We start from the raw sequence: 57671 nt of genomic DNA on the forward strand, positions 1-57671 counted from the left end.
GATCTGATAACCATTATTAGAGAGGATGATCTCCACTAGATTCTTACCAATATCATGCACGTCCCCTTTTACGGTTGCCAGCATAATTTTCCCTTTAACCGCTGTCTCATCCTTCTGCATAAACTGCTCTAGATGATTGACAGATGCCTTCATCACCTCAGCGCTTTGCAGCACCTCAGCAACAATCAATTCATTATTATTAAATAACCGGCCGACTTCCGACATCCCTGCCATCAGCGGTCCATTGATGATCTCCAGCGGACCAGATTTAGTCAATGCTTCATTAAGGTCAGGAATGAGTCCTTCCTTCGTACCTTCAACCACATAGGAGGCTAAACGCTCTTCAAGTGACAGGTTGGAAATCTTCTCTTTTTTCTCTACTTTTTTACCACGGAAAGCAGCTACAAAAGCAGAAAGCGTCTCATCATTCGTATTATAAATCAGTTCCTCAGCAAGATGACGTTCTTCGGCAGGAATGGAAGCATACCGCTCCACTTTCTCTGTATTTACGATCGCATAATCCAACCCAGCTTTTGTACATTCATAAAGGAATACTGAGTTCAACACTTCACGTCCCGCTTCCGGCAATCCAAAGGAGACGTTGCTGATGCCCAAGATCGTATGAACACCTGGAAGTGCTTCCTTGATCAAACGAATGCCGTCAATCGTTTCTTTTGCTGAACCGATATATTGTTCATCTCCGGTTCCTACAGGGAACACCAATGTGTCAAAAATAAGATCTTCTCCTGCTAAACCGTACTTATTCACTAGCAAGTCATAGGAGCGTTTAGCCACTTCCAGTTTATCTGTCGCCTTAATGGCTTGTCCCGTCTCATCGATGGTACCCACAACAATAGCTGCACCATATTTATGAATGATCGGCGTCACCAGCTCGAATTTTTCTTCACCATCTTCAAGGTTAATGGAGTTAATTATCGCCTTACCTTGACAGTACTGCAAAGCCAAATCGATAACCTTAGGATCGGTAGTATCGATCATCAGGGGTACTTTAACCTTTTTCACAACCAGTTCTAAGAAAAGCTTAATATCTTCAATCTCATCACGGTCAGGGTCTTGTACACACACGTCAATAACCTGTGCCCCACTCTTCACCTGAGCACGGGCAATTTCTGAGGCTTCCTCATATTTACCTTCGACGATAAGACGTTTAAATTTACGAGAGCCAAGTACATTCGTACGTTCACCAACCATGTATGGGCGGTTGTCGTTCTCAATATAGATAGGCTCAATGCCTGAAAGTGCAGGTGGATGATTACCTGTCAGCGGGCGTGGAGGATATTCAGAAAGTGCTTCCTTCATCGCACGGATATGCTCTGGGGTCGTTCCACAGCAACCCCCCGCAATGTTCAGCCAGCCTTTTTCGGCAAAGGCTGCAATCTTGCGAGCTAAAGAATCTGGAGATTCATGATAATGTCCGTTCTCATCCGGCAATCCTGCGTTTGGATAACAGCTCACGGCTGCGGAGGAGATCTCCGAAAGCGAACGAATGTGATCCCGCATGAACTCAGGACCAGTCGCACAGTTGAGGCCCATAGAGATAGGCTTCAGATGTTCTAATGAGATATAAAATGCTTCAATATTCTGACCCGCCAATGTAGTACCCATTGGTTCAATTGTTCCTGAAATCATAACCGGCAATGTGATGCCAGTCTTTTCAAAAGCATTACGAATACCAATACTTCCAGCTTTAACGTTAAGTGTATCTTGAGAGGTCTCCAGCAGCAAAACATCTACTTTACCGTCGATCAATGCCACTGCTTGTTCCTCATAGCTATCAACTAACTCTTGGAAAGTAACGCCTCCAGTTACTGAGAGCGTTTTTGTTGTTGGACCCATAGCCCCCACGACGTATCGCGGACGGTCAGGTGTGTCATATTTGTCTACTGCTCTGCGAGCCAACTCTGCTGCCGCTAGATTGATCTCACGTGCCCGCTGAGGAATATCATATTCAGCTAGCACAACAGAGGTTGCACCAAATGTGTTAGTCTCAATGAGATCAGCCCCTGCTTCGAGGTACTGCTCATGAATCGTCTGAATGACTTCTGGACGTGTTAATACCAGCATTTCATTACAGCCGTCCAGCTCATCGCCTCCAAAATCTTCTCCAGTAAGAGGCACCTGTTGGATCATCGTGCCCATTGCGCCATCAAGGATCAAAATCCTTTGTTGTAAGCTTTCCTCAAGTGTATATTTAGCCAACTAATAGTCCCCCCAGTAAAACATTAGAGTAAGTTTAGCAGAATAAAGGAATTTCGAAAAGCCTTCCTTTCCACTCTGCTTTATCTGTTATTGCTCAGTAAGCGTTGCGAACCTTTGAATCATGGTTTCACAGACAGCTCTTTGCTAGGCATAGAGTGCTGTGTCCGGGCTGTCACATGTGAAGTGACATTATATTGTCCTTCCTTTTCAAGGGTCCCTTCTGCTTGATAGACTCCTTTACCAATTAGCTTTCCCTTAAGCTCTATTTTCTGTCCCTCATCATTTTTATTCACAATTTCGAACAGAACCTCTTTTGCATCATCTACTGCCTCGTTATCTTGGGTCACCACAGCTTCAAAGGTTACCTTTTGATTTACAACAACTTCTTCAGGACTCCATTGTAGTTCGACTTTGATAGGTTCCATAGACATGTTCATATTCATGTTATGTATTTCTGAATGCTTGGTTCCATTTGAAGAACATCCACCTAGTACTAGAAGTGTTGCACCTAATAATACAGCGACTAATTTCTTCGATCTCATCATTCGGAGCCCTCCCAATCATTATCGAATAATAAAAATCTACCAATTCATGTTATACATCTCCATCTATTATACACATTATTATTGGTTTTTCAGTATTTTGCGTCAATTCCGCATTAGTCTTGTGACTTAAATCATTTACTTAAAAATCTAATGAAATCCTTATGTTAGTATGTATGTACAGAAAAGCAGCGAGTTTCTTAGGATCTCAGAAACTCGCTGCTTTTATAAAGTCTTTATGTTGGAGCTAATAGCTCTGTATATCTTACAAGGATTGAACTAGTGGAAGAAGTTCCTCAAGGTGATTGATTTCATGATCCGGATGAATATCAAGACTAGGTGCTCTACCTTTTCTATTAATCCAGACCGTGGTCAACCCTGCTGCCAGCCCCCCACGGATATCCGTTGTAAGCTTATCGCCGACCATAACTGCTTGCTCAGGCGTTACATCAAGAAGCTCTAAAGCATGCAGGAAAATTTCCTTATCCGGTTTGCCTTTACCAAAGCTTCCGGAAATCACAATATGATCAAAGAAAGGAATTAACTCGGGCACACCATCTAGTTTCTCTTGTTGCAGTGCAGGACAGCCGTTCGTAAGTAGCAAAAGCTTCACTTGACCCCGTAACTGTTCCAGTACATGCATTGTTTCTTCATAGATGTATGGACGTTTTCTGCGCTCTGCTGCGAATTTAGTTGCCAAGGTCTCAGCTAGTGCTTCGTCTTCCACCCCTAACGCTGCAAGTCCGCGACGCCAAGACTCTTTACGATATACCGGTGCAAGCTGCTCCAATTGACGGAATTCTGGCTGTTCACCTGCCGTAAAGTTAGCCCAGAGTGCTTCATATGGATTAATTCCGATCATCTTTGTAAATGGGAACGTCTCATAAGATTCATACAAGCTACTTGCTTCCTTACGAACTGCAACTTCTAGTTCTTGTGGATCTATCGTATCCCCGGCGGCTTCACAAGCAAAACGAAATGCTTCTTCGACGCTCCGATCATCCCACAGCAATGTATCATCAAGGTCAAATAGTACAGCAGAAATTGGCATTACAGGTCTCCCTCTCCCTTTAACTGGTCTAGTTCTATTCGTGAACTACTTCAATGTTGTGAGCTTTAGCAAATGCTTCTAATCGTGTACTCATCGCATTAGTATCATAGCGATTCATAAGTTTTGTGAAAATCCATTTCGTACGTTTCCCTTTGTGCTTAATGACTACAGCTCCACGCGAAAGGGTGATTTTCTCAATATCTGCAGCTGGAAGTCCGCGTTCGCGATTGAATTTAATAGTGGACAGTCTTGCTTTTTCCACCTTCAAGTACGGACGACGGAAGAACAATAGCGCTGCCAGCAAATAGTACAGTACTACTCCCAGCCAATTAGCCAGCATGCCATTGCCTTTGGCCTGATCAATAGAACCAACTACCCAAAACATAGTGCCAAGTATCACTAACACTACCGGAAATGCAATGTTGCGACCTTTAAAGACTTCGGCATTCTGGGTAGGAGATTTAGAGGCATAAATCGTATCCTTGCCTTGTTTCTTTCTTTGCTTGTTGATTTGCTGTGTGTTGCGTTGAACCATTCTTTCCCAAGAACGGGCCATGTGCGTTCCCCCTAGTCATCCTGAAATATCTATGAAAAGGAACAGCGAGCTAATGTTTAAGCCCCTTGTTACCTTGTTCATGCTCATCGTTATCTACTACTTCAATAGTATTTAATTGTGCTCGGAAGTTATTGCGGATATTCCCCAGGTAAATTTCACGAAGCTTGGCGCGTTCCGCCACTTCCTCTTGATTAAGGCCTACGCTCTTCTGTTTGCGTGCCAATTCGTTAATTCGCGCGACCAACTCATCAATATTCAATACTTTCCCTCCCCCTATAAATTAATTCTAACTCTGCCATGAGAAAAAGAGCTTGTCAAGGTCTACTCCCTGCAAGCTCTACTGGTCATTCTATTATGTTCTCAGAAAATTAATAAATAGGTAAAGTAAGTATGTCTCCAGCGTTAATTTGACTACTCTTAATCCCACTTGAACGTTTAATTCCTTCTATATAAACAACTGTCTTCATATCAGCTGGTTTATTCTTAAGAGCAATACTCCATAGTGTATCTCCACGTTCAACCACAATCCGCTTCTCTTCCTTCATTATAGTCGTCGATCCTGCAAACACATTTCCCACTACTGTTAGGCCAGATAATACTAGCACGAAAATCAATATTAACTTAATAAAGAAATCTTGACGGAACAACGAAATCATCCCTCCAAGCAAACGTTCCGTTATCTCTTTCACCTTAGCGGAATTACGGGCAACGTCATTATGTCCTATAGATTCAACCACAGGGGCCTTGTCGTAGATGCTGCGGTATGTACTGTATTTTAGCATAATCATCATCCTCCAAACACTTGTTCTTACTTTCGAATTTATAATAACACGAACATGTGTTTTGTTCAATACTATTTCAGAACAATTGTTCTCTTTTTTTCGAGAGACTCAAGCGGTTCATTTTATTATCATTTGTCTACCATTTTTTAACTCTAGCAGATTAATATTTATAATAGTTAGAACTTATGTTTGTGCGAACGGTAGTTCTATGTTATAATTTTCCCAAACATTACTATATGGGGTTGATTCCAATGTCAAAGATTTCAAGTCGCCAGCTGGCGATCCTGGAATTTATACGAAGCGAAGTCCGCAGCAAGGGTTATCCACCTTCCGTCCGGGAAATTGGAGAAGCTGTTGGCCTTGCTTCCAGCTCCACAGTTCACGGTCATTTGGACCGGCTTGAGAAGAAGGGACTTATTCGTCGAGATCCAACGAAGCCACGTGCAATAGAATTACTAGGCCAAGAGGATTCAGAGAATGTTCACCAATTCGCGCAGACCATCTCACGGATTCCTGTTGTAGGTAAAGTTACCGCCGGGGTACCTATCACTGCTACAGAGAATATCGAAGACTACTTCCCACTTCCTACTCACTATGTAGGTGACAACAAAGTATTTATGCTGTCTGTCATGGGTGATAGTATGGTGGACGCAGGCATTATGAATGGTGACTATGTGATTGTTCGCCAACAACAAACAGCGGACAACGGAGATATCGTTGTAGCCATGACCGAAGAAGATGAAGCAACCGTTAAGACCTTTTACAAGGAACGTGATCATATACGGCTTCAGCCGGAGAATCCAGCTTATGAGCCGCTTCGCCTTAATCGCGTAACTATTCTCGGAAGAGTCATCGGATTGTTTCGAGATATCCACTAAGTATGCACTTCTAACATAAAAGGCTGTTCCGCATATGCGGAACAGCCTTTTTTCTACGTTTTTTTGCTTTTCCAACCACTTACGAACATTTGTTCCCAATGGCTAAAATGGCCATCTTCTATGAATAACCCTTTAGGCGTTCTGCTCATATCCTAATTAGAAAGGAGTGTTGCGTATAATGCCCAACTACCGAATTATTGTAGATCTGACCCAACGAATGTTATATCTTCTGGACAATGATATTGTGATTAGAGGTTTCCCTGTCGGCATCGGTAAGATGTTAACCCAATCCCCAGTGGGTGAATTCACTATTATTAACAAACAACCCGACCCAGGGGGTCCCTTCGGTGTTTTTTGGATGGGACTGTCTAAACCACACTACGGAATTCATGGAAACAATGACCCTTCCTCCATTGGGAAAGAGGTGTCCCACGGCTGCATCCGGATGTACAACGAGGATGTGTTAGCACTCGCTGCTATTGTCCCTATAGGCACACGAGTAACGATAAGAAATTAAATTCGAATGGAGGCTCGGCAACCCCCAAATCACATTAAAAAATGGGGGTCATTACATAAGTAAGTATTTTTTCATTAGCATACTAGGAGTTTGGTGATTATATGTCGAATATTGTTAACAGGATTGCAAATTGAAAAGGATGTGTTTAGTTTGAATAATTCAAAAATTAGAACCCTCGTCGATTTTAAAGTCGATGCACTGGGTAAGCTGTCCGGTTTACTTTTAAATGATGAACAAGCTAGTGGAAAAAAAGTGAATTTGCTCACCTCTTTTGGCAGCATTCAGGGAATCGTCTCTCCAACCGTCTCCAACAAAGAGGATGTATTTGATTTAAAATCTTTGATGGATGATGTAATTGTAGACGAATACATATCTTATTTGGGAGCAGAACACCCTGATAAAAATTTCAGCTATAACTTTGTTGTCCTCAATGACGTTACTGTAAGACCTTATGCTAGTTATGGGACTCCGATCGAATACAAACAGCTGATTGTTTATACCGATCATATCACTGCCTTCAATTTTCTATAGGTTTACATAATCACCTTAAAAAGCACTCTTGCAGCAACCCCCAATTTTGCATCATTTGCAGAATCGGAAGGTTTCTCTGGGTGCTTTTTTTGGGTTAATCGTGAAGCCGATCCTATAATTCCACGAATTTCCCTTTTAAAAGATACTAGTGGGGATCATTCAGGCATATCTTTCAATAAGCAACAATTTGAGTCTAATGAGATAACTAGGAGGTGTGATTATATGCTGATTATCCTGATGTACTTATTTGCTATTTTAGGAGTTGTTTTAATTCTAAGTGCCGCCATTATAAAATTGAAAACGCTATCTGCTTCATCTGAAATTTCTAAGCTAGTTAATGCGACCTCATCTTTTAACATCAGCTTCACCAAAACATTCATTCCCCCCAATCAATCTCACTTGATCGCACTTAACGAGCCTAATAAAAAATTAGCAATTGGCACCAAAAATCCGAAGAGTAACAAAAAAGCAGTAGCAAAGCTATACTCATTTGATAATGTAATGGGATCCGAGATTGTGGTTAACGCACTTACCCTTTCAAAAGTATCCAAAAGACATCAAAACAGCAACACTACTGCAACAAGTGCAGATATTAATGTCCTTAAGGACACCGATGAAGAAGCTAATGTGATTGAAGAGCTTACGCTTAAAATATATATGAACAGCAAAGAAACGCCTGTGTATTGTATCTCCTTCTTGCCGGGTTTATTGCCTATTCAACAATCCGACAACCAGTACAAGGAAGCTTACTCCCAAGTACAACAATTGCATGCACTGTTCAGGTCAATCGTATCTGAATAATTAAGTTGTTTTTTGCGCAATAAGATGTGTGAATTATTTTTCGCAAAAGCCTTTGATGTAGACACCATATCGCCATACCCTCATTTGTTTTCGACATAGAAAAATCTAAAATTGCACACTAAACCCATCAAACTGGTGAATGCCCGTACCATGTGCTACTACCTTTTGCTCACGTAACTCACGAACCGCCTTTTCGACCTCTTGTAAAATAGATGGATCTAAACCCAGTGTATTATGAGAACCGAATACTTGGGTAACTCCTGGAATTTCCGTAATCTTTTCTAAGGATGCCACTAAATCAACCGGACTAGTCGAAGGGTAAAAGGCATAGATTGGCGTAACGTCATACAATAAATCACCTGTAAACAGATATCCGTTGGCATGATCAAAAAGGCTGATATGACCTGGCGAATGACCTGGTGTATGGTAAATTTCTATTTTGCGCCCACCTATGTCGAGCACATCCCCTTCTTGTAAAAGAGCTGTTGGTTTCCCTTGAAAAGGTATGTAGGTGTTAGGATCAAAGGTTTCAGGAACAGGAAGGGTGATGTCCCGGCTCATATCTTTTCGAATCTGGGCAAGGGACAAGCCTTTTATTCCGTTAATCAGCCAATCCTCATCCGCTTTATGAACATAGATTGTCTCGAATTGCCCATGACTGCCAATATGATCTGCATGCACATGCGTAGTTATGACAGCGATAGGTAAATCCGTTAACTGATCCGTTATTCTTTTTATATTATCAATACCTAATCCCGTATCAATTAACGCGGCTTGTTTTTGCCCCAAGAGTAAAAAAGAATGCACCTTTTCCCAATGTCCATATTCACTGATTGCATAGGTGGTTGGATCAATTTCCGTTACTGTAAACCAACGATCTTTAATCAATTACGCTCCCCCATTCCATTTTTCCCTTACATGCTCTTCTCCCTTACAGTAATCCGCCTGTTCATCTGCTTGATAGATTTCTTGATAGGGCAAAATGTTGATTTTTCCTGAGTCTGGATATTCGCAAACATCTATTCCCTGATTCGTTCGGAGATCCAGATACCTGCATGGTGCATCGGAATGATTATAAAGCTGGTGCGCCCCTTCCGGTCCCATTTCAAAAAATATTACATCCCCTTCAGTAACCTCCGTAAAACCCTCGGGCGTTCTTAACATCGCTTTTCCCGCTAAAATCACAAATATCTCTTCAGCATTTCTATGAAAATGATAAGGAAAAGAATATTTATCAGGATCTAAAGATCTGATATCAAAAACTAAATGCTTGGAGCCCACCATTTCAGCTAATCTTTCACTCGTATGCCAAGCAAACTCTGGGATCGGGGACTGTTTTTGTGTAAAAGATACCGTATTTTCATTAAAAATCTTCACCATCTGCAACACTCCTCCTTATGTTGTGCGTTCATTTACAACAAATAAAGAATCCCAGCTACAGCTAATGAAATAAGACCACCTAAAGCGGACCAATTCGCTACTTTGTTTTTAGCTTTACGGTCTTGCTTAGATTCCGAATAAAAGTTACCTCTTTGTTGTGTACCTGTCGTGAAGGCTCCAACACATATACCTGAAATTATAAAGAAGCCCAATCCTATGTAAATAAAAATTTGCATGAACTTACTCCTTCCCAGGAAAGAATTAGTTATCTATATATAAGATATTTTAACATTAAATCCCTCTACTACGTGCCATGACTTTCGGACCCAGATGACGCTATTTGCTAATTTTGAGCCTTTGAAGCATGGTTTCGGACTCCAGTGACGTTATTCCTAAGGATGAGGCTCATATTGAGTGTTTTTAATGCTAATAGCGACTAAGGAGTCCTTTAGTATCCCAAATGTGTGGTAAAGTTTCGTATAAGGTCTGCTGGATCCTATAGCAGGCTCATACGCGAAATTTGCAACCTCAGCAAACGAAAATTGGCGTTCGAATGAAGTAAGGTACCAAAAAGAAGAAGAAGTGTGCCAACAACCATTTTTTTGATTATGGTTATGGCACACCCCTTCTACTCCGCACAACTCCTACGGCTCTGATCACACTTAATTCCTTTCAAGTTCAAGTGTTGCCAGTGAAACCATCACCCAAGGTGCAAACTTCGACGAATCCCCCTTAGGATTGTGTATCCGAAAAAGAAAAGCTTCCCCCGCCTGATTCTTCCAGACCATATAATCTTCTATCCCTTTATCACCGGTTGCCTGCAGATATAGTTCAGCAAAACCTAGAGGATGTTCAATTAGTTCCCCGCTATGGTCGTTGGCTTTGCCAATTGCAGAAAGCTCGGCTTGTCCCTGTTGCTTCAGAGCGGTGAGCTCGTAACCGGCAGGCAAGTGTTCAATTTCGGCATAATAGGTTGGATCCTCAGTTAATGATAAACGACCAGACTGTGAGTCTAGTGTGAAATCCTGAAAAACATACAGGGAATATCCATCACCTTGCTCAAGTGTACCTTCTTGCCCTGAGACCCCTCCCTCCTGTTCACCAAATGCTTTGGTCTTTGGCCGATCGGATGCTAGAGGATCAGTGGCCTCCGGACTGGCGGACTCCTGCACCTCCATAGAAGGAGTAGCAGAAGGTTCAGGAGTGCTTGTAGCTTCAACAACTGGCATTGTCGCTGCATTTGATGCTGTAGGTTTTGCCTCGTCTGTTGTTTTATTGTTACTACATGCACCGAGAATTGAGGAAGACAGAAGAATACTAATAACTGTAGTTAATAATATTTTTTTCATTACGCACCTCCTTATTACTATATTAGTTATTACCCACATGAGTGACGTGTCCTCTTATTCTTCAAACCTTTTCTCAATTTTATTGCTACGGATTGAAAAATTTCAAACAATCGACTCGTTCTTATTTACAGCTATGGAGTTGTGCTCGAAATTCAAATTGTTCCCGGACGATTCGGGCACCTACTATCTTAATAGGCAGACACCGGAGGAGCTCGTAAAAGCATGATAATCCCATCGCTACAAACACTTTAAACCAACAATTTAAGATTCTCAAACCCAACAGGGTTTGGGTCATTGTCATTATATATATTCCTTGCCGGGGATGTCGGTTGTATCTGGCTAGCGTAATGAATCTGTGAACACGTGAAATCATAGGATGGCGACTGGAAAATCATAAGGAAAACCAATTGTGCGCAAACGTCGATAAGGTATCTTTCACCTGCTCGTTTTGCTGAGCAATTTACTAGAAAATCTATTTCTTACCGTCCACTTTATTGACTTTGGTCTAATTAAGAAAAAGTAAGAAGTGAGATCATACTCATACAATCAGTTAGCGAGCATATGATTGTTGATAGAATACTTATAAATTATTGGAGGTTGTGCTAATGTATATGGTGTATCCTTATTGGTTCAGATCTCAATTTGTCCCCATTTGGGCAACTTCAACTCAAGAGGCTCTTGAATTAATGAGGACTTCAGTCCAAGGTGAACGAAATGACGAACTTTTTTATGACCAACTCATTCAACTTGCTCCGAATAAAGAACAAGCTGAAGTTATTACTTCTATTCGGAATGATGAACGTGGGCATAATCTTATGTTTCGACAAATGTACAGAGAATTGACAGGACATGAAGTGACAGGAGTTAGCGACGAAGTCCCTGAACAAGTTAATTCGTATAACAATGGTTTGCAAAAAGCCTTTCAAGGTGAATTGTCAGCGGTTGAAAAGTATCGAAAGATATGGTTCGGTCTTCCGTATGGCGTTTATAAGGATACTTTATATGGCATTATTCTCGATGAGCAAAAGCATGCAGCGAAGTATAATAATTTATTGATACTAAATTCAGCTGCAAATCAGTAGTCATTGTATCGACTGCCCTTCAGAAATACACAACTTTTCTTTCATAATATTAAGCGTGTCCCCTCTGCCTTCTCTCGAGTGCAAATGTAAGTCTTATCTTGTACCTGTGTCATGACGGCGCCTTCCCTAACACGTTGAACTCATCCACATTCTCGATCCAATCAAATGTCCCGCCCACGATGTGTGTGAACGATGCGTCAGCTATATCCATACCACCATTATTCCCCGCATTTCTTTCTGATACTTCGTATATGATCGAACGTTTACTTTCCAACTGTCGGACTTTGGTCTGCAGCACAATTCCCTCAAAACCATATTCTTTGCCTTCATCCTAATAATCCACTTTTCGCTATGCAGCTAAGCTAGATGGTGTTAAGCCTTCTGGCTTTTTTACATTTTAGTCAAGAACGAATTCAAAGGTAACGCAAGCTTTGGATTCGCCTTTGAATTGATTATCGATAACGAAACATACGAGTGAAATTTATCAAAAGTTGCCGAGCTCGCAATTCAAAAACTCAATCATTTGACTGAGTCATAGCATTCTCCATTATAAGAGGCTAAGAAGTTTCACCTGTCGCGAAAATGGCTTGTCCCAAGTTGGAGAGCATTCTTATAGTCCAATTCATAAAATCGTTTAGCCAGCTTATTACCCCTTTCAAGCTTTGGAATAACACGTTTAGGTCATGGTAGCATAAGAATCACAGCGCACATACACACATATTTCAAAGAAAATAAATGAAAGCAGTATGGAGAAATTTGAAGCTCATATGAGAAGTATCCTCGAATGATCACTACATTTTTGGGGGGCATTACGGGGGCGTCCATAAACCTCTACAATATCTCCTATCCTTACCCCCACACACAAAAAAACTCAACACCAAAGGCGTTAAGGGTTTAAAGGTTCTAGTAAAGCGTCATATATTGGTTGCTTTCCCAATCGTGAACCTAAGTCCGGTTTACAGTTTGCCCTTTTTATAATGGTCTGAATAGTACCTAACTCCGTTAAAATAAAGGGTTCTCTGAGAAAACGATTACGGATTTCATTGTCTTCCTTCTATTATTTGTGAGCATTTTGTGGGCGTTTATGTGGGCAGGAAATATAGCCCAATTTTCAATCAGAAGAGGTACTACAAATGCAATTGAAGATTTCAATCTAGGGAATAGAATCCAGAACATCGCTATCTTAAAAGTGGCTTAAAAATCGTATTGGGAGAATCATCGCCATTAAAATTAACTGTAGATATCGGATAACCATCGCTAATTGGCTTCGCTCCGGAATCATTGGTGGATGAATCATAGGATCTATTGCCTCCGTGAGGGAAGAAATTTAATGTATGAACAAAAACCCTGCTACCATCATGGTCAGCAGGGTTTTATTATGACGCTTACTCGTGGAGTTGATTACAGATAAAACAAAATTTTTTGAGCAGCAAAAGAGCAGTTTAGGTTATCCCTGTGATGACTCTTCTACATGGTACAACTCCTAACAGCAGCAATACAATATTACACAGCTTATCTACTGCTAAAGGACAAGAAAAAAAGAACCATAAAACGTCGCCCGCGCGGCAAACGAAAATAGTTTCCCGGAGACGCCACTGATGCTACCGATACAACGACAGAACCATTACTCAAATGACAGGGCTGCTTACTTTGGAATGTCCCAGAGAACTTTTGAAGAACAAGGAGCACCCCCTAAATTATGAGATGGGAAGATTTAAAGCCGGGACAGTCCGTGCGTATATGTGACAATCACGATAGCGGATTTGGTGGAAGGTGCGGAAGTATTGTAGCTATTGGTACTTTTATTGGTATCAGCGAACGTATAGGTGCGTTGATTGACATATATGAACCGTTACTAATAATTATTGAACCAGAAGCCCTCGAAGAAGTCGACTTCGAATCACTGCCATCAGAACGGGCTGAATTTGATATAAGACCCATCAAATTATAATGCCTCGTCAGAATTATCACTGACGAGTCGATTTTCACATCGTATTAGCTAGGTGTCTCATTGAGCTATCGTTCTCCGTTAGTTGAATCCACCCGTGGAATGTAAAACTTGGCCAGTAATCCACTCCCCATCATCGGTGGCTAAGAATGCAACCAGACGAGCTGCATCCTTAGGCAATCCTACTCTACCTGTTACAAATTGCTTAGATAACTGCTGTCGTAGGTCAGGAGTCATCCAGCCGGTGTCTGTGGGTCCAGGATTTATCGCATTTACGGTGATGCCTTTCGGACCCACCTCTGCTGCAAAAGTTCGTGTGAAAGCATCTATTGCCCCTTTCGTTGTGGCATAAGAGATTTCACCAGCCATGGGGCCTAGTGATTGGCCCGATGTCATATTAATAACTCGACCACCTGCCGATTGCGTAAACCGTCTAGCGAATTCCACACTAAGCATAGTTACCGCCCTAACATTAATTGCGTAGTGTGCATCCAAAGACTCTGGGGTAATCGTGGTTAAGTCATCGTTAACCGAATAACAAGCATTGTTAACAAGAATGGAAGGTTCTCCTAGCTTCTGCTCAACGTTATTTAATAAATCCATAAAGCTTTCAGGTACAGAAAGATCCATCATTAGGTGTTCGCAACGAACGCCCATGGAACGTATTTCCTCACAAAGTTGCTTTTGCTCCTCGTTATTGCTACCCCAGGGCATCTGTTGATCGTAACTAACCCAGTGTGTAAAAAATACATCAGCGCCTAGATAGGCCAACTCTTTGCACACTGCAGCACCGATTCCTGTGCTGCGACTTGCACCTGTTACTATTGCGATTCGACCTGTTAATCTGCCAAGTGTAGTATTCATGGGTCTTTTCTCTCCTTTTTATTTTGAAGTCGCATTAAACTGCGGTGACTATTGTGCAAATCTGCCCGTTACTTCAATGAAAACAGCAGGCTACCGTAGCGCCTGCTCATTAATGTGTATTATTCAACTAAAGTTCCCGTTAGCTCAATAGTCTTATGTTTTAATTAGAGTCGCTGCTTATAGTTGTGAGGCTTGCCGAACACCTAACGCAGTGACGTCCCGACGGGCTTAGGGGGCTGGATGTGGTCACTCGCTTCTCAGAGTGACCCGGAGCGTCAATATGGTGTTAGCCGAAGGAAGTTCTGGAAGCAGCCATTGTATTTAAGGCGTTCTCAAAATAGCTATATACTTCATCTGCAATTCCCAGAAACTCTTCAACAAGTACATTACTATCCAAGTAACAAGCATACAGATAATCAACTAAAGCGGAGTCAATCTCACAATAGTTTAATATGGCATTCTTCATCTTAATAATGTCATCTTGCCATACACCTGTATCTTCTAAAACCAAAGAGTATAATGCACGAATTAATCTCTTAGAGTAACCTTTAATATATCTAATTTTCATTGTGTTATCACTAGCATTAGAAAGTAAACTATGTATACGATCTACTTCCTCCTTGGTCTCTGTATTTAAGTCTAAAATGAACTCTGGAGAAATAATTATCGGTGGTACTTTTTCACCAACGTCATGACCATATATGCAAACACAAATTATCTTTACCCAAAAACCCCACTCATTTGGTTTACTTAATACATCGTCAATCGAGCAAATTATCGTATCAATCTTAGTTACTATTGGATATTCTTCCAAAAGCCTGTCTTTAATATTTGACAATCTTTCGTAATCAATATCTTTGGGATTTACACATACAATAGTAAAGTCTGCATCTGACTTAAAAGGTTTAGCAATTCCTTTTGGAATCGAGCCACACATATAAATGCTATGAATCTTACCTTTGAATTCGGTAAGTATATTATCTATATACTTATCAACAAAATCCTTATATTCACTTTGTATTTCAATTCTATTTATAACTTTTTCTAATATCATATAGACTCCTCCTAAACTAAGAACTTCTTTCGGCTAACGCCTTTTTGGGAACTTCGTAAATTCGTCATGACTTAAGTTATTCGCGAAATCATTCAACTATCCTGCCCAGTTAGCTTAATAAGGGATAAGTGAAAATGTATTCTGATAGACTACTCCAAGAATCAAACATTGGGGTATTTATTTTTTATGAAAAGAATTATTGTTCCAATCTTCATGTCACTTTTCTTATTATTGATGCCTGTACTTGCTGAGGCACATCCAGGACGCACAGATGCAAATGGGGGTCATTATTGCCGCACAAATTGCGCAAAGTGGGGACTGGAAAACGGAGAATACCATTACCACAACGGTGGAGGTTCAGATTCTAAACCGGCTGCCACATTTGTAAGACGTTAGATTTTTCAGCTGAGGATGAAGCAACTCTATTCGGAGATACAAAAACGTTTAATTCGCAACGAACGATAAAAATTAGTCAATCTATCATTAGCGATCTAAAGCAACACATTAAATATCAGAACCAAAATAAATTAGCTTAGAAGGGTTCCTATAAACATAAGTTAAACTTAGTTCTTTCTAGAGATGATGGTAATTTCATGCCGAAATCTTCTTTATTCAATTCTTTTTCGCGAATTTTGAAACGTATTGGTCTCCCGGCGATGCCGATTCATTCTTTTCGTCACACTCATGCTGTTCTTATACTTGAGGCTGGTAACGATATGAAGTATGTACTAGAACGTTTAGGTCACGGTAGTATGAGAATCACAGCGAACATATACACACATATTTCAAAGAAAATAAATGAAAGCAGCATGGATAAATTTGAAGCTCATATGAGAAGCATCCTCGAATGATCACTACATTTTTTGGGGGCATTACGGAGGTGTTCATAAACCTCTACAATATCTCCTATCATCCTTACCCCCACAAAAAAAAACCTCAACGCTTAGAGCGCCAAGGGTTTAAAGGTTCTAGTAAAGCGTCATGTATTGGTTTCTTTCCCACTCATGAACTTGTGTACGATAGATATCCCATTCGATTTCTTTCAGCTCGTAGAAGTGAGCCAGCGCATGTTCGCCGAGAGCTTCGGTAATTACATGGCTGCGAATCATTTCGCTTAGCGCTTCTTTCAAATCGGATGGCAAGCTTGGGATGCCTTCTTCAATACGCTCTTCCTCAGACATCACATAGATATTACGGTCAATTGGAGCTGGAAGATCAAGCTTACGCTTAATTCCGTCTAGCCCTGCTTTCAACATAACAGCAAGTGCGAGGTATGGGTTAGCTGCCGGGTCCGGGTTACGAACTTCAACACGTGTGCTAAGCCCTCTCGAAGCCGGGATACGAATCATCGGGCTACGGTTACTTGCAGACCAAGCTACGTAACAAGGTGCTTCATAACCAGGAACAAGGCGTTTGTAAGAGTTCACTGTCGGGTTAGTAATCGCTGCAAAAGCACGAGCGTGCTTCAAAATACCAGCCATATAATAACGTGCAGTTTTGCTCAGACCTAGCTTGTCACTTTCATCGTAGAACATGTTTTCTTTGCCATTAAACAAGGATTGGTGAGCGTGCATACCAGATCCGTTAATACCAAACAATGGTTTAGGCATAAAAGTTGCATGCAAGCCATGTTGACGGGCAACCGTCTTCACGACGAGCTTAAAGGTTTGAATTTGGTCAGCAGAAGTGATCGCGTCAGCATATTTGAAATCAATTTCATGCTGGCCGGAAGCCACTTCATGGTGGGAAGCTTCGATTTCAAAGCCCATTTCTTCAAGGGTCAATACGATTTCACGACGGCAGTTTTCCCCTAAGTCTGTAGGAGCTAAGTCGAAATAACCACCTTGGTCATTCAATTCTGTAGTTGGGTTACCTCTTTCGTCTGTTTTGAACAAGAAGAATTCAGGTTCAGGTCCAACATTCATCGCTGTAAAGCCCATTTCTTCGGCTTCCTTCAGACAACGCTTCAGGATACCACGTGGGTCTCCAGCAAATGGAGTACCATCCGGCATATACACGTCACAAATCAGACGTGCAACACGGCTATCAGTCACCCAAGGGAAGATTACCCAAGTATCAAGGTCTGGGAAGAGATACATATCGGATTCTTCAATCCGTACATAACCTTCGATGGAGGAACCATCAAACATCATTTTGTTGTCGAGTGCTTTTTCCAATTGGCTAACCGGAATCTCTACATTCTTGATAGTACCTAACAGATCTGTAAATTGCAGACGAATGAAACGAACATTCTCTTCCTTGGCAATGCGTAAAATATCCTCTTTAGAAAAGCTCACGTGATCCTCTCCCTTTCAAAACTCTGTATATTATTATTTATTAAAAAACCGGGATAACTCACCTTGAATAAGCGATACCTGTCCCGGTCTTTTACCGGAAACTAGTTCTTGCTTCAGCAAACGGTGAAGCTGCGAATCTGATAGCTCTCTACGTCTAACCTCTGTGTCAGGGGTAATCACAGTAGCTTCTTCGGATTCCTTCGAGACTGGGTTCATTACTTGCTTGATGCCAGCAATGTTAACACCCTTTTCAATCAAGGCCTTAATTTCTAATAGGCGCTCAACATCATTAAAAGAGAACAAACGTTGATTCCCAGAGGTACGTGCAGGTACGATTAGACTGTGCTGTTCATAATAACGAATTTGTCTTGCAGATAAATCAGTTAACTTCATTACAATTCCAATAGGAAATAATGCCATATTTCTGCGGATTTCATCACCCATGACTCATCCAACCTTCCAATGATCTTTTTCTGATCTCATTGTACATTTCCTAATACAGCGTGTCAATGGTGTGTAAGATTTTCTGACAGTAATTTTCGATCACGCATACTTTGGAGTGCCATCAAAACGCCATATTTGACATGGGAGTAGGTTAATCCCCCTTGCATATAGCCAATATAAGGCGCACGGATAGGCGCATCTGCCGATAACTCTAAGCTACCACCTTGTATAAACGTACCTGCCGCCATGATGACAGGATGTTCATATCCCGGCATATCCCATGGTTCTGGAACTACATGGCTGTCTACCGCCGCAGCACGTTGAATTCCCTGCACGAAGGCAATCAAGTGATCCGGTCCATCAAAGGAAACCGCCTGAATCAAATCTGTACGAGGTTCATTCCACGCTGGTTTCGTCTCAAACCCGCAGCGCTGAAATACAGCTGCCGCAAAAATACTGCCTTTAAGGGCTTGTCCAACTGTATGCGGAGCCATGAACAGACCTTGGTATAACCCGCGGGTAGTTCCTAACATTGCGCCTACCTCGCCACCGATACCAGGAGCTGTAAGACGGTACGCTGTAAGCTCTACTAGATCTCTGCGCCCACAGATGTATCCACCCGTCTCAGCAATTCCACCACCAGGATTTTTAATTAATGAACCCGCTACTAGATCCACTCCAACCTGCGGAGGCTCAAGCTCTTCAGTAAACTCACCATAGCAATTATCAACGAACACAATAACATCCGGTTTCAATGACTTCACTCTCGCTGTCATGTCACCTATTTCGGCTACTGTGAAGGAAGCACGCCAATCATAACCACGCGATCTTTGGATTCCAATTACTTTAGTTTTCTCATTGATAGAGAGAGTTACCTCTTCCCAATCAATCTTACCCTCTGATGTAAGGGCAACTTCCCGATATGTAATTCCGAAGTCTGCGAGTGAGCCTGTCCCATCTCCTGCTTGGCCAATCACCTTGTGTAAGGTATCGTACGGACGACCTGTGATGTATAAAAGCTCGTCTCCTGGTCGCAGCACACCAAAGAGGGCTGTTGAAATGGTATGTGTTCCTGAAGCAAAATGAGGGCGCACCAAAGCTGATTCCGCACCAAAAACGTCAGCATAGACAAGATCCAGCACTTCGCGTCCACGGTCGTTGTAAGCATACCCCGTTGAACCCGCAAAATGATAATCACTGACCTGATGACGTTGAAACGCTTCAATAACCTTCCATTGATTCTTATCGACAATTCGATCAAGAGCTTTGACTGCACCTTCGATTTCAACTTCTGCGGACTCTGCCGCTCCTAAAATATCTTCTGCAAAAACTGCCATTAGTTCTTATTCGCTCCTTACATTTACTTGCCATCATAATGACAGAAAGCGACAGTTGCCTGACGCTTTTTGTCATTAGCTATTATTTTATACCTATACAACAAGCATTTCCACTTTAGGGGAACAAAGAAGATTACGGCTGGTCCACAAAATCAGCAAGCATGTAACCCCATTTATCATAATCCTCTTTATTAAGACGGACGTTATAGATAACATCGTTCTCATCATAGGTGGTTTCCAGAACCTCACCTACTCTGTAAAGCAGGGAAGAAATATCGCCTCGGTCTCCAGGAATGCGAAAATTCAGCGTATCTCCAGCCAACTCATCAGAGATAATTTCAATAATCCGGGTTAAATCCTCCGGGTTAAACGCACTGATCTTCAAAAACCCTGTGCCTGTTGGCAGCATTTCCAGTTGCTCAGGCTCACATAGATCGATTTTATTAAAAAGCACTATTTGCGGTTTGCTGGCTGCCCCTAAATCTTGCAAAATAGTTTGCACAATCTCCATCTGCTCCTCACGCATTGGAGATGAGGCATCCACTACATGCAACACCAGATTGGCCTCATTGACTTCCTCCAGCGTTGCGCGGAAAGATGCTACAAGATCATGCGGAAGATTCTGAATGAAGCCTACAGTATCCGTAAGCACTACCTCTTTGCCACCCGTTAGTTGAAGCACACGTGAAGTAGGGTCAAGCGTAGCAAACAATTGATTCTCAATATAAACATCCGCATCCGTAAGCTGCTTAAGCAGCGTCGATTTACCAGCATTCGTGTAGCCGACTAGAGCAACCTGCACTGCCCCTGCCTTACGGCGGCGTTCACGGTGCAATTCACGGGTTTTAACTACCTCATCCAACTGGCGTTTCAACTCCGTAATCCGACCGCGAATATGGCGGCGATCGGTCTCAAGCTTACTTTCACCTGGCCCTCTGGTTCCTATCCCCCCGCCTAATCTGGATAAGTTTTTGCCTTGACCGGATAACCGCGGCAAAAGATAGGACAGCTGTGCCAGCTCTACTTGAATAATACCCTCTCGCGTTTTGGCCCGCCCAGCAAAAATATCCAAAATGAGCTGCGTCCGATCAATAATCTTCAGATCCAGAGACTCTTCAAGGTTCCGTACCTGCGCTCCAGATAATTCCTGATCAAAAATAGCCGTATTAGCTCCAAGACCATCAGCGGCCATGCGGAGCTCTTCTACCTTACCTTTCCCGATAAACCATTTCGAATCCGGTGTATCCTTATTCTGACGCAACACATCCAGGACTTCAACACCTGCTGTTTCTGCTAATTGTACTAATTCCTGCAGAGAAAGCTCTGGGTCAATACCGGTACGTTTAATTTTATCTGTGACGAGAGTGACCAATATCGCCCGATCTTGAATATCCGTTTCTGTATCATGCGTAGTTATTGCCATTTATTCATGCTCCTTATGACGGTAATAGAATCTTTGTGTACCATTTAATCAGTTTTTCACTTCTTGCTGATGTTATACAGATGAACCTGTTCATTCACAGCGCTTCAAAACATTTTATCATAAGTTTCATTGGTAATATAGGCTGATAATGGAACGGCTCACCATTCTGTCAGCATTTTCTTTATGATAATCTTCAATCTTTTATAAAAGATAAACCGACTAAGCACGTATAAACTTAGCTGGTGTCAATTTATTTAAGAGATTATACTCTCCCCTTTTGAATAATCATCGACCGGAAGAACAAGGTCTCTCGGTAAGATCTCCATCAAAGATTGTTTGGATATTTTAACATGTCTGCTTATTAATCTAACCGCTTGATGGCGGATTGCCTGCTCGAGGATATTGCGTACATACCGGGCATTACTAAAGTTTTCTTCAATAATTTTCTCATTAAGGATTAACTCTTTTAGTTTCCCGTTTGTTTCTGGAGTAATTATATAGTCTCTTTCAGCTGCCATTTTATGTGCAATCAATATCAGTTCATCTGTTGTGTAGTCCTGAAAATCAAGTTGAATTGGAAAACGTGAGGGAAGCCCGGTATTAGCCTCCATGAACATCTCCATTTCATTTGGATAACCCGCTAAGATAATGATGAGATCATCATTCCTGTCCTCCATAACCTTTACAAGACAGTCGATTGCCTCTTTTCCAAAATCCTTATCTCCGCCTCTAGCCAAGCTATAAGCCTCGTCAATGAATAATACGCCACCCATAGCCTTCTTAACAAGGTCTCTGGTCTTTTGAGCTGTATGCCCTATGTATTCCCCCACTAAATCCGCTCTCTCTACTTCGATTAATTGACCTTTACTTAATATGCCCATATTCTTTAACAGCTTGGCAACGATTCTTGCTACAGTTGTTTTTCCAGTCCCGGGGTTGCCTTTAAACAACATATGATAAACCTGATTAACTACATTTAACCCCAGTTCTTGTCTCATTTTTTCCACTTGGATAAGCGCATGAATTTCATATATAAGATCCTTCACCTTTTCAAGACCGATAAGCTCATGAAGCTCTTGCAGGATTTCTTTTGTAGATTCTAAATGATTATTTTGAGCCAGCGCGCTCTCCAATGTTTCATTCGTAATATTTGTTGGGTCTTGATTTTTGAAAGTTATATTCATTCTGGAATCATTAATGGTTATCTTTCTTAAATTTTCTTCACCCATTGTAATCACCTCGTTAGAGCATTATATGCAATAACTGAATGACATCATGCACTTGTTTTAAAGAATGGGGTTTCGACATTGGATTCCCTGCTATCTCTCGCATCTTCTACGATGGTACACGAGGATAAAATGACCGAAATGCATAAAAGTCATAAGCAGACATTTATTTTTTTATCATTTCACAACCCCATTATTTTTGATATACAAATAACAAATAGCCCCCCTTTAGAGTTTAGTCCATTTGGGGGCTGGCTTTTCTAATCAAGTCTCTTCCAGAATAGGAAGCATTATTAGAAGATTCTGATATTTGGGAACAATTACAGGAACAACTGCTGGATTTTCCATTTCGTATAGGCTAGAATTTCACGCGACTTATGCCTTGTCATCGACAGAACAGTGGATTCAGTAAGCCCCAGTTCAGGATTCACATAACCGAGCTCGTCCGCGATTTCGTGTGAACGCCATCCATGATATGTATGCGTAATAATAATTGCTGAGGACAATCCCTCACTTGTCATAATTGCTTTGCTATACAGAAGATTCTCGTAAGTGCTGGTAGCTTTATTTTCAACAGAAATGGCGCTATCCGGAACTCCATGAGCTACTAAATAATTGCGCATGCCTTGACCTTCGGTATATTTAAGATCAGGTTTATCCAAACCTCCAGAAACTATGAAATGCGGGAACATCCCCTCTTGGTAAAGCTTAAGCCCGTAATCCAATCGTTCCTTCAATCCCGGGCTAGGTTCATCTCCCCACATCGACATGCCAAGAATGATCCCTGTATCGGCTTTGAGCATAGGATCTGTCGTTGCAGCTTTATTGATATTCCTCAATGCGTACGCACACCACAACAAACCAACTACAACAATAACCATTAAAGCAATAAGCAACGTTCGTTTAGACCAAATTCGGCGTTTTTTGCGAACAATCCGAATCGGGGAAGAGTCTCTTCCATAAACGTACCATTCCATCTTTATTTCCTCCTGAATTCTCCATGATGAAATAATTCGGCACGATGTTTCAAAGAGAGTGAGAAATAAGGGAAAGCATGAGCATCGATGCCACGTAAAATAGTATGGGCAGTCTCCCAGGCTAGCTTATAATCGCTTTCTGAGATGTCTTGCCTCTCCAGTGCTTCCTCCAGTTCATCCTCATCGAGCAAAAACACCTCGCCGTTCCAAAGTACTACCACGTCCAGATACAAATCGTCAAACCAAGGCACACCTTGGTCAGTAACGCCTTGCACTTTACAGGTGTCTATGTACCATTGAACAATATTTTGTTTTTCGTCGAACATAGCCGTCACAATATAGTGACTATCTTTCGGAAAATATTGCAGCCAGGAATAACCTTTATCTGCAATACGATATGTATGTCGTCCATAGCTCTTCCACAGTGGTTCTTTCAGCCCGTAGATGGTATAAAGCGTAATATATCCGCTGAATTCCCGGCTCTCCACATAGCGGCAGGCAAAATGGCGACGCGTAATCCGGCGCCAGTTGGCCCGGTCTCCGAATTTACGTTTCATAGAAATTACCCTCTCCAGTATGGTCTATTCAGCTTAACACATTTAGAGGATACACTCAAAATATCCCGCAAAATACGAGAAATTTTTCTTCTAAACCTAATAAAAACGGCAGTCCAGCTTCGCTCTATAAATAGAGCAAAGCTGGACTGCCATGGAAAAAGCCATTGTTTGAAATTCAAATTCGTTTTATTGAGTGGAAGAATCCCCGTTCACAAAACCTGTCTCTGGATCAGGGTTTGTGGATACATTCCCACTCTCATCGCCGGAACCCTCTCCACCGATAGTGGGTTCTGGAGTTGGGGTCGGCATTGGTGTTGGCGGTGGCGGGGTGATTTCAGGGATTGTAGTACCACCGTCATTTCCGCCACCCTCATTGCCGCCTCCGTTATTGCCACCATTTCCATTCTCTCCGTTGTTGCCACCGTCCTCTGGGGTCGGGGTCGGAAGATTAGGATCTATGGTGGGTTCAGGGGTCGGCATTTCATCCTGCACGGATACACTAACCACATTGGAGGGTTCGCTCTCCACTTTTAGCGCAGGGTCATAAGAAGTTACATAATACTCGTAAACCAAACCAGGCAGTGCACTAAAATCGCCTGCGCTGGTAGTCACTGTATTTAACAGTGAGCCAAATTCAGCTTCCGATGTCTCTCTACGATAAATACGATACTCAACGCCGGCAACAGGAACTGCCTCCCAATTGAGATTTACAGTCATCGTAGAAGGATCATATGCTGCTGATAGTCCAGTAACAGTCTGAGCTGTTTCTGGTGTTTCAGTAGGCTCAGGGGCAATCTCGTTATCGAGGTGCGGGAAGGATTTCTTAGGAACATCCTTCAGCGCTTCCTCCATGACCTTACCCCAGAAAGCAGCGGCAAGCGGACTGCTGTTCTTAAGCAGATGCTTTTTACTTGGCTTGTCGTAACCCATCCAGACTGCTGCAGTCCATTCTGGCGTATAGCCTACAAACCATACATCACGGTTCGAGCTGATTCCAGAATATCCACTTTGCGTCGTACCGGTCTTACCGGCAACAGGACGGTCAATCCTAGCTTTTCTACCCGTACCGCTCTCCACGACCTTCTGCATCATCTCAGTCATTTGATAAGCTGTTTCCTTACTCATCACTCGCTCAGGCGTTGTATTCGCTTTGTAGACCGTCTCACCACTGCTATCAGAGATGGATTTAATGGAATAAGCCTCTCTTAGTTCGCCGCCATTTGCAAAAGCGCTGTAGGCTTGCGCCATTTCCAGCGTATTGGTCCCTTTGCTCATGCCTCCAAGAGCCAGCGATAGGTTCTTATCCTCATCTTCCAATCCAATGCCTAGTTTCTTGGCAAATTTAAATCCGGTATTCACACCAATTTCATTGAGCAGCCAAACAGCCGGAATATTCTCTGATTTCTGAATGGCATCACTCATGTTGATGCTCTTAGAATATCCGTGCAGGTTGGTTGGACAATAGTTCGCGAAACATTGCTTCTCGTTGCTTAGCGTTGAATTCATGGTGAATTTCCCAGTTTCCAGCGCTGGAGCATAAGAGACAATTGGTTTGAAAGCAGAACCTGGAGAACGACGGCTGCCAGTTACACGACTGTAGCCTTTTTTCTCATAATTCCGTCCGCCAAGGAGTGCGACAATGCTGCCATTCTCCTGATTCACAATCGTCATTGAGCCTTGTACCAGCTCTTCATCTACACTCTTTTCAAAATTATCACTATCTGCAAAAGCATCTTCAACCGTTTCTTGAGCATGCTTATCCATGGTAGTGTAAATTTTGTATCCGCCGATATTCAGATCATCTTCTGACAATCCAAATTTTTCTTCCGCCTCATCTACTGCAAAATCAATAAATGCTTGATAACGCTGTTTCTTTTCTGGCGGCTTATAGTTATAATCTACGGCTTTTGCTTCGTCTCTTTCCTGCTCCGTAATGTACCCTTGCTCATACATAAGCTGAAGCACTACTGCCCGGCGTTCCTTCGAAAGATCAGGGTTACGCAGCGGGTTGTAACGAGACGGGCCTTTTGGCATAGCCGCCAATGTCGCGATTTCCCAAACCTTAAGCTGACTCAAATCACTTTTACCAAAATATCTTACTGATGCTGCTTTAATTCCGTAAATTGTACCCCCGAAGTTAATCCGGTTCAGATACATGGTAATAATCTCTTCTTTAGATTTCTGATTCTCCAGGGCTACGGCAATCGACACCTCAGTAGCTTTACGGAAAAACGTCTTGTCCCGTGTCAGGAAGATGTTTTTGGCGAGCTGTTGAGTAATGGTACTACCGCCCTCTACCATACTTCGTGCGGCTATATCCTTTACTGCTGCCCGGCCAATCGACCATAAATCCACACCAGAATGTTCGAAGAAACGTTTATCCTCTGTGGCTACAAAAGCGTTAACCAATAACGGTGGAATTTCTTCATACTCTACTGGATCACTTTTCTCCAGTGATAATTCGCCGATTAAATTAGCATTGCGGTCATATACCTTAGTCGTTTCATTCACTGTTAGCTTATCCTGGTTCTCAAGCAGAAGCTTTTGACCATTTAGCATAATGAACAGATATCCACCTAATGCACAGAAAATGGCCAATGCCGTAGCGAAGAACAAGCTCCACAGCACACGCTTCTTCGTCAAAAATTTCTTTTTCTTTTTTGGTTTTGATTTTGGTTTTGATTTGGAACTGGACGATCCTCTATCTCTATTGTGATTCGTCCTGGATGTATCGTCTCTAGACATAATGCCTCCTGACTCCCTTTCGGAAATAAACATAAATGGTCTGCCATGAATGAAAAGAACAACCTTCACAGGTTGCTCTCTCACACTCTATTCAAACGATTTATAAACAAGAAAGGTTTCAATTCATTTTTGATAAATGTTATTCTTCACTACTGCTGTCTTGCATCAGTGATACACTACGTTGTGGTGTGAACGTGGAAATTGCGTGTTTATACACCATTTGCTGGCGTCCATCACTGTCAATGACGATTGTAAAATTGTCGAATGCTTTAATTATTCCCCGGATTTGAAAACCGTTGGTCAGATATACCGTAGCAGGGATATTTTCTTTGCGTAGTTGGTTCAAGAATGTATCTTGGATGTTAATGGACTTGTTCATATGACGTACCCCCAATGGTTCAATTAGATTGTTCAGAAGTATATTCAAGACCTGAGAGAAACTTTCCTGCTATTATACCACGTATTTTTGAGAAATTCTCAGAAAAGTTTTGTTCACCTTCGACATCGATCCACTCGATTTCCTTCATGTGGCGAAACCATGACAACTGTCTTTTGGCGAATCGGCGAGTATCGCGTTTAAGCAGTATCACAGCTTCTTCCAGCGTCAGCTCTCCCGCCAGGTAAGCGGCAATTTCCTTGTAACCCAATCCCTGCATGGACACAAGGCTTCTGCTGTAACCGTTATCCAGCAGTCCCTTCACCTCAGCAACGAGACCATCCGCCAGCATGCTATCAATTCGGTCCTCAATACGTTTATATAGTATTTTCCGGTCCATTGTCAAACCTATGAGACATAAGTCATAGGGAGATTCCTTCTTTTGAGCAGCATGAGAAGCGGAAAGTGTAGTGTTTGTCTGGTGTTGAATTTCCAGTGCACGGATAATTCTGCGACGGTCGTTAGGATGAAGTTTGGCTGCGCTGACTGGATCAACCGCCTCGAGTCTGGCATGCAGTGCAAGCGCTCCATGTTCTTCCGCAAATTGATCCTGCTCTTTACGGAAAGCTTCATCAGCCACTGCTTCCGAGAACTGAAAGCCGTAACATAAAGACTCAATATACAGTCCAGTCCCCCCTACGATAAAGGGAAGCTTCCCTCTAGCGCTTATCTCCTCGATGAGTCTAGTGCCCTGCTCTTGAAATTCAGCGGCAGAATACGCATCCTGCGGATCATGAATATCGATCAGGTGATGGGGAATGCCGTTCATTTCGGCGGGTGTAATCTTAGCTGTACCAATATCCATACCACGATAAACCTGCATCGAATCGCCGGAAATAATCTCAGCGTTATAAGCCGCTGCCAGCTCCAGACTTAACCGGGTTTTGCCTACGGCAGTTGGTCCTAACAGCACTAGAACCTTATGCCTTTCTTTAGTTGTCAATGTGTATCACCCCGTACGATGTTTTGGAGTTGCTTCGGAGCAGCTCAGTAAACCCTAGGCGTTCAAATTCCCCACTCAAAGCCTTTTCTTTTAAAAGAACAGTCTTACGGGCGACCCTAACCGCTTCGGCTACACTCTCTGTCGATAAGGCTGCACGGTTAGCGAATTGCCGCAGCGGGGAAATCGAGGCAGAACCCGTCAGAGGCACGCGAAACATAGGATCAAAGTAAACAATATCCACACTTCGATCTGGTTGAGACCGTAAATAATCCAAATGTTCACTATGCACAACATTAACTCTGCGTAAAGCCTCATTGACCTTTACTTGCCCAGAGATGTAATGAGACATCCCTTCACTGAGCAGTGCGTACAGCGGTAATGAGCTCTCCAAAGCGGTAACCTCTGAGGACTCACCACCATGTACAGCAAACAGTAAGGAGTCAGCTCCTAATCCAGCTGTACAATCCAATACGCTATCTCCGGGAAGCATTCGAGCCGCAACAAGCAGCGGCTCGATCTCACCCTTTAGAATTCGTTTAGCGCGAACGAAGCCCATGCTCGGATGAAACTCCATAGGCTCCATTCCTAAGCGGTGTAGTCGAACAGCGTCCTGAGATAGAATCAGAATATCCTCATCTCCGTAATGTTCAACCATCCTTGTAATGGAGAGCTTCTCACGTGGAGCATAACTACAACCCGTTCTCTCCGCAAGGCTTTGCGCGCGTTCTACTATTTCCATTATCGGGCTATACCCCGTAGTTATAATCATGGTGCCTCCAGTCTTGCTCTTAACAAATTTCAAAAAATGTATAATTACATAACCCGCTTGAACAATTTCTCTAAATCATAGGATGAAAAAGAGATCACAATCGGCCGTCCATGTGGGCAAGTATACGGTTGTTTGCACTCTGCCAGTCGGGATAACAGAGCCTCCACTTCCTGTTCTGTTAGTTTATGGTTGGCCTTAATCGAGGCTTTACATGAACACAGAATCGATGACTTTTCTCGTAGCTTCGCAAGATCAATCATACGCTCGCTTAAGACCCACTCCGCCATTTCTTCAACGACCGCCTTCTCATCCCCTTCAGGAAACCAATAGGGCAAAGAACGAACAAGAAAGGTCTGTCCGCCAAAGTGCTCAAGGTATACCCCGGCCTGCTGAAACCAATGTAGACGTTCACTAAGCTGACGACTTTCAGAAGGCGTGAACTCCAGTGTAATCGGCAGTAGCAGCTCCTGTGAGGCATCCTCCGGCCGACCAAATTTCTCATAGAAGTATTCGTAATTAATACGTTCATGTGCCGCATGCTGATCGATTAAATAGAGTCCTCCATCATTCTGGGCAATAATATAGGTCCCATGATGCTGGCCTATATAATTAAGCTCAGGAAAGGCCGGAAGTCGAGGCTCTTCTTGTTGTGGTGGAGCCCATAGCTTCTCAACCGAAGGGAGCTGCTTCTGCGCCATTGACGTTTCTTGCGGGCGATAGCTATTGGAATAACTAGTATTCGCATTAGTTTGGCGCCCCTGCGAAGATGAAGACGGATAGCCTGATCCGTAAGCTGGAGCTACCTCGCGAGCTACCTGATGATCCGCCTGACCATCCTTGCTAAAATCACGGGAATTACGGTCAGGGTTCGATGACTGTAGTCCACTTAAGAAGCTGGCAGATCCCGTAGGGGCTGTATCCTTCTCATCACCATTCGAAGATGACGGCGGAACAGCTCCTTTGGAAAAAGCAAATTGCTCCTGGATAAAGGAGCTGCTGCCCTTGGGTCCGATTGTTTCCTTGCTTGGACGTGGAATCAGACTTTGCCCCAGCAGTATTTTGCGGATCTCCTGCTCAACAAAGGTGTAAAGCTCATTCTCCTTACTGAATCTAACCTCGAGTTTTGCTGGATGTACATTGACATCTACCAAAGAGGGGTGCATATCCAGTTCAAGAACTAATAACGGATAACGGTTAATCGGAAGCAAGGTGTGATAAGCACGCATGATTGCTGCGTTCAGTCCATTACTGCGAATATAACGTCCACCGACAATAGTAGTGATTGCATTTCGATTGGAACGTGTCCATTCTGGACGACTAATATATCCGGAAATCCGGTAATCCAAGTCTTCTGCCGTAATCGGCAGCATTGCTTTGGCGGCATTGGTTCCGTAAACAGCTGCGATGACCTGCAGCAGATCACCATTTCCGAGCGTATGCAGCAGCTGATTGCCATTATGATGCAAGGTAAAAGAGATCCCCGGATGAGCCAGCGCCATGCGGTACATGGCATCTGAGATATGGCCCAGCTCCGTCTGAATACTCTTCATATATTTCAGCCTTGCCGGCGTATTAAAAAACAATTCACGAACGGCAAGATCACTTCCCCGGCCGGAAGGAGCGTCCTCATTTCGTATGAGATTGCCACCCTCAATGTCTACTAGGCGCCCTTTGCCGTCATCGGCAGTTGCAGTTAGAAGCGATACCTTGGAGACCGCGGCAATACTGGGAAGTGCCTCTCCGCGGAAGCCTAAGCTTGTGATTTGAAATAGATCGCGGCCATTCAGAATTTTACTTGTAGCATGCCGGTAAAAGGCGGTCTCGCAATCTTCAGGATCAATCCCGGAGCCATTATCTTTAACGCGGATGCTCTGCAAGCCCCCCTCTTCTACCGATACCTCAATTCTTGTACTGCCAGCGTCAATTGCATTCTCGACAAGCTCCTTTACAACAGAAGCTGGCCGCTCTACTACTTCACCCGCAGCTATCTGGTTGGCAATATGCTCGTCCAATATATGAATTTTGGCCATTTCATTCACCTCTTATTTAGGCAATCAATTATTATAAAATCTTTATTGCAGATCCTTAACCTTCATCTTCAGCTCGTTCAACAGACTCATCGCCTGCAGCGGCGTCATATTCATAAGATCAGCGTCACGCACAGAAGAAATGAACTCTTTTAGCGCAGGATTCTCTTGGATTTCGGTTACCGCAACTTGATGTGCACTACCTTTGCGATTCTTGCGTGGTTCTTCCTCACCAAAGATAGACAACTGAACAACCTCATTTTCTACAGGTGCCTCAGTGATGACACTTACGGCTTGCGCTATCGAGGATGCGCTAGCAACTTCTCTTACAGCCGCCTGTCTTTCGAGGCTTCCCCCGTAATGAAGTTCAGAACCACCAGGATGGGCTGCCTGCTCAATGCTCTGCAAGAGACCATAAGCTCGGTCAATAATCCCTTCAGGAAGACCCGCAAGACGTGCACAATAGATGCCATAGCTGCTGTCAGCCGCTCCAGGAACTAGCTTGCGCAGGAAGTTAACTTTATCACCGCTCTCTTGAACAGCCATAGAGTAATTCCGCAGTCCTTTAAGACTTCCTTCCAAATGAGCCAATTCATGAAAATGCGTCGAAACTAGAGCTTTGCAAGAAATAACATCATGTACATATTCAATAACCGCCTGAGCGATGGCCATACCTTCACTGGTCGAGGTACCTCTTCCCAGCTCATCAATAATAATCAAGCTACGAGCTGTTGCTTTCTCTGTCATAACCTGGATATCAGCCATTTCCACCATAAATGTACTTTGTCCACCGATCAAATCATCAGCTGCTCCAATACGAGTAAAGATCCGGTCTATAAGCGGAACTTCAGCACTGTTTGCTGGTACAAAACATCCAATCTGAGCCATGATGCAGATCAGCGCCACCTGACGCATGTAAGTACTTTTTCCCGCCATATTAGGACCTGTAATTAGAAGGATATTACCTTCTTCCTTACTCAGCGTGCTTCCATTTGCAATAAAAGCAGAATCTTTAAGCACCGCCTCCACAACGGGATGACGGCCCCCTTCAAGCCGAAGATCATAACCATCCGAAAGGACTGGCTTCACAAAACGATGTTCGGCACTAACTGCCGCCAAGCATTGATATACATCAATTTCGGCAACCTTTTCCGCAAGATTTTGCAGGCGGGGAATTTGCCCGCTGATGCGATCACGCAGCTCGGTAAACAGGCTGTATTCCAAATCCGTCATTTTATCCTGAGCTTCAAGGATGAGTGCTTCCTTCTCCTTAAGCTCAGGAGTGACAAAACGCTCTGCGTTGGCAAGCGTCTGCTTACGTTCATATCTTCCTTCCGGCAGTGCAGCCAGATTGGATTTGGTGATCTCTATGAAATACCCGAAGATTTTGTTATAGCCGATCTTCAGTGACTTAATGCCAGTGGCCTGTCTTTCCTTAGCTTCCAGTTCAGCGATCCAACGTTTACCGTTACTGCTAGCTTCCCTAAGCTCGTCCAAACGTTCATGATAACCGGAACGGATAATGCCACCGTCGCGCACAGACACCGGGGCATCCTCGACGATTGCGCGGTCAATATCCTCTCGCAGCTCAGCGCATTCATCCATACTTGCACCGATCTCTCGTAAAGTAGCTGAACCGGAGGTCATACATAAATCCTTCAATGCAGGAATTTGTGCCAGCGATAATTTCAGAGCATTCATATCACGGCCATTGGCGCTGCCAAAAGCAATACGACCCACCAAACGCTCCAAATCATAAATTTCTTTAAGCGCTAAACGCAGGTCCTCGCGAACGATAAACTGATTGTACAAATAATCGACAGCCTCTAGGCGCCGTTCGATCGGAGCTCGCTGCAATAGCGGCTTATCAATTCTGCGGCGCAACAGACGGGCGCCCATCGACGTTTCCGTTCGATCCAGCAGCCAGAGCAGGGATCCTTTTTTGGAGCGTTCGCGAACCGTCTCGGTTAGTTCAAGATTCCGGCGTGTAAATGGATCTAGAATCATATAATTGCCTGGTTCATAAGGAGAAATCTGACTAAGCTGCCCTAACGAACGCCGCTGGGTCTCATTCAGATAAGAGATCAGAAGCGCCAGACATTGTCCACGTTCCTTCTCTAGACGTACCCATGCCGCTTCACCGAACTGACGACGTGCCAGCTCCTCCTCGCGTTTCTCCCAAGGGGTGTAAACTACAGGTTTGGCTAACAGCGGCGTTTCGCTTCGCAGGATCTCCAAAAGTGCAGCGTCTCCGATGATCTCAGCCGGTTCATAAATGCCAATCTCATCACGCAGCCATTCGGCTCCAGATAATACCGAAGTAACATACAGCTCACCAGTTGTTAAATCGCAGGCAGCTAATGCCATCATTCCGTCACTTTCGGTGACGCAAACGAGGTAGTTATTGCTCTTGTCAGCAATGATTTTTCCATCCATCACGGTTCCTGGTGTCACGACGCGTACAATATCCCGCTTCACCATGCCTTTAGTGACTGAAGCATCCTCTAACTGCTCACAAATGGCGACTTTATATCCTTTTTCTATCAGGCGTTGAATATATCCCTCGGCGGCGTGGTAAGGCACTCCACACATAGGGATTTTCTCCTCGCCCCCGCCTTCGCGGCCTGTCAACGTAATCTCAAGCTCCTTGGAAGCCAAAATGGCATCTTCAAAGAACATTTCATAGAAATCGCCCAGTCTAAAAAATAGGAAGGCATCCTTAGCCCCTTCCTTTACCTTTAAATATTGCTCTATCATCGGCGTATATTGTGCCATGGTCAACCTCCATGCCTATTTAATGCTGTCCCCCATTATAACAGAAAATTGATGGACAAAGTTACCCTGAAACCTCACATTAGTACAACGAAAGACTAGAATACTTATCAGACAAACACTTACATGAGGTATATTCTTCTGCTTTTAAATATTGTAAAATCTTAACACAGAGCGTCAGCCCATATAAAAATCAAAGGAGAATACAATATGATACGAAAGCTAACGAAGGATGATCAAGAGCTACTGATGGCATTGCTGCGGAAAGAGCCGGCGCTTAATTTATTTATCATTGGCGATGTGGAGAATTTTGGGTTTGAGCAGGATTTCATGGATTTATGGGGAGAGATTGATCCAGCCGACGGGCGGATAAAAGCCGTTCTACTGCGCTTCTATAGAAGTTACCTTCCTTATGCAGATGGCCCTTTTGATGTCGAGGGGTTCGCTGAGATTATCCAAAAGGATAATGACATACATATGATCTCCGGAGCCTCAGAGGTGGTGAAGGCTTTTGACGGGGAAATTAATTTCAAACAAGTAAAACAGCTGTATTTTGCTGAATTAAAAGAAATGAACAATAAAATAAGTGAGTCCTTCTCTTCAGCTGAGCCTATTAAAAAAGCTACGGTTCAGGATGTAGAAGCGATTTGCGCACTCACGGATACCATTGAAGAATTTGAAAGCAGCCGGAATGGTTCAAGAACCAGCCTGCGTAAAACGCTGGAAAGCAACACCGGCCGCACCTATTATATGGAACGGGAAGATAAGGTCATTGTCACCGCTTCAACTTCAGCGGAAAATTCCATGTCAGCGATGATTGTAGGGGTTGCCACACATCAAGCATTCAGAGAGCAAGGCCTTGCTTCGCGCGTAATGGCACAGCTATGTGCAGACCTGCTCTATGAAGGAAAGTCATTGTGCCTCTTTTATGACAACCCACATGCCGGAGTTATTTATAAACGACTTGGTTTTCAAGATATCGGTTCATGGACCATTGTTAACATGTAGACCAAATAGTAAAATCACACTTTTACTTTGCTGCACCATAACTCACGTATATCCCGTGATTCATCCCACGTCCGTTCAGCGGCAATATAGTCGAATAAAGGCTCGATATAGGGGGCGGCAATCTCGTAGCCGCCTAGGGAACGCAGCTGCGCCAGCAATGGGGGGATTGCGGCGCGCAGCGGAGATTTATCGCCGCTGTAGTAGGCGATATGCAGGTCTTCCCGGTCGAGCGGGCGTTGCGTCAGGTCCTCATAATGGCTCACGATTAGGTGAGCCAGATAGACCGCGCCTTTAGCGATGACCGGGGATACCAGGAAGCTCGGTAAGGTCCGGTACTCGAAGCCGCCATGCGGCTGAGTCCGGAAATCGCCGAGCACGCCGTATCGGGGACGACGCGCCCCTGCGCGGACGTCTTCGAGCAGAAGCATGGGCAGCGCGAGATAGTTATCGAGCGCGCGCAGCAGCGGCGCCGTCAGCGTCACGCCGCTGAAGTGCAGATGGCCGCCGAGGGCCCAGCCCGTCAGCGGCATGCCTCCCGCCCGCCAGCGCAGCGAGCGGTCGGCGATGAGCCGGTCCGCCAGCGCCGCGGCGGACATCAGCTGCGCCAGCAGTGCGCGCGGTTCCCCGCGCGGCTGAGGGCGCAGCTCGGCGACCGGGAACGCGCCGCGCGTTCCCGGAGGTCCGGCGTCGCAGCCAGCGACGCCGTCCGTGGGCAGGTACCGCGACGCAGGCACGACGCGGCCGGTGGATTCCCGGAGGATGATAAACTCCGGGTCCATGCCCATCAGCAGGCCGCTGCGGCCCGGCTGCTCCAGAGCCAGCTTTCGTTCCAGCGCTAGCGCTGCGGACCGATAAGGCTCGGGCAATCGTTGCCCGGAGGTCTTTACTAGTGGAGTGACTCCCTCCACCACATACCTCCGGTTCCCCATTGCCCTCAGCAGGACCTCACCGCTATCCAGCCCCAAGCTGTACAGCGTGCGGACAGCAATCCGCTGGAGCAATTTCATCACCCCGCGAAGCTCTCCCCGCACTCGGCCTCCCGTGGTATTGCTCTCGGCATTAGCAATCCTCACTGCTTCGCTGTAATTATCGGTGGCCGCACGCATTCCAAGACCTGCTCCAAGCAAAGAGATGTGGAGGACAGTCAAATGATAAACCAATATCTTATAACACTGCCTGTGACCCTTCTCAGTAGCATCCGAAGCATATGTATCGACAAAATGTTTTCCAGATGGCGTCAGCGTTGCTTCAACCCCGCTTCTAAGCAATCTAGACTCTCTCTCTGCCACAGACAATTCTGAATACACCTTAAGACCTTCATTCATACTCTTTAGCGCCTCCATCCGAGCGTGAACCTTTTTTCATCCTAAAAATAAATAAAAAAAAGGAGGGCATTCGCCCTCTACGCCACCGCACTCCCTACATATAATGGACCATAACCCATTGATACTCAGTTAACGGCGGCGTATCCTTCCTTACAGCTCATCATCCAGATTGTCAGGGTCCAGATCATCGTAATCGAAGCTATCACCTTCAAAATCATAATCCTTGTCTTCTGGATCATCACTTTGCTCAGTGACATACACACGGACTTTGGTCTCAGCCACCAACTCCACTTCGAATTCGCGCTCTACGCGAAGTGTCACACTGCCTCCGCCTGGCGATACGCCCGCCTCTACACAGTTGGGTTCCTGCGTTGCCTCCGCAGAGACCTCAACTGTTGAAGTGCGGTGTCTCGTGTCCAGGTAGGAAAGCGGAATGAGCTCCACATAAGAGACTGTTTCCTTTGCTACCTCGGTCTGCTTGTTCTTGTCGTACGAGTACCAGATGTTTACATCATAAGTACCAATTACTTCGATTCCGTTCCCGGCGGCAACCGCTTCGTATTGGTGGTTGATAATCCAAGCCCCCAAAATACTAGTCGGATGATGTGGCGGAGTCACGGTATGGGTTGCTGTAGAGAACTTACGACCTTTGCCGCAAATTGCCTTCGTAATGATCTCCCTTGTTTGACGTTTATGGCTTAATGACATCTTTGAACCTCCTCCATACAATCATTCACTATCAAGTGTATGCAGGTTCTAGGCATTTGTTGATTGTTAGACTATAAATAAATTTGAGTAAGCCCTCAAGAAGGCTTTTTCAGGAGACTCATAGTTCATTTTATTTCAAAATTTGTACATATATGAGTAGATTCCAAAAATGGTCCAACCTGTTCCAGAGCCATTCCTAACCCCTCAAAAAACCTTAAAACACCAGCTATTGCGGGATTACCCGCACAATTCCAAGCGATCTATGTTTGCTTAAGTCAATAAAATCCTCATCAATATTCACCAGCGGCCGCAAAGGGTCTGTAGCAAGAATCATAACAATTTTTCCTTTTCGCCCATCTGTCAATTCCACTTCGTTCCCTAGCATTGACTGCATTAACTTATTAATAAACACTCTGCAAATATAAGGGTCGAGCTTACCGAACACACTCTCCTCCATTTGCAGTAATACTTCGTATAAAGGAGCCGCTTTGCGATAAAAACGGTCGGAGGTCATCGCGTGAAACACATCAGCCACAGCAACGATTTTACTGAAATCAGTAATCCGGTTTCCAAGCACACCAAATGGATAACCACTGCCGTCCATTCTTTCATGATGCTGTAAGGCTACTAGCGCTTGGGTATGGTTTGTGCCTACCGTATCCCTGATCATCTCATACCCAAAGGTTGTATGCTTTTTCATCAGCTGAAACTCTTCGTCGGATAATGGACCGGGCTTGGTTAATATGTCATCCGGGATTCTCATTTTACCGATATCATGAAGAGTTGCTGCAATGGTCAACATGCTCAAATCCTCAGACTTTAGCTTCAGCCATTTGCCTAGCAGGGTAGATATTATGCCCACAGCTACATTATGTCTGTATGTATAATCATCTTTGGTCTGCAAAGCAGCCAATACTCCGTAGAAGTCATTCTTTTCGCTTACCTGCTGGATAAACGGAATCACTTCATTTCTAACTTCCAGCATAGGAATTCTTTTATTTTTGTTATGACGAATCTGTTCAAAAATATTCTCAATCGCAGCTGTACAATCATCAATTGCGAGCTGGAAAAATTCCGCGCTATCCAGCTGGACGACGTCATGAGATTCCAGAGTGATCTTATGTTGACGAATTAATCTAATATGTTCAGCACTCAATAAAGTCAATGCGGGTAAAACAAATACTCCTTTGTCATTAAAGAGGTTAGCTACAAGTTGTTTTCCGATAAATGATTCCATATCTTTGTCCATACGCCTCACCTGCCAATGCGGAAAATTCGTATATGAATTCCCTGCTTGAATTTGAACTCACCCTATAATTGTTAATCCCTTTCGAAGATCAACTTTTAGTTCATACATATTTTATCGTGATTTCAGGGGCGAATGTTAATACTTCACTTTATTAAAGCCTAATTTTAAGCTTTTTTCCGGGTGAGCAAACGTTTCTCAGGCTTATAACTGACCGGTATTTTATGGCGTTTCGCAATTTTTAAATAAAGTGCCAATTCTCTGCAAAGCTGCAGAATCGCTGATCGCACTTCAAATTCCTCACGTGTCTCTGGCAAATCCATGCTTTCAAACTCATGTTCAAGCTCTTCCAGCAAATGTTCCGTTCGACCTGTATATTCTTCAGCCAAAACATCTCCGCTAAGCTGGTCGAACAATTCAGCTACCATCTCTCCATGCGGTAAATGGCGATATACTTGAGAAATCAGCTGCATCATGCTTTGTATCGATTCCAGCTGCTCCTTACGCATATAGAAATAGACATTCCAAGCTTCATCAGGATGAATTACATGATTCTCCATCTCGCGAGTAGCTGCTGTCAGTCCCCGCTGCACTGCATTATCCGCATCAATTAATTCTTTGCCATCCCACATATACGCAGGCTCACGCAAAGTACGGGCCATTTGAGTAAAAATAACTGAAAAGTATCGATCCACTTCCTTGCGGATTCCATAAATAACTCCCCCAGTCTGTGGCATGTAAATTAAGTTGACCACCCCCGCTGAACCGAGACCTATGGCCAGTAGCTCTACTTGCTGCAACAACACATGTAGCGATAACTCAGCTTGTCCAAACACACGAAACACAATAACAGAGCTAGTGACAATCCCTTCCTTGTAGCCAGACTTCACAATCATCGGAAAGCCAACAAGAACGTACAGTCCAAGTACCCAGTAATGAAACCCTAATATCCAAAATAAAATACACCCAAAAAAGAGTCCCACGAGCGAGGCCAAAAAACGCGCCGTTATCGTCCGGAAACTCCTTTTCAAGGTAACCTCCACACCCAGAATGGCTAAAAGCCCTGCACTTTGTGCATTGGGTATGCCTACTGCAGACGCGAGAAGAACGGACATTAACGTCGCAGCAGCTGTTTTAATCACACGAAATCCCATAACCCTATCTCTCCTTAAAAGCACTAACCGTTAATAGGTAAAGATATAGACATGTTACAAGATTTTGTGAACGGACACAACGTTACATTAGACTTACCGCCGGTATAACAAGCGCTTCTCCAGATACACTACCAGTTGATACATTGCCGTTGCTACGGCTGCAATAATCAGCAGACTGGACATCACAAGCGTGAAATTAAACACCTGGAATCCATATATGATCAGGTACCCAAGACCGGATTTTGCTACTAGAAACTCTCCTACGATAACCCCGACCCATGACATTCCAACATTCACTTTTAGGGTAGAGACCACCGTTGGAAAAGATGCCGGAAGAATCACTTTAAAAAACACCTGAACTTTAGAAGCTCCAAAAGAGCGGACCACCTTCACCAGATTAGGATCCACACTGCAAAAGCTATTGTAAACAACAAGTGTAGTAATAATCACCGTAATCGATAAGGTTGTCACAACGATAGCGGTGAAACCCGCCCCGAACATTACGATAAAAATCGGCCCCAAGGCCACCTTCGGCATACTGTTAAAGACAACCATAAACGGATCAAGCACCGCTGATAAAAACGGAGACCACCAAATAATCACTGCCAGTAGCGTTCCTAACAAGGTTCCCAGAACAAATCCTACCGCAGTCTCTCCTACCGTCATCCCCAAATGAGGCCACAAGCTTCCACTGATCATATCCTGCCAAATCTGCTTGAAGATTTTTGTCGGGTAGCTGAACAATAACTCATCAATCCAGCCCATTCTTGCTCCCGCTTCCCACAACACAAAGAACAGCAGCAACAGACTGCTTCTTACAGCAATAACCTGATTACGCCGGCGCTGTTTAGTTTTTTTGAAATCCACATGCATTTGCTGCAGCCACAGTTCACGGGAAGCTAAGACACCCGCTTGCTCTGTTCGTTTCATTAGCTTTCCCTCCCTGCGATCTCCATCTCTGTCCATACTTCATGAAAAAGCTCCGCAAACCCTGGCTGATCACGCGCATACAGCGGTGGGGCTGAGCGGATTAGCTCCGGAACAGGAAAAACTTTACGAATCTTCCCTGGATTTCGCTGCAATAAAATAACCCTACTGCTGACCGCAATCGCTTCTGACAGATCATGCGTGACCAAAATAGCCGTGGTTCCCCGGCTGCGTAAGGTCTCTGAGACTAAATCTTCCAGCTGAAGTTTGATCTGATAATCAAGTGCCGAGAACGGCTCGTCTAACAGCAGTAGTCCTGGATTGGTAGCTAATGTTCGTACAAGAGCCACCCGTTGCCGCATCCCTCCGGATAGCTGAGAAGGATAGGCCTGTTCTTTCCCTTCTAATCCCATCTCGCGCAGCAGCTCCAAAGTCCGTTTATGGCTCTCCTCGTTTAAGCTTCCGGTCAGCTCCAGTCCAAGCACGGCATTGTCAAGAATACTCCGCCAAGGAAAAAGATAATCCTGCTGCAGCATATATCCAACCTCAGGTGAAGGGCCTAGAATGGGTTGGCCATTTACGAATACTTCACCCTCAGAGGGCTGCAGCAGTCCGGCAATAATCGATAGGAGAGTCGTCTTACCACAGCCACTTGGGCCTACTAAGCTGACGAATTCTCCTTGCTCGACATTAAGATTTAGATCCTCAACGGCCAGTGAAGCTTCCCGATCGCCGAGATAGGCATGCGTTACTCCCTTTAATTGCACTACTGGAAGCAAGGTCATCCCCTCCTTATAGTTAACAAAATCCATTTAGGATCTTATCTCTCTTATTTAGAGCTACTGCTCTTTATGGTCTTTTCAGCTTTTTCAGCAAAAGTATTATTCACGATCTTTTCTGCTGGAACACGTTCTTTAAGTTCACCTGCGTTGTCCATAACATCTAGCAGATTATTCCATTCTTCATTATCAACAACCGGATTAATGGCGTAGGTGTCCTGTTCCTTGTAGCGTTTTACAGCAGAAATCACAATGTCACGATCCGTTTTATCAAAATAAGTTATTATGGCATCCGTAATTTCTTCAGGACTATGTTCCTTCACCCAAAGCTGAGCACGCTGGATGGCATTAGTGAACTTTTGCACGGTGTCTCCATTTTTGCTAATGTAGCTGTTTTTTGACATGAATACCGTATAAGGTAAATAACCGCTCTCCACCCCAAACGATGCCACTACAGCTCCCCGGTCTTCTCGTTCGAAGATAGAGGCCTGCGGCTCAAACAGCTGCACATAATCCCCAGTACCTGAAGCAAATGCACCGGCAATATTAGCAAAATCGATATTTTGGATCAAGGTAATATCCTTCGCAGGATCAATTCCCTTTTTAGATAAAGTAAACGCGCCTGCCATTTGTGGCATTCCGCCTTTTCTTTGACCAAGGAAGGTAGAGCCCTTCACTTTATCCCAATTAAAATCTCCATCAGCCTTCCGGGCGAACAGGAAAGTTCCATCCCTTTGAGTCAGCTGTGCAAAATTAATGACCGGATCATCCGAGCCCTGCTGATACACGTAAATGGAGGTTTCTGAACCAACCAACGCCACATCAATAGCTCCTGAGAGCAATGCAGTCATGGTTTTATCTCCACCGGGAATCGTCTGCAGTTCTACATCCAGCCCTTCATCTTTGAAGAAACCTTGAGTCAAGGCAACATACTCGGGTGCATAAAAGACAGAGCGGGTAACCTCCCCAATCTTCACCTTTACCGTCTCTGACTTTCCGCCGCAACCGGCAAGTACTGAAAAGCATAAAGTAATGATCATGAGCGACAATGACAGCTTTTTCCGAATCTTCATTCTTCATTCTCCTTTCTTACCGGGTCCTTCGCCCTTGCTTAAAGCATATGCACATGCCTACTGAAAGGTTAAAATCCCGAATATCGTGGGGAATTAAAAGAATATCCATGATATCAGCGGTTTTTATTGATTTTATGGATAAATATCACTGGATTTGCTGTTTTTATATCTGTGCAAACGTTTTACCTGAGGATTTGATTACAGTACTATAAGAATTAAAGCGCTTACCATTTCCTTTATAGGAAAATTGCAGCAGAAGGGGTTATTTTATATGGATAAACTAGCAACATCTATCGCCAAAAAACACACAATAAACGGACTTTTGACTCTTAGCTTAACTGCCGTTCTGCTATCCGGTTGTTCAGGAAATAATAACAATATTCCCTCCTCTGCCTCCCCTTCTCCATCGCCAAAAGCAAATACAGCTCAGAATACTACAACACCTCCCGCTGCAAAAACGATTACCACTGACGAACAGCCCTCAACGGTTTATTATGAGATTTTTGTTCGTTCATTCTATGACTCTGACGGGGATGGCATCGGTGACCTCAAAGGGATTACCAAAAAATTAGATTACTTAAATGACGGAAATCCTGACACCACAGACGATCTGGGGATCGGTGGGATTTGGCTTATGCCTATTAACCCTTCACCAAGCTATCATGGTTACGATGTGACAGATTATCGTGCAATCAATCCAGATTATGGGACGATGGAGGATTTACAAGAGCTCGTTACGGAGGCACATAAACGTGGGATTAAAGTAATTATGGATTTGGTCGTGAATCATACCTCCATAGAACATCCTTGGTTCGTAGATTCCGCTAAAAATAAGGACAGTAAATATCGCGACTGGTACATATGGGCTGAAGATCAAGGACGCCCTGCCAATGGAGCTAGTGCCGCTGGTAGTGGCAGTGCATGGCACTCTTTACTGGGTAGTCATTATCTAGGTGGCTTTTGGGAAGGCATGCCTGATCTAAATTTTGATCAAACGGAAGTTCGTAATGAAATGAAAGATATCGGCAAGTTTTGGCTGGAACAAGGGGTTGATGGATTCCGTTTAGACGCTGCTAAACATATATACGAAGACCTTCTAAGCGACAAAAGCCAAGCCACAACCAATAAAAATGTATCTTGGTGGCAGGATTTCCGCAAAGCGATGAATGAAGTGAATCCTCAAGCTTATATTGTCGGCGAAGTATGGGAGAATTCTGCAGTCACCGTAGGGGCTTATTTGGATCAAGCTTTCGACTCTAGCTTTAACTTTGGGTTAGCCGAGACCCTTATTAATTCCGTGAAAACTGAAAAAGACAGCGGGACTGCCTTTACGCTGGAACGTACGTATAATTTGTACTCCAAAATATCTGATAGCCATTTTACCGATGCAATTTTTTTGACAAATCATGATCAAAACAGAGTCATGAGTCAATTAGACGGCAATCTGGATCATGCAAAAATGGCAGCAGCCCTGCTGTTAACCTTACCTGGAAATCCTTTTATTTATTATGGTGAAGAAATAGGAATGCTTGGTGTAAAACCAGATGAAGGAATTCGTGAGCCCATGAGATGGATGACAGCGGATCAGGGTGAGGGGCAGACTACTTGGGAGGTCGGCAGCAATAACGCTGATGATGTTAGCATTAATGTCGAAAGCCAGACTAACGACAGCAGCTCACTGCTTAAAAGATACCGCGAACTCATTGCGTTAAGAAACGAAGTCCCAGCGCTCCGTGATGGCGGAATTCGAGACTACACTTCTGGCAATGCAGGGGTAATGGCCTACGAACGTATAACAACAGAGGATCAACTCCTCGTTGTTCATAACCTAACTGGAGATGAACAAATCATTACGCTTCATCCAAATGTTGAGGGTATCTCTTACACCAAGATCCAAAAGACAACTGCTGACAAAGTGACCTTAAATTCAGATCAGCTTACTCTTCCTCCCTATTCAACGGTTATTGTGGACTAGGAAAAGCGGAGGAATGAAACACCCACTCTGCCACAGAACCACATAATTGTGCTTTCGATATAGGAAGAGCTACAATCCAGTCTTGGGAAGGATCGCTGCTCATTCGCAGCAACCAGCCACTTGAATGATCACTTATGAAGCTAGCATACTGAAACTTCCAGCCATTTTCACTAGAAATACAGAGTCGCAATTCTCCCTCTGCGTCGAAGCATTTCATCACTCGTGCAAGATGGTTGGAATGGACATCATCTCCTGTCTCTGCAGCTAAACACTCTGAGAGTCTGTGAACCGTAGAGGAATCAGAGCCTTTTTTCAGCTCCTCGAACCTTTTTTTTGACATTAGTAACGCCGGAATCCCGTGAGCAAAGGGCTCCATCGCTCTCTCACATTCGAACAACTCGAGACAAAAGCTCTCTGTTTCATCTCTGTTCTTCAGCACACACGGGGGAGAGTCCGGTGTATTATTGCAGTAGGCTAGTATTTTATCCTTATGTATTTGTAAACACAGATCTTTAGTTTTCTCCTTCTCTCTATATTTGAATCTACCTATCCTTTCTGCTGTAGACGCAGTATGTAACAATTCATTTAAAACTACTTGGTCGGTTACCCGATCTGGAAATAAAAATTCCGTTAAATCCGTTAAATCCGTTCGTTCTTTCTCATTCACATTATTGTATCCTTCCTGTATTACATATAAATGTATATTAAACTAGCAATCTTTATGTTATCATAAGCTAATTTTAAGGTAAAATTAAGAAACAAGGGGTATGATCATTAACATGAAATACTTGTAGCGAGGTGATTTCAAAATGAGAATGCTCATCACATTTCAGAACAAACTTGTACCTGTGTATTTCACAACAGAAAATAAACAGCCCACTCAAAAAGTACTTAGATTACTTAACAGTACGCTGGAGCTCAAAATTCAAAAGGGCAAAAGTGCCCTCCAGAAATGCCTCAATTCTCTGATTAGTATCGAAATTAAAGGCTCTGAAGCTATATTGCACAGTTACAGTGAAAATGATTCATTGGCGCTATCCCTCTATTAATGGAGGGGTAGTTTTTTTGTCACAACATTGCTGTCCTCAGCTTTCTAATAAGGAACGTCCTAAGTATCCAAGTGGTGCAGCTTGGACCCGTTGTCTTTTTGAAGCTAAACTTGATCCAAAATGACACTCCGTTTGATTTAGATACTATTTGCGCATACATAGGCATACATAGCTTCAACTCTCAAAGTCAGGGACCTTGGTTCGCTGGTTCTGCTTGGTGCTACTTTGTACTGATTTTGTGCTATTTCATGGCACGTTTGGATTGCTGCTTGCCGGCCATCCCCATAGCCGGCTGCTATCGGACTCAGATGACCTTAATCGTAACTTTTGGGCTCATTTGGAATTCTAACGGACCCCAGGGTCACTATTGGCTCGAAAAACACTAATTATCTACCTCAAAAAGCTAAATAGCTGCGCTGGAGTCCGAAACTCTGCTCTAATGCTCATAAATTCGCACATAGCGTCATCTGAGTCCGCGGTAATCTAAATTCGAAACTCAGTTTGCTTTAATTGCTATTATCGTGTACATAGTTGCTACTGTCGTGTACATAGTTGCTACTGTCGTGTACATAGTTGCTACTGTCGTGTACATAGTTGCTACTGTTGTAGTTTTAGTCGCTGCTTTTGAACTCATAGCCACTGCTTTCGAACTCATAGTTGGATGCTTTCGGACTCAGATGACCTTAATCGCAACTTTTGGGCTCATTTGGAATCCTATCGGACCCCAGAGTCACTATTGGCGCGAAAAACACTAATTATCGACCTCAAAAAGCTGAATAGCTGCGCTGGAGTCCGAAACTCTGCTCGAATGACTAAAAATCCGCATATAGCGTCATCTGAGTCCGCAGTAATCTAAATTCGAAACTCAGTTTGCTTTAGTTGCTATTATCGTGTAAATAGTTGCTACTGTCGGAGCTTTAGTCGCTGCTTTTGAACTCATAGCCACTACTTTCGAACTCATAGTACGATTCTATCGGACTCAGCTGACCTTAAACATAAATTTTGGGCTCATTTGTAATTCTATCGGACCCCAGAGTCACTATTGGCGTGAAAACACTAATTATCAACCTCAAAAAGCTGAATAGCTGCGCTGGGGTCCGAAACTCTGCTCTAATGACCGAAAATTCGCATATAGCGTCATCTGAGTCCGTTGGCCGCTGAGGATACTTGGAAGGTCACTTAGCGAGTGATTTGTTGTCTGACTTAGCCGTTAACTTGGTGTGTGACTCAGTGGGTAACTCAGCGGGAGATTTGTTGTGTGACTTAGTAAGTCGTTTAGCGGTTGACTTAATGTGTGACTCAGTTAGTAACCTACACGTTACTAGTTATGTGACTCAGTTAGTAACTTAGCCGTTAACTTGGCGTGTGACTGACTCAGTGTGTAACTTAGAAGTTAACTTAGTGTGTAACTCAACAAATGACTTTGCATGGGTCATCAGATTAGATGTAGCGGGTGGCCTGACCCTACTATGTCACCTGCCAAAAGTGACGTTTGTCGTAGGTTGGCTTTCATTTGCTGCCCCTTTATGCTGAAGCAATCTGCCAGAACTAAAAAACGCAGGGCAGTGATCCCCCCTTAACGGGAGGATCACTGCTCTGCTATATTTACGGACTTTTTTAACCCAAGGACTCTGTCTCATTCAGCGAAAAATCTACTATTAGGAAGAGCTAAGCAATTATCAGCTGATCTTGTAATTCTTCTGCTCTGCTTTTTCAGCTTTCTGGATTCGAAGTCTAAATAGCTTCACTAAATTCTGACGCGTATGCTCTTCGTGACAGCTGTCCAATTTTTTAATGATAAACCGATCGATGGACATGTCAATCGCTCCTTTTAGATCATTCTGGAACTTATAGAGACAGGAAATTATTTCCTGTTCTCTTGTATCACCTATTAACCTTGTTTTCATTTTTTCAAACTCCTTAAGCGCAAACAAATTTCAAGAACAAAAAAATAATTTACAAACAAAAGATTACATGCTATATTAAATATAGTTAATATTAAATACACACATGCAAGGGAGAAATCATAATGTCTAAAGTTCTATTTATTAAAGCAAACAACCGTCCAGCAGAACAATCCGTAAGTGTTAAGCTGTACAATGAATTCTTGGAGAGCTACAAACTCAACCACCCAGAAGATGAAATCACTGAACTTGATCTGTTCGCAGAGCAACTTCCATACTACGACAATACCCTGATCACTGGTATGTATAAAGCCGCTCAAGGATACGAAGCAACACCTGAGGAAGCAGCTGGTGCCGCTATCGTTAATAAATATCTTAATCAGTTCATCGCTGCAGATAAGGTAGTATTCGGTTTCCCACTGTGGAACATGACTGTACCTGCTGTATTGCACACTTATGTAGATTACCTTTGCCAAGCTGGTAAAACATTCTCTTACACTGCTGAAGGTCCAGTTGGTCTTTTGACAGGTAAAAAAGCAATCGTTCTGAATGCAAGAGGCGGTATCTACTCTGAAGGTCCTGCAGCAAGTGCTGAAATGGCAGTAAACTTCATCGTTGGTAACCTTAACCTGTGGGGAATTAAAGATATTACACAAGTAATCATCGAAGGCCACAACCAACTTCCAGCACAATCCGCTGAAATCATTGAAAACGGATTGCAACTGGCTAAGGAAACTGCTGCATCCTTCTAAACCATAACCGTTTAGATTCAATTCAATAATGAAGGGCGCCCCTTAGCTGTCAAAAGCTAAGGGGCGCCCTTTTTCAATGTCTATGCCGTTATATCAATTCTTTTTAATATTCATCCAGCTCTTTACGCCATCCGTATCCTCTGGTTCTGGATGAACTCACTTTAGTGGAAGCCGCGCTTTTTCTCTTAAGCTTGGCTTCTTTATTATTTTGGTACAATACTTCTCGTTGTGTTTTTCGGTAGTTGAATAGTCTCTTCTCTTCCAGTTCACCTGTTTGGACTGCTTCCAGTACAGCACAGCCCTCTTCGCGTTCATGTCTACAGTTGCTAAACCGGCACTTAGAAGCTAGACCGCTGATATCACTAAACGCTAGATCAAGACCACCTTCATCTTCCCAGAGCTGCAGCTCCCGCATCCCCGGTGTATCTACGATAATCCCCCCATCCGGCAAAACAAACAGTTCACGGTGGGTAGTAGTATGACGTCCGCGGCTATCCCCTTCTCTAACATCCTGCGTAATCTGAAGGTTCTTCCCGCATAGCCAGTTGACCATTGTCGACTTCCCACAACCGGAAGAGCCCGTAAGAGCTACTGTTTGACCCTCACCAATGTAAGGCAGCAGCTTCTCGCGTCCTTCATCTTGTATTGCACTAACAGCATGTACTGATACTCCGGGAGCCGCGCTCTCCATTTCAGCGATTTTACTGTCTGCATCCGGACAAAGATCCGCTTTAGTGAGTAGAATAACTGGATTTGCCCCACTATTCCAAGCCATGATCAGATATCTCTCCATCCGGCGAACATTAAAGTCATCATTCAACGCGCTAACCAGAAATAACGTGTCTACATTGGAAGCAACAATTTGCTCATCTTGTGTATTTCCTGCGACCTTGCGTGAGATCACACTCTGCCGAGGCAATACGCCATGTATGATTCCATGCTCGCCGCCATCTTGCATCGCCAATGCTACCCAGTCTCCAATGGCAGGAAAATCACCCGAGGCTACAAATGTGTGTCTCAGCTTCCCGGCAAGCTCTCCCCACGTCTCTCCTACATCAGTTAACACCTTGTACTTACTGCCAAAGTCACCAACGATTCTCCCGGGAATAAATTGTTTATCCTCTGCATGACTCCACTTTTCATACCATTTTGTACTCCAGTTTTCATTCCAACCATATTGCTTTATGCTATTCATTCATTTCCTCCTAAAAGATATGTTTATGTTTTTTCTTGCCCCTTGGCGTTTTCCGAGAACACAAAAAGCCGCCGGAAATAAAGACTCCGGCGGCGGTATATAGACATGTGGATTTATTACACCAAATCCAATCTTTCTACACACGCAAAAAAGCCACCGGACCCTATACGGTTCCCGGTGGCTCTAATAAGCGTAATTGAGCTTACCTGCTAACCTGCCCGAATCAATTATTCGGCAGCAGCTGTTCCCGGAAGACACGTATCCACAACAGTTGAGTTCATTACATTTAAAACTGTCATAAAACATCGTCTCCTTCCGAAATTTAAGATGCTGTTATCATAATTGGTGCAGCAGTAAAATGTCAACCCCAAATTTTCCAGATTACAAAATAGCCTTTAATTCTTTCAGCTCACGGATCATTTTCCAAGGTTGGATGTCCAGCTGATCGTCCCAAGGATGTTTCCTTTGCAGCCATATCCCTTCAAGTCCAGCCTTACCTGCACCCCAGATATCATTTACCGGATGATCCCCTATAAACAAGGTTTGATCCGCGGAGGCACCCAGCCTGTCTAGTGCCAATTGATAAATCGCAGGATCAGGCTTCGCAATGCCAACTTCTCCAGATATAACTATAGCCTTGAAGTACTCTCGCAGGCCGAGAATATCGATTTTGGTGTTCTGGATTTCTTTTTTACCGTTGGTGACCAGCCCCAAAGTATATCCACGCTCCACGCAATACTCCAGAACCCCCAAAGCATGCTCCATGGCCGCACCATGATTGATGTAGCTCGCATCATAATACGCTCGGATATGTTCAGCCGTCACAGGCTTTTCCCAAGGCAGGATCTCACTAAGTTCTAAGAAAAATCCGTCTTTATCACGGTAGCCATCAGCATCTCTGTGGATCATATCCTCGATCACGGCCTGCGCTTCCGCAGGTTCAAGATGCCCAAGAAAATCCTGCACGAACTGAGTGCTAAAGCTGCGAAATGTATAGTCGCGATCCATTAAAGTATTGTCCAGATCAAATAAAATAGCTTGTACTTCCTTCATCAAGCAATTCCCCTTACATGCTGTTAATTTTCAAACCTAACCTACAGAATGTAATTGTACTATGCCTTAAGAGACAAAGAAAAGACTATTCAACAAAAAGGATTTGTGGCTTCCCTTTTACTGAACAGTCTTTGTGAAGATTCGTATCTGCGTCATTCCTTTACTCGAAATGCTCTGCCCGATGGGTCAGCATCATTTCTTCATCCGTAATATACAGCGGAAAAGGAGGTGTTTCTTTCAGATAACTTTCTGTAGATAACAACCGATAATGAACCTCTGGCAACCAGGTGTCTTCAAGCAGCGGTAGCTTGCCTGTATCACTAATATAACTGTCTACAGCAGCCTGAACTAAATCAAGATAATACGGCACTAACTTGTCTTCTTCCTCGAAAATTTCATAGGTCTCTCGAGACATATAGAAATTCCGTTCGGGTATTCCACCCAAATAACGTTTCAGACGACTCATATCGATTCTTTTGTCCTCTAAGATTAATGCTGTTCTATTAATAGGTCCAGGCATATCTTCTTCGAACTTTCGAATCGCCTGTTTCACTTGAGGTAATGTGACGGTTACATGATCTGATTTGGGTTGCTTTTTTGTGCGTTTAAATAACATAACGAAAGTCTCCTTTCTAAATATGTCTCAGATAACGCTTACAATTCCATTTTATTCGAAATTCGAATAATTAATCAGTACATTTCAAATCGACACAGAATGTTAATATTTAAAAGATCATTATTTGACATATTCCCACCGAGTCCATACTTCTCGAGGATTTAGTTCATACTTGTCCTTCTCACGATACATAAACTGATGCATGATGAATTCACGACGAATAGTGGCAAAATCTTCATGAAACTGCTTAATAAACTCATTGATTTCCTTTTCCGTATAAACAACACCTGGCTCCAGCTTCTCAACCATGTATTGAAGCGCTATCAATTTCTTCTTGTATTGTGCGGGAATTTGCCGCAGCCGGCCATCTTTAGAGAAAAAATTACGAATTACAGTATCCTGAAGACTATTCTCAGGCAATTGCTCTTCCATATTCTCAGCTCCTTTCGAAAAAATAAATTGCAGTGAAGCTTCAGCCCCATTATTGATAAACTCCGGATTCAACTTAAAGTAAACTGTATTTTTGTCGCGTCTTTCCTTTATTAGAGCCGCTTCACGTAATTTAGCCGCATGATGAGTGACTGTAGGCTGCGATAAATTCAACTTCTCAGCCAGCGCTTGCCCGTGCATTTCTCCTTGGGACAGAAGCAACAATAAGCGAAGACGCGTTGGATCAGCTAAAGCTTTATGATAACTCACGATTTTCTCCAACTGCACTGGGTTCACGCTCCTAGAATTTCACAATACATTGATACATTAGATATATATCTAATTATATAATAATCAACGTTGTTCTTGCAATGGTTATTATACTCAATCTGCTCTTATGGAAAAATTCATGAATTTAGGGTAGGATTTAAAGAAAAGATAGTAACAATTAGGAGGTAACCCGCTTTATGAAAGATGTCATTATTATCGGTGCAGGTCCTTGCGGCCTCTCGGCAGCTATTGAATGCCAACGCCAAGGTCTGTCCAGCCTTATCATTGAAAAAAGCTTTATTGTGCACTCCATTTATTTGTATCCAACAAATATGCAATTTTTCAGTACGGCTCAGTTATTAGAAATCGGGGATGTTCCTTTCACTTCGACGAACGACAAGCCTTACCGTCATGAAGCGCTTGTCTATTATCGCCGAACCGCCGAGCAATATGGTCTAGAGATCGCCGCTTATGAAGAAGCTTTATCCATTGAGCCGCTTGAAGATGGAACCTTTGCCGTACATACGTCAAATATGCGTGGTGAGCATCAGAAACGTATCACTGTAAATGTAGTTATAGCAACAGGTTATTTTGATCAGCCGAATATGATTGGCATTCCAGGTGAAGAACTACCTAAAGTTACTCATTATTTCGGTGAAGCCCATCCTTACACGGGAATGAAGGTAACTGTAATTGGCGGCAGTAATTCTGCAGTAGATGCAGCACTGGAGCTTATGCGTGTAGGAGCTACGGTAGATATGGTATATCGTGGTGAAAGCATCTCTGAGAATATTAAACCTTGGGTTCGGCCAATCTTTGAAGGCATGGTGCAAAAAGGGAAAATCACTCTGCACTTAGGCTCGCGTGTCACTGAAATTACTGCAAGCTCAGTAATTGTTACGGATCATAAGGGGAACAAGAAAGCATTGGATAATGATTTCGTTCTTGCCTTGACTGGCTTCCGTCCGAGCCGTACCCTCCTCACTTCAGCGGGTGTGATCATGGATGACGACATGGATAAGCCTGCTTTTAACACCTCTACCATGGAAAGTAATGTTCCAGGGTTGTATGTTGCTGGAGTAATCGCCTCCGGCCGCAATGCTAACGAAGTGTTTATTGAGACCGGAAGAGGGCATGGTAAGCTTATTGCAGATCACATTGTGTCAAAAGAAAGTTCTAATCCTAAGGAGTTGAAACATTAAGATGGACATGACCTCTTTGCTTTTGCTTGGACTTGCAGCGCTCGGAATTATCAGCAGCAATTCCCCTGTAACAATAGCAATGGTCGTCCTATTACTGCTAAGAGTACTTGGCTTACAGCAAACTTTTCCTTGGCTAGAAAAATACGGTTTAACCATCGGGATTATCATCCTGACCATCGGGGTCATGACCCCATTAGCCAGCGGCAAAATATCGCTGCAGACAGTCGGTCAATCCTTCTTGCACTGGAAGTCCTTGCTTGCTATCGCTATTGGCATTCTTGTCGCTTTTCTTGGAGGCCGCGGTGCTACGCTCATGACCAACCAACCCACAGTTGTTGCAGGTCTGCTGATTGGCACGGTGATCGGGGTTGCGTTATTTAAAGGCGTTCCGGTCGGTCCGCTGATCGCAGCCGGCATTTTATCACTTATGATCGGCAAAATGTAATAGAACAGCACAAAAAAGACCGCTTTTGGCGGTCTTTTTTATTGTGCCTTTTATTGAACCTTCTTCTTCATTATTCCTCCACCTGAGAAATGGACTGCGGAATTTGCTGCACCGCTCTTTTTTCAACGACTAATAAATCTTCAACGCCATACTCTGTCTTAATTTTCTGCAACTGCTTCAAAGCCTCTTCTTCTGTATTAAAATATCCTGCTTCCACGAGATATAAGCCTTTCTCATCCTTTAACATCCGCACATCGTCTAACCCATATAACATTTCTTCAGCCATACCCAGCGCCTCACCAGAAGGCTGTGAGACCGTTCTTAATGAATATACAGAGTCCCCTTTTGCTTCGTCTCCTTTCTCTTTTAACGTAATCACTACCTGTGCTGGCTCTTTATATTCTTTCACCTCATAAGCAACCGAGTCCGTAAGCGTGACATTGAACCGAATGGCCGAATCATCTAGTGTAATTAGTGGATAAGCATCCTGAACATATCGGCTTTGTTTTAATGTTTCCAGATCTTTAACTGCTGAGAATTTTCTCGCCCCACTTACTGTAATCGTCATTGTTGCCGGATTTTCCGTAAACTTTACGTTATATGAGCTTGCTAACTGTTGTGTTTCATCTGGATTTGCAAAATTCAAAATCAATTGATCGCTATTCTTCAATTGTTTCACCGAAATAAAGTTCACATCTACTCCATCCTGAATGGTTCCACCACCTGCACTTCCTTCCGTAAATTGCAGAACACTGACCAGCTTACCTAGAACCGGTATTTGATCCATACTACTCGCAAAAGCAGGAACCGTATTTACACCCACCGTAAAAGAAATCAATACAGCAGCAGCTACTGATCCTGTCCATTTCAAGGCCCGTTTTGAAGAACTATTTTTCTGTTTATAGATTTTTCCTCTTTCAACTCCTTTTCGAGAAGCGAATGATAGTTCTTTAGGAATTTCAATCTCATTATAGGCTTGCTGTAGACGTTCTAGTTGCTTATCCAAAGTACTCACTCTCCTCCATACTTATTTTTAATTTTTCCAAACCTCTATAAATAACGGTTTTGACGCTGCTCAGGGGCATATCGAGAACCTCTGCAATTTCCTTTATGGGCAAGTCCTCCAAATATCTCATCACAATCACCATTCTTGATTTTTCATCAAGGCCGCTGAGCGCTTCATGCAAGTCCATAACTTCTTCCCTAGATTTCGGAGCATAGCTGCCTCCCAGCTCTTGATCTATATACACGATTTTTTTAGATTTACGGATAAAGTCCAGCGCACAGTTGACAGCGATCTTGGTGAGCCAAGTTTTAAAATATTGCGGTTGCTTCAATTTATGAATGGAGATATAGGCTTTGAAGACGGTCTCCTGCACAATCTCCAGCGCATCCTCTTGATTCCGCACGTAGGAGTAGGCCATTCGGTATAAACGCTCCTGCATGCCGTCAATAAGCGCAGTAAAGCTGTCTTCATCACCTGCTATCGCCTTTTCCTCAAGCGTGGTTTTATTCACGTTCCTCACTTCCTTTCATGATGTTTATAAGCTTTAGACGCACATGATCTCCGAAAAGACTCAGATTCCGTTTAGAATTTTTGCCATAGTATAAGTTACTGTGTGCCGCCACCCTGATTGGAATTCAAAAAAAGTGGCCTTCTCTTTCGAGAGGACCACTAAGGTGTTCAAGTATTTTTCCAAAAAAATATTAAGCGTCTAAATGCTGTACGTTAAATAATCGCGCATAACTACCCTCTAGCGCCATCAGCTGTTCATGCGTACCCCGTTCAGTAATTTCACCATTCTCAAGTACGACAATCTGATCCGCATGTGTAATCGTTGACAGTCTATGCGCTACAATTAGTGTAGTACGTTCCGAAGAAAGAGACTGCAGCGCTTGTTGAATTAAATGCTCCGATTCCAGATCCAGCGCCGAAGTAGCTTCGTCTAATATAAGAACCTTCGGATCCTTGAGAAATACCCTTGCGATAGCAACCCGCTGCTTCTGTCCTCCGGATAGCTTAACACCACGTTCTCCCACTTCTGTCTCATAACCCAGTGGCAGCTGCTCAATAAAATCATGCGCATTGGCAGCTTTTGCTGCTGAAATGACCTCTTCTTCCGTGGCATTAGGATTACCGAACAAAATATTCTCACGCACAGATCCGCTGAATAAGAAATTATCTTGCAGGACCATGCCGACAGACCTACGCAAGCTTTCCTGTGTTAATTCCTGTATATCATAACCATCCATTTGGAGGCTGCCTTTACTGATGTCATAGAATCTCGGGATCAAGCTTATAAGGGAGGACTTTCCTCCACCGCTCATTCCGACGAACGCAATGGTCTGTCCGGGCTGAATACTCAGATTAATATCTTTTAAGACCCAATCATTCTCTTCGTTATATTTAAACCATACATTCTCAAAAGCAATCTCACCACGTGAATCCTTTAGCACTTTTGCTCCCGGCTTGTCTACAATATCATAAGGCTCATTCAGCAGCTCAAGCACCCGTTCAAGAGAAGCAGAGGCTTGCGTAAGCACCGTCGAGGAATTAATCAATCTCCGCAGCGGGGAATACATCCGGTCCAGATAGCCAAAGAAAGCTACAAAGGTACCTACTGTCAAATTGCCATGAATGACCTGATAACCACCATATCCGATGACCAAAAGAGGTGCTATATCCGTTAATGTATTAATAATTGCGAAGGTCATAGCATTCCAGCGGGTTTGCGCCATCGCTTTTTTAAGAAAGTTACCGTTGATGTCCTCAAACTGCTTCTGATCCACTTTTTCCATCGTAAAGCTGCGGATGATTGATATCCCTTGAATCCGTTCATGGAGATAACCTTGAATGCCAGCCAGAGCTTGGGAACGATCTTTCGTTAACAGCTTAAGCCGCTTATACAATTTGTTAACTGCAATTGCGTAAAAAGGTAATACCGAGATAGACACGAGCGCCAGCACCGGATTTAAATAAAACATAAATCCCAAAGCAAAAACTAGTGTGAACGTGTCGAGCCATACATTCATCATGCCGACTTCGACCAAATTTTTGGTCTGCTCAACATCGTTAATAAATCTGGAGATGGCTTCTCCCACCTTGGTATTCTGATAATACCGCAGTGACAGCCGCTGTAAATGACTGTAAAGCTTATTTCGCATATCGAACAACACTTTACTTGTGATAAGCTGAGCAAAGTATTGGCGATAATACTCTACGGGCCCTCTTACGATAACAAATAAAATTAAGGCACCACCCAAAATAAGCATCAAATGTGATACCCGTTCCTCAATCCCCATGCTCGGGTTCATTAGGAGGTCATCGACCACGTATTTCAGAATCATTGGCAGTGTTAGCGGAATACTGAATTTGATCATGCCGATAAACAGCGTAAACACAATCAATTTCATATAAGGTCGTACAAAAGTAAAATATGATTTCCATTGCTTCACAGGAATATTCTGTCCCTTCTCTTTAGTGAGTTGCTAAGTACAGTTGACTTTTGCTCTCTACAGTGTTTTTATAATTTTAGATCATAAGTACAATTGCAGTACCGAACTTCAGGAGGATAACGATGTCTAGACAATTTGTGACGGAAGCCGTCATGATGGCGATTTACGGCCAGCTTCTCGTATCGAGCAGCCCTGTAGAATATATAGTGCCTTATACTACCGTGATGGAACTATACGAACTGCGAGACAGCGATGATCCGTTGATGAACCGTCCGGACGACGACAAGCATGTTAAGTTGAAGATAAGTGAGCTCATTGCTTATTTTGAAGAACCGCTCAACGCGAAGAAGATCAACCGCTGTTTAGCTGTGCCTTGGGCGAAAAGCTCAGGTATTCTCCTTGGCGGGCAATCCAAAATCACCATCATTAACAGTATGGATACCGCTGTCTACGGTGAGATGTTCGATCCCATCGAAACAGAGCTTCTGCTGTCCTCACAACGTGAGAAAGTACCTATCCTAACGGATCAATTTGAATTGATTCAACGGATCATCGAGGGTGGAGTTCCAGTTCAGGTGTACGATATTGACGACTTCGACTTCGCTCTGGAGGAAGAAACCTCTCGCAATTTGCACTGATAACACCTATGTATTTCCAACTGGAATACCCTCATTTTAAAGACAGCATTTGAAAAGCCCCTGCCTTTTGGCAAGGGCTTTTCCTGATTAAAATAAACAATCATTAAGACAACTATACCTGCACTTCGCCGGATACCGGCTTTGGTTCGTACTTATATTCAATGTCATCCTCTGACTCAGAGTATACGATAGATAGGTCATAACCTTCCATATACCATAAGTCCTGCTCCTCCATATAGAACACAATATCATCCTGTTTGACCTGAATAGCTGGACGCCCAGGTGCTTCTGTAGCAATGCCCAGCGAAAAACCGGGGTGAAGTCCACCTCCCGAGCTATAACGGGGAAATAAACGAATATAGTCTCCATTCTTAAGGTCCAATTCTCTCTTAAACCAAGCTGCCGCTGCTTGACTAATTTCCATGTTCATTTCTCTCAGCTCCTTTGTATATTCTAATCATAACGAAAATAAGTCGATATTCAAACAACTTTATGCAATTAATGATTTCCCAATCCATTTAAAATTAAGTTTGACAAATTCGCGAACCGGATGATAAACTCTGAACATAACTAAACGTCTTCTAGTTATTACCAAATTAATGAAAGGGGTGAGCGCGGTGTTTACGAAGTTACAGCCATATTATTTTACTATTGTTGGAATTTTTACTCAACCGAATACCGAAGCAGCCCAAGTGATTAAGCCATCCTGAAGTTTTTGCGAGTCTTATGGACCGTATAACTTTAGTTCTTGAAGGTCTCTCACATGCTTGGTGCTGTAACGCACCGTGCGCATGATAGCTGTAAATTACAGGCATATCGTCCGTTTTCGGATGATATGCCTTTTTTGTTTGCTGAAGAGATAATCACTTGCGCTTTTATCAGCATCACAAGCAATCATTACAACCTGAAAGGAAGGGATTTACTTGTTCTCTGTTCTTCGCGATCTCGGCTGGTTTTTT

57 protein-coding genes and 2 pseudogenes (2 of these 59 only partly in view) are annotated in these 57671 nt (G+C 43.4%); 16 read left to right on the plus strand and 43 right to left on the minus strand.

The features are described from left to right. The 6 genes from metH to MHB56_RS01425 form a co-directional block, all read right to left on the minus strand. A protein-coding gene (gene metH, locus MHB56_RS01400) for a methionine synthase (RefSeq protein ID WP_370511261.1) crosses the window boundary here: on the minus strand, positions 1 to 2160 show its 5' portion. The gene continues 1218 nt to the left of window position 1, outside the view; 2160 of the gene's 3378 nt are visible here — the first part of the coding sequence; the start codon lies at positions 2158 to 2160; its stop codon lies beyond the left edge, outside the window. Between the two features lie 179 nt (positions 2161 to 2339). After that, the gene (locus MHB56_RS01405; RefSeq protein WP_038571571.1) at positions 2340 to 2765 is read right to left on the minus strand and encodes a FixH family protein; all 426 of its coding nucleotides are present in this window, start codon (positions 2763 to 2765) and stop codon (positions 2340 to 2342) included. Positions 2766 to 3027: 262 nt separating this feature from the next. Further along, a complete protein-coding gene (locus MHB56_RS01410; RefSeq protein WP_076184436.1) occupies positions 3028 to 3813 on the minus strand; it encodes an HAD family hydrolase in 786 nt (261 codons plus the stop codon). 34 nt (positions 3814 to 3847) lie between these two features. Next, entirely contained in the window at positions 3848 to 4369 is a 522-nt protein-coding gene (locus MHB56_RS01415) for a hypothetical protein (protein ID WP_076128411.1), read from the minus strand. 49 nt (positions 4370 to 4418) lie between these two features. Further along, positions 4419 to 4628 carry a DUF896 domain-containing protein gene (locus tag MHB56_RS01420; protein WP_036687717.1) on the minus strand — a complete coding sequence of 70 codons (210 nt, stop codon included), beginning with the start codon at positions 4626 to 4628 and terminating at the stop codon, positions 4419 to 4421. 109 nt (positions 4629 to 4737) lie between these two features. Further along, complete coding sequence (locus MHB56_RS01425) at positions 4738 to 5151, minus strand: LysM peptidoglycan-binding domain-containing protein (RefSeq protein ID WP_076128409.1); 414 nt, start codon at positions 5149 to 5151, stop codon at positions 4738 to 4740. 251 nt (positions 5152 to 5402) lie between these two features. On the opposite strand from MHB56_RS01425, the gene lexA reads away from it, so the two are divergent. The 4 genes from lexA to MHB56_RS01445 all read left to right on the plus strand — a co-directional run bounded on the left by lexA (position 5403) and on the right by MHB56_RS01445 (position 7878). Further along, positions 5403 to 6029: a transcriptional repressor LexA gene (gene lexA, locus MHB56_RS01430; protein WP_036687720.1), complete on the plus strand. Its 627-nt coding sequence runs from the start codon at positions 5403 to 5405 to the stop codon at positions 6027 to 6029. A 178-nt stretch (positions 6030 to 6207) separates the two neighbouring features. Continuing rightward, on the plus strand, positions 6208 to 6546 hold the full coding sequence (locus tag MHB56_RS01435) for a L,D-transpeptidase (protein ID WP_076128407.1): 339 nt from the start codon (positions 6208 to 6210) through the stop codon (positions 6544 to 6546). A 150-nt stretch (positions 6547 to 6696) separates the two neighbouring features. After that, positions 6697 to 7077, plus strand: a complete 381-nt coding sequence (locus MHB56_RS01440) for a hypothetical protein (protein WP_139329870.1) — start codon at positions 6697 to 6699, stop codon at positions 7075 to 7077. 222 nt (positions 7078 to 7299) lie between these two features. Further along, positions 7300 to 7878, plus strand: a complete 579-nt coding sequence (locus MHB56_RS01445; RefSeq protein WP_341143172.1) for a hypothetical protein — start codon at positions 7300 to 7302, stop codon at positions 7876 to 7878. 105 nt (positions 7879 to 7983) lie between these two features. Here the strand turns inward: MHB56_RS01445 and MHB56_RS01450 are convergent, their stop codons facing one another. The 4 genes from MHB56_RS01450 to MHB56_RS01465 form a co-directional block, all read right to left on the minus strand. Next, the gene (locus tag MHB56_RS01450; RefSeq protein WP_341143173.1) at positions 7984 to 8766 is read right to left on the minus strand and encodes an MBL fold metallo-hydrolase; all 783 of its coding nucleotides are present in this window, start codon (positions 8764 to 8766) and stop codon (positions 7984 to 7986) included. Further along, positions 8767 to 9258 (minus strand): cupin domain-containing protein, encoded by a 492-nt coding sequence (locus MHB56_RS01455; RefSeq protein ID WP_339168154.1) that lies wholly within the window; start codon positions 9256 to 9258, stop codon positions 8767 to 8769. Positions 9259 to 9290: 32 nt separating this feature from the next. Then, entirely contained in the window at positions 9291 to 9494 is a 204-nt protein-coding gene (locus MHB56_RS01460) for a DUF5316 domain-containing protein (RefSeq protein WP_076184440.1), read from the minus strand. Positions 9495 to 9920: 426 nt separating this feature from the next. Next, positions 9921 to 10607: a hypothetical protein gene (locus tag MHB56_RS01465; RefSeq protein WP_341143174.1), complete on the minus strand. Its 687-nt coding sequence runs from the start codon at positions 10605 to 10607 to the stop codon at positions 9921 to 9923. 605 nt (positions 10608 to 11212) lie between these two features. Here MHB56_RS01465 and MHB56_RS01470 point away from each other — a divergent pair. Then, entirely contained in the window at positions 11213 to 11689 is a 477-nt protein-coding gene (locus MHB56_RS01470; RefSeq protein ID WP_076220480.1) for a ferritin-like domain-containing protein, read from the plus strand. A gap of 109 nt (positions 11690 to 11798) precedes the next feature. Here MHB56_RS01470 and MHB56_RS01475 read toward each other — a convergent pair whose 3' ends face one another. Next, on the minus strand, positions 11799 to 11987 hold the full coding sequence (locus MHB56_RS01475; protein ID WP_341143175.1) for a hypothetical protein: 189 nt from the start codon (positions 11985 to 11987) through the stop codon (positions 11799 to 11801). A 1401-nt stretch (positions 11988 to 13388) separates the two neighbouring features. On the opposite strand from MHB56_RS01475, the gene MHB56_RS01480 reads away from it, so the two are divergent. Then, complete coding sequence (locus MHB56_RS01480) at positions 13389 to 13640, plus strand: hypothetical protein (protein WP_341143176.1); 252 nt, start codon at positions 13389 to 13391, stop codon at positions 13638 to 13640. Between the two features lie 78 nt (positions 13641 to 13718). Here MHB56_RS01480 and MHB56_RS01485 read toward each other — a convergent pair whose 3' ends face one another. Continuing rightward, positions 13719 to 14501, minus strand: a complete 783-nt coding sequence (locus MHB56_RS01485; RefSeq protein ID WP_076281706.1) for an SDR family oxidoreductase — start codon at positions 14499 to 14501, stop codon at positions 13719 to 13721. 286 nt (positions 14502 to 14787) lie between these two features. Beyond that, positions 14788 to 15555 (minus strand): nucleotidyltransferase, encoded by a 768-nt coding sequence (locus MHB56_RS01490; protein ID WP_341143177.1) that lies wholly within the window; start codon positions 15553 to 15555, stop codon positions 14788 to 14790. A 186-nt stretch (positions 15556 to 15741) separates the two neighbouring features. On the opposite strand from MHB56_RS01490, the pseudogene MHB56_RS01495 reads away from it, so the two are divergent. Together MHB56_RS01495 and MHB56_RS01500 are read left to right on the plus strand one after the other, a co-directional pair. Then, positions 15742 to 15921, plus strand: a pseudogene (locus MHB56_RS01495) (YHYH domain-containing protein); the annotation flags it as partial. Positions 15922 to 16130: 209 nt separating this feature from the next. Beyond that, a pseudogene (locus MHB56_RS01500) lies at positions 16131 to 16406 on the plus strand (tyrosine-type recombinase/integrase); the annotation flags it as partial. Between the two features lie 117 nt (positions 16407 to 16523). Here MHB56_RS01500 and glnA read toward each other — a convergent pair. From glnA to mutS, 13 genes are all read right to left on the minus strand, one after another. Further along, positions 16524 to 17852 (minus strand): type I glutamate--ammonia ligase, encoded by a 1329-nt coding sequence (gene glnA, locus MHB56_RS01505; protein ID WP_036687730.1) that lies wholly within the window; start codon positions 17850 to 17852, stop codon positions 16524 to 16526. Positions 17853 to 17885: 33 nt separating this feature from the next. Next, positions 17886 to 18296 (minus strand): MerR family transcriptional regulator, encoded by a 411-nt coding sequence (locus MHB56_RS01510; protein ID WP_019910684.1) that lies wholly within the window; start codon positions 18294 to 18296, stop codon positions 17886 to 17888. Between the two features lie 62 nt (positions 18297 to 18358). Beyond that, positions 18359 to 19633 (minus strand): methionine gamma-lyase family protein, encoded by a 1275-nt coding sequence (locus MHB56_RS01515; protein WP_076184443.1) that lies wholly within the window; start codon positions 19631 to 19633, stop codon positions 18359 to 18361. A 133-nt stretch (positions 19634 to 19766) separates the two neighbouring features. Continuing rightward, a complete protein-coding gene (gene hflX / locus MHB56_RS01520) occupies positions 19767 to 21056 on the minus strand; it encodes a GTPase HflX (protein WP_341143178.1) in 1290 nt (429 codons plus the stop codon). A gap of 254 nt (positions 21057 to 21310) precedes the next feature. Then, positions 21311 to 22285 carry an AAA family ATPase gene (locus MHB56_RS01525; RefSeq protein WP_076098759.1) on the minus strand — a complete coding sequence of 325 codons (975 nt, stop codon included), beginning with the start codon at positions 22283 to 22285 and terminating at the stop codon, positions 21311 to 21313. A 317-nt stretch (positions 22286 to 22602) separates the two neighbouring features. Continuing rightward, positions 22603 to 23259, minus strand: coding sequence for a YdcF family protein (locus MHB56_RS01530; RefSeq protein ID WP_076279293.1), 657 nt, complete (start codon positions 23257 to 23259; stop codon positions 22603 to 22605). 2 nt (positions 23260 to 23261) lie between these two features. After that, positions 23262 to 23816 (minus strand): DUF402 domain-containing protein, encoded by a 555-nt coding sequence (locus MHB56_RS01535; RefSeq protein ID WP_036687739.1) that lies wholly within the window; start codon positions 23814 to 23816, stop codon positions 23262 to 23264. Positions 23817 to 24002: 186 nt separating this feature from the next. Further along, positions 24003 to 26561 carry a transglycosylase domain-containing protein gene (locus MHB56_RS01540; RefSeq protein ID WP_341143179.1) on the minus strand — a complete coding sequence of 853 codons (2559 nt, stop codon included), beginning with the start codon at positions 26559 to 26561 and terminating at the stop codon, positions 24003 to 24005. Positions 26562 to 26700: 139 nt separating this feature from the next. Further along, positions 26701 to 26940, minus strand: a complete 240-nt coding sequence (gene hfq / locus MHB56_RS01545) for an RNA chaperone Hfq (RefSeq protein ID WP_036687741.1) — start codon at positions 26938 to 26940, stop codon at positions 26701 to 26703. A 19-nt stretch (positions 26941 to 26959) separates the two neighbouring features. Continuing rightward, positions 26960 to 27940, minus strand: a complete 981-nt coding sequence (gene miaA, locus MHB56_RS01550; RefSeq protein ID WP_175619957.1) for a tRNA (adenosine(37)-N6)-dimethylallyltransferase MiaA — start codon at positions 27938 to 27940, stop codon at positions 26960 to 26962. After that, on the minus strand, positions 27930 to 28679 hold the full coding sequence (locus tag MHB56_RS01555; protein WP_341143180.1) for a class I SAM-dependent methyltransferase: 750 nt from the start codon (positions 28677 to 28679) through the stop codon (positions 27930 to 27932). The genes miaA and MHB56_RS01555 overlap by 11 nt, the downstream gene beginning before the upstream one ends. A 74-nt stretch (positions 28680 to 28753) precedes the next feature. Further along, complete coding sequence (gene mutL, locus MHB56_RS01560) at positions 28754 to 30739, minus strand: DNA mismatch repair endonuclease MutL (RefSeq protein WP_341143181.1); 1986 nt, start codon at positions 30737 to 30739, stop codon at positions 28754 to 28756. Between the two features lie 42 nt (positions 30740 to 30781). Then, positions 30782 to 33511 (minus strand): DNA mismatch repair protein MutS, encoded by a 2730-nt coding sequence (gene mutS / locus MHB56_RS01565; RefSeq protein ID WP_076184448.1) that lies wholly within the window; start codon positions 33509 to 33511, stop codon positions 30782 to 30784. A 207-nt stretch (positions 33512 to 33718) separates the two neighbouring features. On the opposite strand from mutS, the gene MHB56_RS01570 reads away from it, so the two are divergent. Then, the gene (locus MHB56_RS01570; protein ID WP_341143182.1) at positions 33719 to 34516 is read left to right on the plus strand and encodes a GNAT family N-acetyltransferase; all 798 of its coding nucleotides are present in this window, start codon (positions 33719 to 33721) and stop codon (positions 34514 to 34516) included. A gap of 14 nt (positions 34517 to 34530) precedes the next feature. On the opposite strand, the gene MHB56_RS01575 is transcribed toward MHB56_RS01570, so the two are convergent. The 7 genes from MHB56_RS01575 to MHB56_RS01605 all read right to left on the minus strand — a co-directional run bounded on the left by MHB56_RS01575 (position 34531) and on the right by MHB56_RS01605 (position 41728). Next, a complete protein-coding gene (locus tag MHB56_RS01575) occupies positions 34531 to 35841 on the minus strand; it encodes a putative amidoligase domain-containing protein (protein WP_341143183.1) in 1311 nt (436 codons plus the stop codon). A 150-nt stretch (positions 35842 to 35991) separates the two neighbouring features. Next, the gene (locus MHB56_RS01580; RefSeq protein ID WP_036687755.1) at positions 35992 to 36549 is read right to left on the minus strand and encodes an outer spore coat protein CotE; all 558 of its coding nucleotides are present in this window, start codon (positions 36547 to 36549) and stop codon (positions 35992 to 35994) included. Positions 36550 to 36775: 226 nt separating this feature from the next. Further along, positions 36776 to 37798: an HD-GYP domain-containing protein gene (locus tag MHB56_RS01585; protein ID WP_051491532.1), complete on the minus strand. Its 1023-nt coding sequence runs from the start codon at positions 37796 to 37798 to the stop codon at positions 36776 to 36778. A 164-nt stretch (positions 37799 to 37962) separates the two neighbouring features. Beyond that, on the minus strand, positions 37963 to 38949 hold the full coding sequence (locus MHB56_RS01590) for an aromatic acid exporter family protein (RefSeq protein WP_076128366.1): 987 nt from the start codon (positions 38947 to 38949) through the stop codon (positions 37963 to 37965). Between the two features lie 93 nt (positions 38950 to 39042). Then, complete coding sequence (locus MHB56_RS01595) at positions 39043 to 39879, minus strand: ABC transporter permease (protein WP_076128364.1); 837 nt, start codon at positions 39877 to 39879, stop codon at positions 39043 to 39045. Further along, positions 39879 to 40655, minus strand: a complete 777-nt coding sequence (locus MHB56_RS01600; RefSeq protein ID WP_076142119.1) for an ABC transporter ATP-binding protein — start codon at positions 40653 to 40655, stop codon at positions 39879 to 39881. The genes MHB56_RS01595 and MHB56_RS01600 overlap by 1 nt, the downstream gene beginning before the upstream one ends. A 50-nt stretch (positions 40656 to 40705) precedes the next feature. Beyond that, a complete protein-coding gene (locus MHB56_RS01605; protein ID WP_076128360.1) occupies positions 40706 to 41728 on the minus strand; it encodes an ABC transporter substrate-binding protein in 1023 nt (340 codons plus the stop codon). Positions 41729 to 41999: 271 nt separating this feature from the next. Between MHB56_RS01605 and MHB56_RS01610 the strand changes: the two genes are divergently transcribed. After that, positions 42000 to 43703 carry an alpha-amylase family glycosyl hydrolase gene (locus tag MHB56_RS01610; protein ID WP_341143184.1) on the plus strand — a complete coding sequence of 568 codons (1704 nt, stop codon included), beginning with the start codon at positions 42000 to 42002 and terminating at the stop codon, positions 43701 to 43703. Here the strand turns inward: MHB56_RS01610 and MHB56_RS01615 are convergent. Then, positions 43690 to 44370: a hypothetical protein gene (locus MHB56_RS01615; RefSeq protein ID WP_341143185.1), complete on the minus strand. Its 681-nt coding sequence runs from the start codon at positions 44368 to 44370 to the stop codon at positions 43690 to 43692. The genes MHB56_RS01610 and MHB56_RS01615 overlap by 14 nt on opposite strands. A gap of 142 nt (positions 44371 to 44512) precedes the next feature. Between MHB56_RS01615 and MHB56_RS01620 the strand changes: the two genes are divergently transcribed. After that, positions 44513 to 44752: a hypothetical protein gene (locus MHB56_RS01620; protein ID WP_036687997.1), complete on the plus strand. Its 240-nt coding sequence runs from the start codon at positions 44513 to 44515 to the stop codon at positions 44750 to 44752. Between the two features lie 1679 nt (positions 44753 to 46431). Here the strand turns inward: MHB56_RS01620 and MHB56_RS01625 are convergent. Then, positions 46432 to 46659, minus strand: a complete 228-nt coding sequence (locus MHB56_RS01625) for a hypothetical protein (protein ID WP_038571602.1) — start codon at positions 46657 to 46659, stop codon at positions 46432 to 46434. Positions 46660 to 46781: 122 nt separating this feature from the next. Between MHB56_RS01625 and MHB56_RS01630 the strand changes: the two genes are divergently transcribed. After that, positions 46782 to 47408 carry an FMN-dependent NADH-azoreductase gene (locus tag MHB56_RS01630; protein WP_076128352.1) on the plus strand — a complete coding sequence of 209 codons (627 nt, stop codon included), beginning with the start codon at positions 46782 to 46784 and terminating at the stop codon, positions 47406 to 47408. A 103-nt stretch (positions 47409 to 47511) separates the two neighbouring features. Here MHB56_RS01630 and rsgA read toward each other — a convergent pair whose 3' ends face one another. The 4 genes from rsgA to MHB56_RS01650 all read right to left on the minus strand — a co-directional run bounded on the left by rsgA (position 47512) and on the right by MHB56_RS01650 (position 50989). Next, positions 47512 to 48603, minus strand: coding sequence for a ribosome small subunit-dependent GTPase A (rsgA, locus tag MHB56_RS01635; RefSeq protein WP_341143186.1), 1092 nt, complete (start codon positions 48601 to 48603; stop codon positions 47512 to 47514). A 381-nt stretch (positions 48604 to 48984) separates the two neighbouring features. After that, positions 48985 to 49656 (minus strand): HAD family hydrolase, encoded by a 672-nt coding sequence (locus MHB56_RS01640; RefSeq protein ID WP_341143187.1) that lies wholly within the window; start codon positions 49654 to 49656, stop codon positions 48985 to 48987. Between the two features lie 160 nt (positions 49657 to 49816). Further along, on the minus strand, positions 49817 to 50272 hold the full coding sequence (locus MHB56_RS01645; protein ID WP_036688004.1) for a DUF3939 domain-containing protein: 456 nt from the start codon (positions 50270 to 50272) through the stop codon (positions 49817 to 49819). Positions 50273 to 50392: 120 nt separating this feature from the next. Beyond that, positions 50393 to 50989: a DUF2087 domain-containing protein gene (locus MHB56_RS01650; RefSeq protein ID WP_036688006.1), complete on the minus strand. Its 597-nt coding sequence runs from the start codon at positions 50987 to 50989 to the stop codon at positions 50393 to 50395. 179 nt (positions 50990 to 51168) lie between these two features. Between MHB56_RS01650 and MHB56_RS01655 the strand changes: the two genes are divergently transcribed. Together MHB56_RS01655 and MHB56_RS01660 are read left to right on the plus strand one after the other, a co-directional pair. Next, positions 51169 to 52173, plus strand: coding sequence for a YpdA family putative bacillithiol disulfide reductase (locus MHB56_RS01655; protein WP_341143188.1), 1005 nt, complete (start codon positions 51169 to 51171; stop codon positions 52171 to 52173). Between the two features lies 1 nt (position 52174). Continuing rightward, the gene (locus MHB56_RS01660) at positions 52175 to 52618 is read left to right on the plus strand and encodes a DUF441 domain-containing protein (protein WP_036688009.1); all 444 of its coding nucleotides are present in this window, start codon (positions 52175 to 52177) and stop codon (positions 52616 to 52618) included. 70 nt (positions 52619 to 52688) lie between these two features. Here the strand turns inward: MHB56_RS01660 and MHB56_RS01665 are convergent, their stop codons facing one another. The 3 genes from MHB56_RS01665 to MHB56_RS01675 all read right to left on the minus strand — a co-directional run bounded on the left by MHB56_RS01665 (position 52689) and on the right by MHB56_RS01675 (position 56074). Beyond that, positions 52689 to 53624, minus strand: coding sequence for a DUF4179 domain-containing protein (locus MHB56_RS01665; protein ID WP_341143189.1), 936 nt, complete (start codon positions 53622 to 53624; stop codon positions 52689 to 52691). Next, positions 53617 to 54135 carry a sigma-70 family RNA polymerase sigma factor gene (locus tag MHB56_RS01670; protein WP_076128340.1) on the minus strand — a complete coding sequence of 173 codons (519 nt, stop codon included), beginning with the start codon at positions 54133 to 54135 and terminating at the stop codon, positions 53617 to 53619. Before MHB56_RS01670 ends, MHB56_RS01665 begins: the two co-directional genes overlap by 8 nt. Positions 54136 to 54325: 190 nt before the next feature. After that, complete coding sequence (locus MHB56_RS01675) at positions 54326 to 56074, minus strand: ABC transporter ATP-binding protein (protein WP_341143190.1); 1749 nt, start codon at positions 56072 to 56074, stop codon at positions 54326 to 54328. A gap of 122 nt (positions 56075 to 56196) precedes the next feature. Between MHB56_RS01675 and MHB56_RS01680 the strand changes: the two genes are divergently transcribed. Continuing rightward, complete coding sequence (locus MHB56_RS01680; RefSeq protein ID WP_038571616.1) at positions 56197 to 56712, plus strand: hypothetical protein; 516 nt, start codon at positions 56197 to 56199, stop codon at positions 56710 to 56712. A 112-nt stretch (positions 56713 to 56824) separates the two neighbouring features. Here MHB56_RS01680 and MHB56_RS01685 read toward each other — a convergent pair whose 3' ends face one another. Continuing rightward, complete coding sequence (locus tag MHB56_RS01685; RefSeq protein ID WP_036688019.1) at positions 56825 to 57142, minus strand: HesB/YadR/YfhF family protein; 318 nt, start codon at positions 57140 to 57142, stop codon at positions 56825 to 56827. 493 nt (positions 57143 to 57635) lie between these two features. Here MHB56_RS01685 and MHB56_RS01690 point away from each other — a divergent pair, with 493 nt between their 5' ends. Continuing rightward, positions 57636 to 57671: the beginning of an ABC transporter ATP-binding protein gene (locus MHB56_RS01690; protein WP_076184456.1), read on the plus strand. The gene runs 1713 nt beyond the window's last position; only the first 36 of its 1749 coding nucleotides appear in the window; the start codon lies at positions 57636 to 57638; its stop codon lies beyond the right edge, outside the window.

This window comes from Paenibacillus sp. FSL H8-0315 (assembly GCF_038005365.1).
GTDB lineage: Bacteria > Bacillota > Bacilli > Paenibacillales > Paenibacillaceae > Paenibacillus_AQ > Paenibacillus_AQ odorifer.

Bases quoted from the DNA above. Each gene is read 5' to 3' on its own strand.
- MHB56_RS01405 (WP_038571571.1), bottom strand. From the start codon at position 2,765: ATGATGAGATCGAAGAAATTAGTCGCTGTATTATTAGGTGCAACACTT.
- MHB56_RS01410 (WP_076184436.1), bottom strand. From the start codon at position 3,813: ATGCCAATTTCTGCTGTACTATTTGACCTTGATGATACATTGCTGTGG.
- MHB56_RS01415 (WP_076128411.1), bottom strand. From the start codon at position 4,369: ATGGCCCGTTCTTGGGAAAGAATGGTTCAACGCAACACACAGCAAATC.
- MHB56_RS01425 (WP_076128409.1), bottom strand. From the start codon at position 5,151: ATGCTAAAATACAGTACATACCGCAGCATCTACGACAAGGCCCCTGTG.
- lexA (WP_036687720.1), top strand. From the start codon at position 5,403: ATGTCAAAGATTTCAAGTCGCCAGCTGGCGATCCTGGAATTTATACGA.
- MHB56_RS01435 (WP_076128407.1), top strand. From the start codon at position 6,208: ATGCCCAACTACCGAATTATTGTAGATCTGACCCAACGAATGTTATAT.
- MHB56_RS01445 (WP_341143172.1), top strand. From the start codon at position 7,300: ATGCTGATTATCCTGATGTACTTATTTGCTATTTTAGGAGTTGTTTTA.
- MHB56_RS01455 (WP_339168154.1), bottom strand. From the start codon at position 9,258: ATGGTGAAGATTTTTAATGAAAATACGGTATCTTTTACACAAAAACAG.
- MHB56_RS01460 (WP_076184440.1), bottom strand. From the start codon at position 9,494: ATGCAAATTTTTATTTACATAGGATTGGGCTTCTTTATAATTTCAGGT.
- MHB56_RS01465 (WP_341143174.1), bottom strand. From the start codon at position 10,607: ATGAAAAAAATATTATTAACTACAGTTATTAGTATTCTTCTGTCTTCC.
- MHB56_RS01470 (WP_076220480.1), top strand. From the start codon at position 11,213: ATGTATATGGTGTATCCTTATTGGTTCAGATCTCAATTTGTCCCCATT.
- MHB56_RS01480 (WP_341143176.1), top strand. From the start codon at position 13,389: ATGAGATGGGAAGATTTAAAGCCGGGACAGTCCGTGCGTATATGTGAC.
- MHB56_RS01485 (WP_076281706.1), bottom strand. From the start codon at position 14,501: ATGAATACTACACTTGGCAGATTAACAGGTCGAATCGCAATAGTAACA.
- MHB56_RS01490 (WP_341143177.1), bottom strand. From the start codon at position 15,555: ATGATATTAGAAAAAGTTATAAATAGAATTGAAATACAAAGTGAATAT.
- MHB56_RS01510 (WP_019910684.1), bottom strand. From the start codon at position 18,296: ATGGGTGATGAAATCCGCAGAAATATGGCATTATTTCCTATTGGAATT.
- MHB56_RS01515 (WP_076184443.1), bottom strand. From the start codon at position 19,633: ATGGCAGTTTTTGCAGAAGATATTTTAGGAGCGGCAGAGTCCGCAGAA.
- hflX (WP_341143178.1), bottom strand. From the start codon at position 21,056: ATGGCAATAACTACGCATGATACAGAAACGGATATTCAAGATCGGGCG.
- MHB56_RS01525 (WP_076098759.1), bottom strand. From the start codon at position 22,285: ATGGGTGAAGAAAATTTAAGAAAGATAACCATTAATGATTCCAGAATG.
- MHB56_RS01530 (WP_076279293.1), bottom strand. From the start codon at position 23,259: ATGGAATGGTACGTTTATGGAAGAGACTCTTCCCCGATTCGGATTGTT.
- MHB56_RS01535 (WP_036687739.1), bottom strand. From the start codon at position 23,816: ATGAAACGTAAATTCGGAGACCGGGCCAACTGGCGCCGGATTACGCGT.
- MHB56_RS01540 (WP_341143179.1), bottom strand. From the start codon at position 26,561: ATGTCTAGAGACGATACATCCAGGACGAATCACAATAGAGATAGAGGA.
- hfq (WP_036687741.1), bottom strand. From the start codon at position 26,940: ATGAACAAGTCCATTAACATCCAAGATACATTCTTGAACCAACTACGC.
- MHB56_RS01555 (WP_341143180.1), bottom strand. From the start codon at position 28,679: ATGGAAATAGTAGAACGCGCGCAAAGCCTTGCGGAGAGAACGGGTTGT.
- mutL (WP_341143181.1), bottom strand. From the start codon at position 30,739: ATGGCCAAAATTCATATATTGGACGAGCATATTGCCAACCAGATAGCT.
- mutS (WP_076184448.1), bottom strand. From the start codon at position 33,511: ATGGCACAATATACGCCGATGATAGAGCAATATTTAAAGGTAAAGGAA.
- MHB56_RS01570 (WP_341143182.1), top strand. From the start codon at position 33,719: ATGATACGAAAGCTAACGAAGGATGATCAAGAGCTACTGATGGCATTG.
- MHB56_RS01575 (WP_341143183.1), bottom strand. From the start codon at position 35,841: ATGAATGAAGGTCTTAAGGTGTATTCAGAATTGTCTGTGGCAGAGAGA.
- MHB56_RS01580 (WP_036687755.1), bottom strand. From the start codon at position 36,549: ATGTCATTAAGCCATAAACGTCAAACAAGGGAGATCATTACGAAGGCA.
- MHB56_RS01585 (WP_051491532.1), bottom strand. From the start codon at position 37,798: ATGGACAAAGATATGGAATCATTTATCGGAAAACAACTTGTAGCTAAC.
- MHB56_RS01590 (WP_076128366.1), bottom strand. From the start codon at position 38,949: ATGGGATTTCGTGTGATTAAAACAGCTGCTGCGACGTTAATGTCCGTT.
- MHB56_RS01595 (WP_076128364.1), bottom strand. From the start codon at position 39,879: ATGAAACGAACAGAGCAAGCGGGTGTCTTAGCTTCCCGTGAACTGTGG.
- MHB56_RS01605 (WP_076128360.1), bottom strand. From the start codon at position 41,728: ATGAAGATTCGGAAAAAGCTGTCATTGTCGCTCATGATCATTACTTTA.
- MHB56_RS01610 (WP_341143184.1), top strand. From the start codon at position 42,000: ATGGATAAACTAGCAACATCTATCGCCAAAAAACACACAATAAACGGA.
- MHB56_RS01620 (WP_036687997.1), top strand. From the start codon at position 44,513: ATGAGAATGCTCATCACATTTCAGAACAAACTTGTACCTGTGTATTTC.
- MHB56_RS01625 (WP_038571602.1), bottom strand. From the start codon at position 46,659: ATGAAAACAAGGTTAATAGGTGATACAAGAGAACAGGAAATAATTTCC.
- MHB56_RS01630 (WP_076128352.1), top strand. From the start codon at position 46,782: ATGTCTAAAGTTCTATTTATTAAAGCAAACAACCGTCCAGCAGAACAA.
- rsgA (WP_341143186.1), bottom strand. From the start codon at position 48,603: ATGAATAGCATAAAGCAATATGGTTGGAATGAAAACTGGAGTACAAAA.
- MHB56_RS01640 (WP_341143187.1), bottom strand. From the start codon at position 49,656: ATGAAGGAAGTACAAGCTATTTTATTTGATCTGGACAATACTTTAATG.
- MHB56_RS01645 (WP_036688004.1), bottom strand. From the start codon at position 50,272: ATGTTATTTAAACGCACAAAAAAGCAACCCAAATCAGATCATGTAACC.
- MHB56_RS01655 (WP_341143188.1), top strand. From the start codon at position 51,169: ATGAAAGATGTCATTATTATCGGTGCAGGTCCTTGCGGCCTCTCGGCA.
- MHB56_RS01660 (WP_036688009.1), top strand. From the start codon at position 52,175: ATGGACATGACCTCTTTGCTTTTGCTTGGACTTGCAGCGCTCGGAATT.
- MHB56_RS01680 (WP_038571616.1), top strand. From the start codon at position 56,197: ATGTCTAGACAATTTGTGACGGAAGCCGTCATGATGGCGATTTACGGC.
- MHB56_RS01685 (WP_036688019.1), bottom strand. From the start codon at position 57,142: ATGAACATGGAAATTAGTCAAGCAGCGGCAGCTTGGTTTAAGAGAGAA.